The organism is Streptomyces sp. NPDC088254, assembly GCF_044740925.1.
Taxonomy (GTDB): domain Bacteria; phylum Actinomycetota; class Actinomycetes; order Streptomycetales; family Streptomycetaceae; genus Streptomyces.
In genome coordinates, this window is the sequence record NZ_JBIURQ010000005.1 from 110,446 (window position 1) to 166,347 (window position 55,902).

The following is a 55,902-nucleotide window of genomic DNA, read 5'->3' on the forward strand; positions in this document are numbered from 1 at the left end:
GCGGCTTCTTCGCCCGGGCCCACGGGCCGGGCAGGAACAGCGAGCGTCCCGCACGGGCGCGACGGTCCTCCACCGCCAGCCCCCGCGAGGCCAGTTCAGCAGCCGCCGCCCTGTGGCGGGCCGGCGTCCAGCCGTTCCAGCGCCGTATGCTGCGGTCCGACGGCACGGGCAGCAGCAGGAGCTGGAGACAGAGGGCGGCGGCGTCCTCGGACAGGCCGAGGCCGGCGACGACGTCGGCGACCACCTCGGGGGCACAGGCCCGCGGATCGGACTCGTAGCGCCCGGCGGGCAGGTCGTCGGCGATGATGCGCGCCATGACGCGGTCGCAGGCGCCGCCCGTGAGCCAGTCCCAGCGCCGGCTGCCGAGGCTGCCGCGCACCACCCCCGAGTGCAGGATCCTGGCGGGCGAGTCCCCGCCCGCCAGGACCTTGCGCAACTGGCGGACGACCTCCGGCGCCCCGGCGCGCACCGGATCGCCGGCCGGAAGGTCCGCGTACGCCCACGACAGGCCCGCGAAGACGGCCTCCACGAGCGTCTCGGAGTCGTAGGCGCTCATGACGTCCCACGCGGTGCGCAGCCGGTGGTGCTCGGGCGGGCACGGCCGGCCCCGCAGGTAGAAACCCGACGGCAGGGTGGCCCGGGCCGGGTCGAGGAACAGGTGGCACAGATGGGTCGCCGGCATCCGCGTCCGCAGGGCGACCGCGGCCTGCCAGGTGCCGTACGGCGCGCTCGGTCCGGCGCCGTGCTGCTCGATCCACGCTTCGGCGGTGCGCTCAGCGACACGGGCGAGCCCGCCCGGCTCCCACAGGTCCGCCGGGTCCGCCGGCATCACGTCGGCCAGCAGATCGAGCCGGTCACTGTCGCGGAGCATCTGCAACTCCCCGCGTGCCGCATCCAGTTCGCCGACCTTGTAGCCCAGGACCGCGCGCTCGTGCTCGTCGAGGAACGGGGTGCAGTAGCCGCTCGCCCCGGGGTTTCCCGCCAGGACGAGGGCCGCGGCGGGGCGGCTCACGCCGGTCGCCTCGCTCAGGGTGACAACGGCGTCCGCGTCCCAGGGGGCGGGCCCCCGCTCCTGGACCAGCTCCACCAGGCGCAGCAGTTGCCCGGGATCGCCCCAGCCGCGGTGACAGTCCATGACGTCGAGCGGTTCCTCGGGGCGCGGGGCGGCCTCTCCGCCGGGCAGCAGCGCCTCGAAGTAGCGCGTCATGCGCGCGGCCGGCAGATGCAGGCCGAACGAAGCGCCCCCCTCGTCGCGCACGCTGAACGAGGTCGTTCCGGCGAGCCGGCCCAGGCGGAAACGGTAGGCCGGGTCGGCGAACGGCGTCCGCGCCCAGGTCCGCAGGAACTCCAGCAGCACCTCCCGGCGCTCCGGCCTCGTCGCCGGGGCGGCGGCCCGCAGCGCGAGCGCGCCCACGCGCCCCACGACCTCGGTCCAGCTGCCCGCCGCGGTCGGACGGATCTCGGCCTCGCCCGGCCCGGGCGCCCAACTGCCCTCGATGAAGCGGCCGATGCGCGTGATCTCGGCGAGGCAGCCCGCGTGCCAGTGGCCCGCCGCCCCGACGAGACCCTGCAGGGCGGCTGGAACGGCGAACCGGTCCCACGGGCGGGCCGCTCCGGGGGCGATCGTGTCGATCTCGTTCATGCCCCCGATCATGGCGGACGCCACTGACAACGCCGCCCCCACAGCCCCGCGCGAGGGGGAAACAGCGGGCGCACACCCTCGTCCCGCTAGGATCCCGACCATGCCGCTGACCCTGCAGGACGTGGACCGGTTCGAGAGCGCGAGGCCCCGTCTGGAGGCCATCGCCTACCGCCTTCTCGGCTCCGCCGGCGAGGCCGAGGACGCCGTGCAGGAGACATACCTGCGCTGGCAGGCCGCCGACGTCGAGCGGGTCGAGGTCCCCGAGGCCTGGCTGACGAAGGTGCTCACCAACCTGTGCCTCAACCAGCTCGCCTCGGCCCGCGCGCGCCGCGAGACCTATGTGGGCCGCTGGCTCCCCGAACCGCTGCTCGACGGGGACCCTATGCTCGGCCCGGCCGCGACCGCCGAGCAGCGCGAGTCGGTCTCGTACGCGGTCCTCACCCTCATGGAACGGCTCACCCCGAACGAGCGCGCGGTGTACGTGCTGCGGGAGGCCTTCGACTACCCGCACCGCGAGATCGCCGAGATCCTCGACCTCAGCGAGGCCGCCAGCCAGCAGATCTTCCACCGCGCCAAGAAGCACATCGCGGACGGCAAGGCCCGCGCCGAGGTCGACGAGGGGGCCGCCCGCGCGATCGTCGAGGAGTTCCTGGCCGCCGCGACCAGCGGGCGGACCGAGCCGCTCGTACGGCTGCTCACGTCCGACGCGGTCGCGGTCGGCGACGGCGGCGGGAAGGTCCCGGCGCGGACCAAGGGGTTCGAAGGCGCCCTCGCGGTCGCGAAGTTCATGCGCGGCCTGTTCAAGCCCGCACCCGCCAAGCGCGCCCTCATCGGCGGCGCGGCCGACATGTACATCACGACGGCCAACGGCGGCCCCGCCGTCGTGGCGGTCGTCGAGGGCAGGGTCGTCGGCGTCATGTGCCTGGAGATCACCGCCGAGGGCATCGCGGCGTTCCGCAGCCAGGCCAATCCCGACAAGCTCGCGCGCGCGACCGAGGTGTGGGCCGCCGCCGATCACGGGGAGCCGCTGTTCCGCATGTTCTGACCGCGGTGCGACCCACCGGCGACATGTGACGTGCTTCACATCCGCTTCCTGTCAGGAAACCGAGGGCTGCCCGGTTCAAGAGGCGAAACCGCGCAAGACCAAGGGCGGACCGCGCAGACAGGAGCACGCACATGCAGCACCGCATCATCGTCCTCGGCGCCGGCTACACCGGAGCGATCGCGGCCGGCCGTCTCGCAAGGCGGCTGCACCGGGACGACGTCCACATCACCCTCGTCAACGCCGAGCCCGACTTCGTCGAGCGGGTGCGGATGCACCAGCTCGCGGTCGGCCAGGAGCTGAAGCCCCGGCCCTTCACCGAGATGTTCGCGGGCACCGGCGTCGAGTTGAGGCTCGCCCGGGTCACCGGCGTGGACGTCGACCGCAAGACCGTCGCCGTCGTCGACGCGGACGGCGCCGCCGGCGAACTGCACTACGACACCCTCGTGTACGCCCTCGGCAGCGGCTGGGACGACCTCGGCGTCCCCGGCGTCGCCGAGCACGCCCACGGCGTCGCCGGCCGCGCCGACGCGCTCCGGCTGCGCGACCGTCTGGCCGCCCTGGACGCCGGAGCGCCGGTGGTCGTCGTCGGCGGCGGCCTCACCGGCGTGGAGGCTGCGACCGAGATCGCCGAGGCCCGACCGGACCTCGACGTCGCCCTCGCCGCCCGCGGCGGCCTCGGCGACCGGCTCTCGGCCAAGGCCCGCGGGCACCTGCGCGAGGTCTTCGGCAAGCTGGGCATCACCGTGCACGAGCACACCGCCGTGACCCGCGTCGAAGCCGACCGTGTCGTCACCGCCGACGGCGAGGCCGTCCCCGCCGCGGTCACCGTGTGGACCACCGGTTTCGCTGTCCACCCGATCGCGCGGGCCACCGCCCTGGAGGTCACCGAAGGGGGCCAGATCGTGGTCGACGGCACCATGCGCTCCGTGTCGCACCCCGACGTGTACGCCGTCGGCGACGCGGCATGGGCGCCGGGCCCCGGCGGAAAGCCGCTGCGCATGTCGTGCGCCTCGGGCGTCCCCGCCGCCTGGCAGGCCGCCGACGCCATCGCGGCGCGCCTGACCGGCGGGAAGGTCCCCGAGCAGTCGGTCCGCTACTTCAACCAGTGCGTCTCGCTGGGCCGCAGGGAAGGCCTCATCCAGTACGTCACCGCCGACGACCGAGCCGTCGACGCGGCCCTCACCGGCAGGCTCGCCGCCCTCTACAAGGAACTGGTGTGCAAGGGCGCGGCCTGGGGCGTCGCCAACCCGACCCTCGGCATGCCGGTGCGCCGCCGCCGTGTCGTCGCACAGGAGGCGGCGGACCGCAGCGACGCGCCGGCGGGCGCGTCCGTCTGATCTCCTGGTCAGATGGCGGGGGCGTCGGTCCGCACGTAGATCAGGCCGTTGCTGGTGCCGGCCGGGGTGACGACCGTGACGGTGACCGGCCCCGGCGGGCCCGCCGGGGCCACGGCGGTGACCTGGGTCGGCGAGACCACCGTGAAGGAGACGGGCGTGGCGCCGAAGCGCACGCTGCTGGTCATGGTCAGGTTGGCCCCGGTCAGTGTGAGGACGGCTCCGGCGTGCGTCGGCCCCTGCGTCGGCACCAGAGAGCTCAGCGAAGGCGCCGCGAGGTAGGTGTATGCGAGGGGATTGCTGGTGCCGCCGGCGGTCGTCACGGTGACGGCGGCGGCGCCGGCCGCGTGCGCGGGGGCGACCGCGGTGATCTGCGTGCTGCTGTCGACCGTGAACGAGGTGGCGGCGAGGCCGTCGAACCGTACCGCCGTCGCGCCGAGCAGATCGCTGCCCGTGAGTGTGACCGTGGTGCCGCCCGCCGTCGGCCCGACACCGGGGGTGAGCGCGGTCAGCGAGGGCGCGGCGGCGAAGAAGAAGTACGCGCTCGGATTGTCCGGGTTGCTGGTGCCGCCGGGTGTCGTCACGGTGACGGCGGCGGCGCCGGCCGCGTGCGCGGGGGTGACGGCGGTGATCTGAGTGGCGCTGTTGACGGTGAACGAGGTGGCGGCGACGTCGTCGAAGCGCACCTCCGTCGCACCGGTGAAGTTGGTGCCCGTCAACGTCACCGTCGTCCCGCCGGAGGCCGGGCCCTGACCGGGCGACAAGGCCGTCACGGACGGCGCGGCGGCGAGGTAGGTGAAGGTGAGAGCGTTGCTGGTGCCGCTCGGGGTCGTCACGGTGACGGCGGCGGCGCCGGCCGCGTGGGCGGGGGTGACCGCCGTGATCTGCGTGCTGCTGTTGACGGTGTACGAGGTGGCGGCGATGCCGTCGAAGCGGACCGCCGTCGCACCGGTGAGGTTGGTGCCCGTCAGCGTCACCGTCGTGCCGCCGGAGGGGAGTCCTTGGCCGGGCGAGATGCCGGTCAGGGTCGGAGCCTGCGTCGCCGCGTAGGTGAAGGAGACCTGCTGCGCGCTGGTGCCCTGGCTGGTGGTGACCGTCACGACGACGGTGCCGGAGCCCGACGGTGCCACCGCGGTGATCTGCGTGCCGCTGTTGACGGTGAATGAGGTCGCGAGCTTCGTCCCGAAGCGGACGGCGGTGGTGCCGGTGAATCCGGTGCCGGTCACGGTGACGGTGGTGCCGCCGGCGGCCGGCCCCTGATTGGGGCTGACCGAAGAGACCACAGGGGCAGCCATGGTGATGTACTCCTTGAGGCAGGCGAACGGGGAGAGCAGTCACGGACGACGGGCCGGCTCGGGGCGCGGCCGCGTCGGGGCCCGCCCGGGCGGAGGGGGGGACTGCCGCCCGGACGGGGCTCACCGCCTCCCCGGGGCGGGAGGCTGACAGGCGGTCAGATGCCGGGGCCCGCCACGTAGGTGAAGGCGTCGGTGGCGGTGTCGGAGCCGGCGGGGTTGGTGACGACGACGTCGACCGGCCCGGCGGTGCCGGGCGGGGTGACGGCGGAGAGGGTGGTGGTGTTGATGACGGAGAAGGGCGCCGGGACGCCGTCGAAGGTGACGGAGTCGGTGGTGTCGAGGTTGGTGCCGGTGATGGTGACGGCGGTGCCGCCGGAGGTGGGTCCGGAGGTGGGGGTGACGGTGGTGACGGTGGGGGCGTCGACGTAGGTGTAGCTGAGGCCGTTGTTGGTGCCGCCCGCGGTGGTGACGGAGACGGAGACGGGGCCCGCGGCGGCTCCGGCGGGGACCGTGACGCTGAGGGAGCTGTCGGAGTTGACGGTGGGCGTGGCCGTGACTCCGCCGAAGGAGACGCTGGTGGCGGTGGACAGGCCGGTGCCGGTCAGGGTGATGGTGTTGCCGCCGGCGAGGGGCCCGGAGGTGGCGCCGAGGGAGGACTTGAAGGGGGCGCCGACGTAGAAGAAGGGGACGGGGTTGCTGGTGCCGCCGGGGGTGGTGACGGTGACGCCGACGGTGCCGGTTCCCGAGGGGGAGACGGCGGTGACCTGGGTCGGGGAGACCTGGGTGATGCTCGTGGCGGACTTGGTGCCGAACTTGACCGAGCTGGTGTTGGCCAGGTTGGTGCCCGTGATGGTCACCAGCGTGCCGCCGCCGGTGGATCCCTGGTTCGGAGAGATGGGCATGGCAGAACTCCTCGCTGCTCGATGGGGACATACGAGGAACCGGCGAGAGCCCGACAGGCGGCGCCACAGGAACACGATCGTCCCGTGGGCCAACAGAAAACCGGCGACAGCCGCCCGTCAGATTTCCCCGGCTCGGGGATGGGCGGCCCGCCGGTTCACACTCTCAAGTCACCCATAGGGCCGACGCAGTGACAAGGGTCCGTCAAGCGCATCACCCGAACGGAGTACTCGCGGGCTCCGCTGACCGCCCCCGCCCTGCCGGATACTCCGTTCGGGTGATGCGAATTGACGGACCTTGTCTGTGAGTTGGGGCCTATGGGTCACTGGGAGGGCGAACCGGCGGGCTGCCCATCCCCGTGTCGGGGGACGTGAGACAGGCAGCCATGCCGGTTTCTTCTTGTCCACGCCAAGACGCGAGGCGTCGCGGGCCATGGGCCCGGACCGTCTCCAGGCGCCTTCACCTACCTCGCCGGTCCCGGCATCCGACCCGCCCTTCGAGCGACGGCCCACCGTCCGCCACCCCGGTGGGCCGTCCAGGCGCCCGCCCCGTGACCCCCGGGCCGCACGGGCGGGCGCCGGCCACAGAACCCGTTCCTCAGAAGGAGGGGACCGCCCGTGTCCGTCGATCTGCTTCCGTACCCGCGAGCCGTGAGCGTCACCGTCCCCGCCGACCCGGTCGCCGCCATCCCGGTGGGCGACGGCCCCCTCGCCGCCGCTTTCGGCCGCGCCGGCCGCGTGGGTTACGTGACGAACTTCGACTCGGGCACGGTCACCGTCCTGGACCCCGTCACCCGGACCGCCACCGCCACCGTCACCGTGGGTTCCGGCCCCTGGGGAGTCGCCGTCAACCCCAACGGGAGCGAGGCGTACGTGGGCAACTTCGACTCCGGGACGGTCAGCGTGATCGACGTCCTGACGAACACCGTCACCGCGACGATCGAGGGGATCTCCGCACCGGTGGGCGTCGCCTTCTCCCTGGACGGCGCCCACGCCTACGTGGTCAGCCAGGACACCGACAGCCTCGTCGTGCTGGACACCGCCACGCGCGCCGTCCTGACGAGCGTGGCGGTGGGCAGCACCCCCTGCAACGTCGTGATCTCCCCGGACGCCGCCCCCTACGTCTACGTCAGCGACTTCGGCAGCGGCACCGTAACGGTCGTCGACACCTCGACGTACACGGTCGCGGCCACGATCAGCGGCTTCGCCAACCCGCGCGGTCTCGCCGTCAGCATCGACGGGCAGCGACTGTACGTCGCCGACCAGAGCGGCGGCACGGTCAGCGTCGTGGACACCACCACGTACACCGTCGCCACCACCATCGGCGGCTTCGCCGCCCCCGTCGCGATCGCCATGGGCCCCCGCGGAGCGCTGGCCTACGTCACCGAGAGCGGCTCCGGTTCGGTCGCGGCGATCAACCTGGCCACCCACGTGCGCGTCGCCACCGTCACCGGACTGAGTGCACCGAGGGGGATCCTCGTCACCCGCGACAGCCGGCACCTCTACGTGGTCGACAACGGCGCCGACACGGTCGTCGTCCTGAACATTCCGGTGCCGGTCTCACCCGACCAGGGCCACACCGGGGGAGGCACCCTGGTCGTCCTCAGCGGAAGCGGCTTCCTGCGCGCCACTCAGGTCTTGTTCGGAAGCCGCCCGGCCGGTTCGTTCGCGGTCGTGGACGACTTCACCATCACCGCCGTCAGCCCCGCCGGCACCGGCGTCGTCCCGGTCAGGGTCGTCATCGCCGGCGCCACCCACTCCCTCGGCGCCTTCTTCTATCTCGACACTCCGCGCGTCCGCGCCGTCTCGCCCTCCACCGGGCCCAACACCGGCGGCAACACGGTCACCGTCACCGGCATCGGCCTGTACACCACCCGGGAAGTACGCCTCGGGGCCACCAGCGTGTACCCGACCGTCGTGTCCGACGCCCGAATCGTGTTCACCGCGCCTCCCGCGCCTCCCGCCTCGCCCGGACCCAGCATCCGGGTGCCGGTCGTGGTCACCACCCTGGGCGGCGTCGGCGGCGGCCCGACCTACACCTATCTCGACCCGCCCACGACCACGACCCTCAGCTCCACCACCGAACTGCCGGTGGTCGGCGAGCGGTTGACCTTCACCGCCGCCGTCGCGCCCGTGGCCCCCGCGACGGGCACGCCCTCGGGCACGGTCTGGTTCGACTTCGGCGACGGCAGCGTCCCCGTCACCGCCGTGGTGGTGGACGGGCTGGCGACGGCGACGCACGCCTACTCCACCACCGGCGGCAGCCCCTACACGGTCACCGCCGCGTACAGCGGGGACGACGACTTCGCTCCGTCGTCGGACACCGCCGAGCAGACGGTCGTGCGTGCGCCGACCTCGACGTCCGTCCTGTCCTCGCCGGAGCCCTCCGCCCCCGACGGGGAGGCGACCGTCACCGCGCGGGTCATCGTGGCCGCCCCCGGCGTCGGACAGCCCACGGGCACGGTGACCGTCGACTTCGGCGACGGCTCACCGACCGTCGTGGAGCCCCTCGTCAACGGGCTGGTCACGGTCGTCCACACCTACCCGGCCGACGACGCCGACTACACGATCTCCGCCGCCTACAGCGGGGACACCGACTTCGAGCCGTCGGGCGATGTCAGCACCCACCGGGTGCGATCGACGATCCAGGTCACCACCACGACGGTGACCTCCGCACCGGATCCGTCGACGACCTGGCAGCAGGTGACGTTCACCGCCACCGTCACCGCCGGGTCGGGCACGCCGACCGGCACCGTCCTCTTCGACTTCGGCGACGGCACACCGCCGACGCCGGTGCCCCTGTCGCAGGGAGCCGCCGTCGCCACCCACGTCTACACCTCCGGATCCGGCAGCCCCTACCCCGTCCTCGCCGCCTACGCGGGCGACGGCGCGACGTTCAGCTCCTCGGTGGGACACGACCTCCAGACGGTGAACCCCTCCTCCACGTCCACCACGCTCAGTTCGTCACCCGATCCGTCCGTGACGGGCGAGGCGGTCACCTTCACCGCGACCGTCGCGGCGGACGCTCCGGGGGCCGACGTGCCGACCGGCACGGTGGTCTTCGACTTCGGCGACGGCACGCCGACGGTCGCCGCACGCGTCATCGACGGCACCGCCCAGATCGCCCACACCTACGCGGCCGCCGGATCCTACTCGGTCACCGCCGTCTATGACGACGACGACGACTTCACCGGCTCCTCCACGACGGCCACCCACACCGTGGGCCAGGCCCCGACGACCGTCGAGCTGACAGCCGTGCCGGCTCCGTCCCTGGTGGGGGAGGCGGTCACCTACACCGTCGTCGTCGCGCCCGTCGCGCCCGTCGCGCCCTTCGCCCCAGGGGCGGGCGCCCCGACCGGCACGGTGACCCTCGACTTCGGCGACGGCACCACACCCGTCACCCTGCCGCTCATCGATGGTGCCGCCGCCACCTCACACGTCTACACGAGCGCCGCCGGCAGCCCGTACCCGGTCACCCTCACCTACAGCGGCGACGCGGACTTCGCCGGCTCCACCGCGACCGAGGACCACAGGGTGCGCCGGGCACAGACCCTCACCACCGTGACCGGGGCGCCGGCCCCGTCGGTGGTCGGCGAGACCGTCACCTACACCGTGAGGGTCGACCCCGCCGGGCCCGTCGCCCCCGAGACCGGCCCTCCCACCGGCACGGTCGTCCTCGACTTCGGCGACGGCACCCTCCCGGTCACCGCCGCCCTGACCGGCGGCAGCGCCACGATCACCCACGCCTACACCGCCAGGACCGGCAGTCCGTACACCACGACCGCGACGTACAGCGGGGATGTGGACTTCGTCTTCTCCACCGGCACGGCCCTCCACACCGTGGACCGGGCGCTCACCACCACGACGGTGAGCGCGTCACCGGAGCCCTCGGTGGTGGGTCAGCCGGTGACGTTCACCGCGACCGTGGCGCCGGTCGCGCCGGGCGCGGGTACGCCCACCGGCACAGTCACCTTCGTCCTGGGCGACGGCTCCGCCCCGGCCACCGTCACCCTGGCGAACGGCACCGCCACGATCACCCGGGCCTACACCGACCGGAGGGACGGCCCGGACACGATCACTGCCACGTACAGCGGCGACATCGACTTCGCAGGCTCGAGCGGCACCACGGTCCACACCCTCAACCGGACGTCGACCACGACCACGGTCAGTTCGTCGCCGGATCCGTCGGTGGTGGGCCAGCCGGTGACGTTCACCGCGACCGTCGCGTCGGCAGCACCGGGGGCGGGCACGCCCACCGGCACGGTCAGCTTCGACTTCGGCGACGGCACGAACCCGGTGACCGTCACCCTCGTCAACGGCGGCGCCGCCATCACCCGCCCCTACACCGCCAGGACCGCGAGTCCGTACACCGTCACCGCCACCTACGGCGGGAACATCTCGTTCGCGGGCTCCAGCGGTACGGACACCCACACCGTGGACCGGGCGTCGACGACGACGTCGGTGAGTTCGTCGCCGGATCCGTCGGTGGTGGGCCAGTCGGTGACGTTCACCGCGGCCGTCACGCCGGTCGCACCGGGGGCGGGTACACCCACCGGCACGGTCAGCTTCGACTTCGGTGACGGCACCTCGCCCGTCACCGCGACTCTGGCGAACGGCGTCGCGACGGTCACCCGTGCCTACTCGGTCAGGACGGGCAGTCCTTACACGGTGACCGCCACCTACGGTGCGACCGTGAACTTCGCCGGTTCCAGCGGTACGGACACGCAGACGGTGGACCGGGTGGCGACGACGACGTCGGTGAGTTCGTCGCCGGATCCGTCGGTGGTGGGCCAGTCGGTGACGTTCACCGCGACCGTCACGCCGGTCGCACCGGGGGCGGGTACGCCGACGGGCACGGTCAGCTTCAACTTCGGCGACGGCACCTCGCCCGTCACCGCGACTCTGGCCAACGGCGTCGCGACCGTCACCCGCGCTTACACCGTCAGGGCAAGCGGCGTGTTCACCGTGACCGCCGCCTACATCGGCAGCAACGGCTTCGCCGCCTCCAGCGGCAACGACACGCAGACCGTGAACCGGGCCCTGTCGATCACCAGCGTCGTCTCTTCCCCCGACCCGTCGAACACGGGTCAGAAAGTGACCCTGACGGCGACCGTCACGGCGGTCCCGCCGGGAGCCGGCGTCCCGACCGGTACGGTCACCTTCACCATCGGCAGCCGCTCTCCCGTCAGAGCCACCCTCGTCAACGGCACGGCCACCACCGTCCACAACCCGTTGAGCCCCGGCACCTACGCCGTCACCGCCGTGTACGCCGGCAGCACGGAGTTCGCGGGCTCCACAGGCACCGACACGCACACCGTCTCGAACTGACCCGGAGCGAGTCCCCGGCTCCTTCCAGGCGACAAATCGCCTCCACAAGCGCACAGTTAAGGAAGGACTACAGCAGCGGAGGCCACCGTGATCGTCCTCGGTATCATCCTGCTCATCGTCGGCTTCGTCACCGGCGTATCCATTCTGTGGACCATCGGCATCATCCTCGCCGTGATCGGCCTGGTGCTGTGGGTCCTGGGCGCGGCCGGCCACGCGGTCGGCGGCCGTCGGCATTACTGGTGAGGACCGCGGGAAGACGACCGCGGTCGGGGCGAGCCGCCTTCGTACGTCATCCGCGGGCCGGGCAGGACAAGCGGCCGCGTGGACGAAGGGCGCGTGGAGGTGGTCGGTGTGGCGTCCGGCGACGGCCCCGACACGCTCTTCGGCCTCGACGCGCACGAGGTCAACCACGGCTGACACCCCCGCGCCGAGGACGTCCTGTGGCGCCCGGACCCAGGAGACCAAGCGCTCCGAGAACGGCGCCCTGAACGTCCGCTACGAGGCGCGCGCCAAGGCCCGCGCGGTCGCCGGGATGCGCGAACTGATCACCGCCCGCGCCCCGTGGCACCGCGGCCGCTACGCCTTCTGACGCGCCCCTCCGCGCAGCAGGCTCACAACCCGGTGACGTTCGCGCTCGCCGACACCTCGTAGACCAGGGTGACCGTGTGGTGGCCCTCGGGCGGGAGGGGGACGTCCCAGCGGACGATGCCGTCCGCGTCGACCTCGGCGGGCGGGGGCGAACACGCCTCCTTGCGCAGGCGGACCTCGACCGCCGACACCTCGGAGACGGGGATGCGCTCGCGCAGGGTCACCGTCCGCTCGTCCCGCTCCCCGGGAGCCGAGAACCGGGACAGGTGCAGCCGGACCGTGTGGGTGGTCACCGTCCGCTGGGTGAGTCCGGCGGTGGCGCGGGACTCCTCGGCGTGCCGGACCACCCGGTGGTCGTCGCGGCTGCCGAAGGCCAGTTCCACGGGTGCGCCGGGCGCGGCGAAGTCCAGCATGCCGCGGCCGCTGAACCCGCTGCCGCGAACCAGGTCCACCGGCCCGGCGAGCAACGCGTGCCCGGACAGGTTGTCGAACCGTGCCGTCTGGGTGACCAGCGGGGACAGCTCGGCCGCGCACACGTACTCGCTCCTCGCGGTCGTGGAGAAGGAGGAGAGCGGCAGTCGGTGTGCGCGGCCGTCCGCGGGCACGGAGACCGGCGAGGGGGCGTGCAGCACCCGTGCCTCCCCGCCGTCGGCCAGCCCGGGCAGACCGAGCACCGGAGTGGGACCGAGGTCCCCGATCTCCTCCTCCCGCAGCTCGACGTCGACCGTGCGGCGTTCGGCGGCGGTGCGGTCCTTGAGGGTCAGCCGGTCCTCGCGCAGGCTCGGCGGCTCGGCGGCCAGCGCCGAGCGGGCCGTCGACAGCGTCAGCCGTACGTCCGACCAGTCCTCGCCGGTGCGCTGCCAGACCATCGCGTCGGTCTCCAGCGTCAGCCGGTCCCCGTCGAGCACGGCCCGGTATGCGGGACGCCACACCGCACACGAGGTGAGATGGCTCAGCCGCAGCTCCGCTGGGCCGGCCACCGCGCTCTCCACGGTCAGCTCGACATGCCCCACCAGCTCGGCGGGCTCCTCCTCGGCGAGGTCCAACGCCGTCCGCACGTCCGAGAGTTCGGCGGCGAGAGCGGCCAGTCGGGCCTCGGTGGCGCGCAGTCGCTCCTCGTGCGTGTCGCGCTCGGCGTCCACCCGGTCGAGTTCGCGAGCCCAGCGGGCCCCGTCGGTCTCCCCGAGGCCGGCGCCTTCGCCGATCTCCCTCAGCAGATCGGCGGCGAGCCGGCCCAGCAGGTCCAGCCGGGACCGGAGCCGGTCGCGGCGCTGCCGGAGGGCGACCTGCTCCTCTTCGAGGGCGTGCGCGCGCTGCCGGAGGGCGGAGTCGTCGTCGGCGGACCCGGGCCCGCGCGGGGTCCAGGCGCGGACGATCCGCGCGTCCAGCACGCTCGCGGGGTGGCCGGCGGTCAGCTCGGCGTGCAGGGTGCGGTCGACGGCCAGCGCGCTGACCGGCCCGAGCCGCAGCCGCCGGACTCCGGCCTCCAGATCGAGCACGACGGTGCGCTCGACGTGGGCGCGGTCCTCCAAGCAGGTGATGGCGGTGACGGGGAGGGCGATCGGCTTCGGTGCCGTGGACATCGTGGTGTCAGCTCCTGCGGTTGCCGCCGACCAGGGCCTTGCCGGTCGGGAAGCGGATCTCGTAGCCGCCGTCGAGGGCGGTGGCGCCGCCTGCGGGCAAGGTCACCCGCCACACGCGGGTGCCCGGGGCATGGCGGTCGGGCCCCGTGCCGTCGTCGGGCGTCGTCCAGTCCGCGCGCTCCTCGATCCGCACGTCGGAGTCCGAGGCGACCGGGACCGGTTCGCGGACCTCGACGGTGACGGGCCGCGCCAGCCGGTTGGCCAGCTCCACGTGGACCCGGTGGTCCAGCACGGTGACGTTGTTGCGCAGTCCGGACGTCGACTCGTTCAGCGTCGTACGGCGCGTGACGCGGACGCCCTCGGCCGGACCGAGCCCCACCCGGCGCACCCCGCCCGGCGCGAGCGTGGGCAGCGCGGCGGTCAGCAGGAAGTCGTCGTCGACGGTGACCTCCACCGGGCCGGCGAGCAGCGCCTGACCGGTGGCGTTCGACATCACCAGCGTCGCGTACACGGTCGGCTCGACGGAGGGCACGCAGAGGTACTCGGTGCGCAGGCCGACGGCGATCTCGCCGACGGTGACGGTGTGCCAGACGCCGTCCGAGGGGATGTCGGCGCGGGCGGCGGCGTCGAAGCGGTGGTCGAAGGAGCCCGCCGACTCGCGGGGCCGCACGGCGTGCCCGGGCAGCGGCAGCGCGGCCACCGCCTCGGCACGGCGGCGGTACTCGGTCGCCACCGGGTCGAAGGCGGCGTCCGGGAACAGCCGGCCCCTGCGGTCGGCCCGGTCGTCGGGGCCGCTGAGGACGAGACCGGCGTAGTCCAGCTCCGCGCTGCTCGGCTGCGGCGGACCGGCCGCCGGCGGCCGCTGCGGCACCATGGGCGCGGGAGCGGAGGCGGGTGCGCCGCCGAACGGAGGCCGTCCGGCCGTACGCGCCCTGCCGGGACGGGCGGGGGCGGACCGCTGCATCTCCCCGAAGGCGGCCGAAGGCGCGCCCACGGGGCCGGCGGAGCCGGGCGGCGCGGGCATCATCGGGGGCGGCCCGCCGTAGACGGCGGGAGCCGGCGGCGGGGCGGAGAGCGACGGTTCCGCAGCGAGCCGCGGTTCTTCGAAGTCGGCGTAGCCGGCGAAGGTGTCCCCGCCGACGGGGACGCCCCCGGGCCCCGTGCCCCCGACCGCGACGGCCGGATGCGCGTCACGCGTGACCGGCCCGGGACCGGCCGCGTCGTACCCGGTGAACAGGTCGGCGAGCCCGGCCGGCGGCTCGCGCCAGCCGGACGGCGTGGGAGCGGGCTGACTGCGTCCGATGCGGATCGAGCGGAGCCTCGGCAGATCGGTGCGCCGCCGCAGGTCGGCCGTGGACAGGGAGAGCAGGACACCCGTCCAGTCCTCCCCGGTGCGCTGGGCGACCGAGGCGCGCAGCATCAGACGGCCGCTGTCCTCGCCCTGGCGGTGGGTGAGCCGGTAGGCCGGCGCCCAGACGGCCCCCGGCACGCCGTACTCCACCTCCACGTCCACCTCGTCGTCGCCCTCACCGGCGCCGTCGAGGGTCAGGACGGCGCAGACCGTGGACGCGACGTGCGCCGACGGGGCGTCGGTGGAGGCGCGGGCGAGCCGGTCCACGGCGACGGCCAGCTCGTGCTCGGCGCGCTGGACCGCCTCCTCGAACTCGACGAGACGGGCGTGCAGGGCCGTGAGCCGCTGCTCGACGAAGTCGCCGAGCTCCAGCCAGGCGTCGACCGGGGTGCGGCGGTGCGGATCGTCACGCTTGCGGGGCGGGACCACCGGGTGGAGCGCCTGGACCTCCTCGATCCGGCGGAGCTGCCGGTCCCGGCGTGCCTGCGCCGCCGCGTACGCGTCGCGCAGCTGGTCCACCTCGCGCCGCAGCCGGTCGCGGGTGTCGGCGTCCGCCGGTTCGGCGTCGATCTCGATCCGGGCCTCGACGACCCGCGCCCCCGTGCCGCCGAGGACGGCGGCGCGCAGCGAACCGGGGTCCAGCGACCGGGGCAGCCCCGTCACCCGGACCCGCCCGTCCGCGGGCACGCGACCGCGGGCCCGCCGCCGGCAGAGCGCGCCCTGCGCGTACACCACGACCGAATCGAGGGTGGACCCCCAACTCCGCGTCTGTTCAGCCCTCATGCCCAGCTCCCCGTACCGTCGGACTGCACCACACCCTACGCCCGCCGGTGCCAGGAATCTCTTTCGCGGGCGGGCGGGGGAGTGTCAGCCGTTGAGCGGGGCGACGGTCACCTTGTCGATGTCGGGTGTGCAGGTGGCGGCGTTGCCGAAGGAGACGGTGCCGGTTCCGGCCTTGAGCGTGACCGGGACCGGGAGGTACCGGAAGATGGACCAGATGCAGGAGTTGCGGAACACGACGGACAGCCGTCGGACCACCGCAGCACCGAACACCCCGAAGCGGAGGACGCGTTGACCGCTGTCGTCGAATCCGTCGATACGTCCCGGATCTGGTCGCACCAGGCACTCGGCCTGCACGCGCTCGTGGACGCCGCCGGGGCGGTGAGGCTGGGCGGGGACGGCGAGGACTGGGCCCGTCTGGTCCCCCTCGTGGAGGTCACCGCCACCGGCCACGGGCGCATGTGGTCGGGGGAACGCTTCATCGAGACGGCCGTCGGCGACCGCCTGACCTACCGCGGGCACGAGACGGTCCACGACGGCGGCCTGGAGCGCACCACGATCCGGCTGTCGGACCCCGTGACCGATCTGGCCGCCGACGTCACCCTGGAGACCGCCGCGGACGCCGCCGCCCTGCGCGCCCGTGTGCGCCTGGTCAACGAGGGCGGCGAACCGCTGCGGCTGGAGAGCGTGTCCACCCTGACCCTGGGCGGTGTCGCCGACGCGGCAGGCGGCCTCGACGGCCTCACCCTGCACTGGGCCGACAACGACTGGCTCGCGGAATGCCGTTGGCGGCAGGCGCCCTTCCGCGAGCGGGTCGTCCCGCTCAGCCGGTCCGCCCACGGGCACGAGGGCCGCGGCTGCTTCGAACGGTACTCGCAGGGAAGCTGGTCCACCGGCCGTCATCTGCCCCTGGCCGCCCTCACCGACGGGCAGGGCCACGCCTGGCTGTGGCAGATCGAGTCCAGCGCCGGCTGGCGCTTCGAGACCGGCGAACGCGAGGGCGCCGCCTACCTCGCCCTGTTCGGCCCCGACGACGCCCACCACCAGTGGCACCACACCCTGGCCCGCGGCGAGGAGTTCCACACCGTCCCCGCCGTCCTGGTCAGGGCCCGGACGGGCGGCCTGGACGCGGCCTTCGGCCACCTCACCGACCACCGCCGGGCCGTCCGCCGCGAGCACCCCGACCACCGCGCGCTGCCGGTCGTCTACAACGACTACATGAACACCCTGATGGGCGACCCCACCACCGAACGGCTCCTGCCGCTCATCGAGGCGGCCGGGCGGGCCGGCGCGGAGGTCTTCGTCATCGACGCCGGCTGGTACGACGACGCCCAGGGCTGGTGGGACGCCGTCGGCGCCTGGGAACCCGCCCCCCGCCGCTTCCCCGGCGGCCTGCCGGAAGTCCTGGACGCCGTCAGACGCCACGGCATGACCCCAGGGCTCTGGCTCGAACCCGAAGTCGTCGGCGTCCGCAGCCCGTTGGCCCGCACCCTGCCCGACGAGGCGTTCTTCCGGCGCGGCGGCCGGCGCGTCACCGAGCACGGCCGGCACCACCTGGACCTGCGCCACCCGGCCGCCCGCGCCCACCTCGACCGGGTCGTGGACCGGCTGGCCGGCGAGTGGGGCGTCGGCTACCTGAAACTCGACTACAACATCAACGTCGGGCCGGGCACGGAGAACGGCGGCGAGAGTCCCGGCGCCGGCCTGCTCGGACACCACCGCGCCCACCTGGACTGGATGGCCTCGCTCCTCGACCGGCACCCGCGTCTCGTCCTGGAGAACTGCGGATCGGGCGGCCTGCGCATGGACTACGCCCAACTGGCCGTGACCCAGCTGCAGTCGACCAGCGACCAGCAGGACCTCCTGCGCTACCCGCCCATTGCCGCGGCGGCCCCCACCGCCGTGACGCCCGAGCAGGCGGCCGTGTGGGCCTACCCCCAGCCGGAGCACACCCTCGACCAGATCGCCTTCACCCTCACCGGCGCGCTGCTCGGCCGTGTCCACCTCTCCGGTTTCCTCGACCGCATGAACGACGAGCAGTTCGCCCTCGTCCGCTCGGCGCTCGCCGTGTACAAGGAACTCCGGCCGCGGATCGCCGAAGCCCGCCCCTTCTGGCCCCTGGGCTTGCCCGCCTGGGAGGACGAATGGATCGCCCAGGGGTTGCGCGGGCGGGACGCCACCCACCTCACGGTCTGGAGACGCGGGGCCGCCGCCGCCCAGGCGCCGGGCCGGGACCGCGAGCGCACGCTCACCGTCCCCCATCTGCGGGGCGCGCGTCTGCGTCCGGCGGTGCTGTACCCCACCACCGCCGACGCCGTCGCGCGATGGGACGCGGCCTCGGAGCAGCTCACCGTCTCCCTGCCCCGCGCCGACACCGCCGTGCTCCTCGAACTCAGGCCCGCCGCGTCGGAGTGACTTGGGGGCGCTGACGCCGGTCCCCGAACAGGCCGATCACCCGGAGGGCCGGGAGTCCCGGCGGCCCGTGGCTCCCGCGTCCGACGGGAATGCGCGCCCCCCACCGGCGAGGTTCGGCCGGTGGGCTGGGGCGCTCGCTGATAGTGGCCCCATGCGCAGGATCCCGGCACAGCAGCCACCGCACGAGCGGCGCCCGTGATCCGGGGCCGACCGTCCATGCTGACGCGCGTGGTGCTGGCGACGACCATCGGCACCGCGCTGGAGTGGTACGGCTTCATCCTGTTCAGCACCATGAGCGCCCTCGTGCTGAACCGGCTGTTCTTCCCGCCGGGCGACCCGGTCGCGGCGACCCTCGCCTCCTTCGCCACCTTCGCGGTCGGGTTCCTCGTCCGGCCGCTCGGCGCGCTGGTCATCGGCCACCACGGGGACCGGCTGGGCCGCAGGAAGATGCTGGTCATCACCCTCGTCACCGTCGGCTCGGCCAGCACCCTGATGGGTGCGCTGCCGACGTACGAGACCGCCGGGGCGTGGGCCCCCGTACTGCTGGTGGTGCTGCGGATCGTCCAGGGGTTCGGCGCGGGCGCCGAGTACGCGGGCGCCTCCCTCACCCTCGCCGAGTTCGCGCCGCCGGAACACCGCGGGCGCTACTCCGCGATCCCCCCGGCCGGCGCGGCGCTCGGCGCGCTGATCTCGGCCGGGGCCGTCGCCGCCGTGTCGACCCTCCCTGCCGACGACTTCCTCGCCTGGGGGTGGCGCATCCCCTTCCTGGCCACCGTGCTGGTCACGGCGACCGGCTTCTACATCCGTGTGAGCGTCGCGGAGAGCCCCGTGTTCGAGGCGGCCAAGCGGGAGCGGGGAGTGGCGCGAGCACCCGCCGTGGAGCTGGCCCGCAGCGCTCCGCGCACCCTGATCGCCGGCGTGGTCAGCAGTGTGGGGCCGAACGTCGCCGCGTACATCCCGGTGGTGTTCGCCCTCGCCTACCTCACCGAGCAGCTCGACGTCTCCCGCACGGACACCGTCGTCGGCGCGCTGGTCTACTTCGCGTGCAGCGCGGCGGCCATGCCGATGGCCGGGGCACTGGCCGACGGAATCGGCCGGCGGACCGTCCTCGCGGGGGCCATGGTCGCTTCGGCCGTGTTCGCCTTCCCCTTCTTCTGGCTGCTCGGCACCCGGGACGTCGCATACGTGTGGTTCGCGTTCGGCGTGAGCGGGCTGCTGCTGGGGGCACAGCTCGGCGCGCAGGCGGGATTCCTCGCCGAGCTGTTCCCGACCAGGACCCGGTTCAGCGGCGTGGCCCTCAGCCGGGAGCTCGCCGCGGCGGCGGCCGGCGGCACCGCACCCCTGGTCGCGGCGGCGCTGCTGGAGGCGGCCGGGGGAGCGCCCTGGCCCGTGGTCCTCTACATGAGCGCGCTGCTGTTGCTCAGCGCGGTGGCGGTGGCGCTGACACACGGGTGACGGCGGACCGGCAGTTCCTCAGCCCTTGACCGCCGAGCTGGCGACGCCCTGCACGAACCATCGCTGGAAGAACGCGAAGACGATCAGCACCGGCAGCACCAGCAGCACGCCGAAGGCGAGCACCTGGCCCCAGTCCACGGGCATCTGGCCCTGGAACACGCTCATCTCCAGCGGCAGCGGACGCACCGAGGGGTCCGACACCATCAGCACCGGCCAGAGGAAGGAGCCCCACTGGGTGAGGAAGGTCAGGATCGCGACGGAGGCGAACACCGGCCTCGACATCGGGACGATGATCGCGAAGAAGGTGCGCCAGGGCCCGGCGCCGTCGATGCGGGCGGCCTCCTCGATGCTGGGCGGGATCGAGCGGAAGAACGTGGCGAACTGGTAGACGGAGAAGGCGTTGGCGACGAACGGGGCGGCCTGGACCCAGACGGTGTTGCGCTGCTCGTTGAGCAGGTAGAACAGCGGGACCGCCACCGCCTCGAACGGGACCAGCATCAGCAGCAGCACGAGCGCGAAGACGGCCTTCTGACCACGCCACCGCAGTCGGCACAGGCCGTAGGCGGCCATGGAGTTGACGATCAGCCCGCCGAGGACGACCACGGTGGACAGCAGCAGCGAGACACCCATGAAGCGCCAGAAGTAGCCGGTGGCGTCGGAGTCGAAGCTGTCCAGGACGGCGGCGTAGTTGTCGAACGACAGGTGGGTGGGCAGGAAGCCGGTCAGACCGCCGAGCACCTCGTCGGACGGCTTGAAGCTGCCGAGGACGAGGTAGAGGACGGGCAGGACGAAGACGAACGCGAGCACGCCCAGGACGGCGTGGTCGAGGAAGCGGCGCAGGGGTGCGCGGGTCTGGGCCATGGGGGATCAGTCCTCGTTGCCGGTGCGGACGGCGCGGCGCTGGATGAGGGTCAGGGCGACGACGATCAGGAAGAACACGACGGTGATCGCCGACGCCTGGCCGATGTTGTTCTGGTCGAAGGCGGTGGTGACGGCCTGGTACATCACGGTGCGGGTGGCGTCCTCGTCGAGGCCGCCGCCCTTGACGAGGACGTACACCTGGTCGAAGACGCGGAAGGACAGCACCGAAGTGAGCAGGGCGACGAAGACGAGGGTGCCGCGGATGCCCGGCAGGGTGACGTGCCGGAACTGCTGCCACCGGGAGGCCCGGTCGAGCCGGGCGGCTTCGTAGAGCTCGCCGGGGATCTGCTGGAGGCCGGCGAGGAGGATCACCATCTGGAAGCCCACGCCCTGCCACACGGACAGCACGATGATCGAGGCCATGGCGGTGAGCCCGTCACCGAGCCAGTCGAAGGCGCCCCAGTGGCCGAAACTCACGGCGTGCAACGCGGAGTTGAGCAGACCGTCGCCGCTGCGGGCCAGGATCAGCCGCCAGATGACGGCGACCAGCGCCATGGGGAAGACCACCGGCAGGAAGAACAGGGACCGGTACACGCCGATGGCCTTGAGCTTGCGGTTCAGCAGGATCGCCAGCGCCAGTGCCAGCCCGGTCTGCAGGGGCACCACGAGCACGGCGAAGGTCAGGTTGTTCAGCAGGGCCCGCAGAAACGGGCCGGAGAGGTCGGGGTCGGTGAAGATCCGCCGGTACTGCTCCAGACCGAAGAAGCGGGGCGGCAGCGGGGAGCCGAGGCGCACGTTGTAGAAGGAGAGCACGACCGCGTAGACGAACGGCACGCCGACGAAGGCGATGAGACCGCCGAGGGCGGGCGCGGACATCAGCAGCCCGTGCAGCCGGTCACGGCCGCGGCGGCCGGTCCGCGCGGGCCCGGTCGGCTTCGGGAGCGGGGCCGCCTTCCGGCCGGCGGGCGCGGCGGGTGCGGGATTCACGGTGGTCACGGTAGAAGTCCTCTTCCGGGCCGGGAGGGCGGGCGTCGGTAGCGGCGCCCGCCTTCCCGGCTGCTGGATGCGGCTAGGGCAGCTTGTAGCCGTCGTTGTCCGAGAAGTCCTGGTCGATGGCGCGGGCGGCCTTGGCCAGGGCGGTCTTCGGGTCGGCCCCGCCGTAGACGTCACTCAGCGCCTGGCTGAACTTGGCGGTGACCGTGGGGTATCCGGCGGTGACCGGGCGGGTCACGGCCACGCACGACGTGTCGATCCGGGAGTCGCCGCACGGCTCGGCGAGCTGGTCGGCGAAGAGCTGGAGCGGGCCGCCCCGCTGGTACAGGGCGCTCTTGGCGAGCGCGGACTTCGTCCCGGGAGGGGCGCCGTTCGCCGTGGTCATCGCCGCGACGTTGGCGTCGTTCAGCAGGGAGTCGAGGAACGCGCCGGCCGCCTTGGCGTTCTTGGTGTTCGCGCCGATGCCCCAGGCCCAGGAACCCTGGCCGGTCTTCGGGCCGTTGCCGAAGTCGGGCATCGGGAGCACCACCAGGTCATCGCCGAGCGCCTTGCTGTAGGCCGGGTACATCCAGTGCCCGACCCAGCTCAGCGCCACACGGCCCTTGGCGAAGGCGTTCTGGTCGGTGTTCGGGTCCGTGTACCGCTTCCAGGACTGGAACGTCTTCAGCGCCGCCGCCACGGCCGGGGTGTCCAGGGCGCCTTCCGCCTTGCCGTCCTTCAGCAGCGAGCCGCCGGCCGACCAGACGAGGGGGGCGAAGCCGTAGGTGCCCCACTCGTTGGCGAAGCCGCCGCTCTCCTGGAGGTCGAGGCTCTTGCCGTCGGGGTCCCCGGCGGCCAGCTTCTTGACGGCCGCGGTGAACTCCGCGGCGGTCCAGGCGTTCTTGACGCCGGTGGGGTACTTGATCCCGGCCGCGTCGAGCAGCTTCTTGTTGCCGTAGACGCCGAGCCCGGAGTCGTACATGCCCAGGCCGTAGTGCTTGCCGTCGATCTCGCCCTCGGCCTTGATGGCGTCGGTGGCGTTGGCCATGGTCGTGCTGGAGACGTACGTGTCGATCGCGGCGAGCTTCCTGTTGTAGACGAAGTTCGCCATGGTCGGGCCGTCGAACTCCAGCACGTCCGGCAGCTTGGAGGCGTCGGTGGCGGTGATGGTCTTGGTGTAGTCGCTGTCGGGGATCAGGGTCAGCTCGACCTTGATCTTGTCCTGGGAGGCGTTGAACGACTTCACCGCGTTCTGCACGGCGGCCGCCTCACTCGCCTGGCCCTGGTGGGCCCAGACGGTGATGGTCCCGGTGCCGCTGCCCTTCTCTGCGGTGGTCCCGGCACCGTTGCCGCCCCCGCAGGCGGCCAGGGCGGCCAGGGGGAGGATCAGGGACAGGGCCGTGCCGGCGGTCCGGCGGGTTCTTGCGCTTCCGGCGTTCACGGTGGGTGCCTCCGGGATGGGGTGCGGGAGAGAGGGAGTGGTGGGGAGGTGTGCGGCGAGGACCGGCCGGCGCTCCGGGCCGTACGGTCCCGTAGGCGGTGTCTGTGTCATGCGGACCGCCTCGGTGTCTGCTCGTCGTCGGGGCTCGGCTCCTTGACCGTGAGGGGGAGCAGTTCCCAGGCCTCGACCGCGAAGTCCAGTCGGGCACCGGGCGCGCTGCGGGCCTGGAGCCGCCACGGGCCGTCGCCCGTCGGGTAGAAGCGCAGGGTGAGCACCTGGCCGGTGGAGGTCAGGAACACCTCGGCGACGGAGTGGTCGACGACGACGCGCAGCTCGACCGGCCGGCCGGTGGGGCAGGGCATCCGGTGGGAGCCGCCGCGGGCGCGGTCGTCCCGCGAGGCGTGGTCGCGGTCGACGACGAGTTCGCCGGCGTCGGGGTCGAGACGGATGTCGAGGTACTCCGAGCCGTCCGGGGAGGTCAGCAGCCGCAGACCGGCCGCCGTCCCGGAGTCCAGACGGGCCGTCAGTTCGAAGGAGCGGCCCACGCCGCCGAGTTCGACCGGCTGTGCTCCTCGGGCGACGCCTTCGGCGTGGACGGTGTGCTGCCCGCGCAGGGCGAGCAGTTCGGCGGCGGGCCGCTGCCGCAACGTGCCGTCGGCGTGGACGGAGATCTCGCGGGGCAGGGTCAGCACCCCGGCCCAGCCGTCCGCGGCCGCCCAGGACTGCTCACGCGCCTCCCACGACCAGCCCCACAGCAGCCATCGCCCGTCGGGGGCGCGCAGCAGCGCCGGCGCGTAGCAGTCGGGGCCGTGGTCGACGAGGACGGGCGAGCCGGACTCCAGGCGAGTGCCGTGTGCGTCGTCGCGTTCCTCACCGATCAGGGCTGCGACGCAGCGCGGGCCGTCGTCCTCGTTCCACGCGCTGAAGAGGAGGGCGCCGGGCCGCCCGGATCCCGCCGGGAGGTACTGGGGGCACTCCCACCCTTCACCGGTGTGCTGCCCGGCGTCGCCGACCGGCTCCGGTTTGCGGGCGTCGAGGGGACCGAGGTACGTCCATGTCTCCAGGTCGGGTGACTCGTACAGCAGGGCCGCGCCGCGGCCGTCGGCGAGGGCCGCGCCGACGAGCATCCGCCAGCGGTCGTCCTCCCGCCACACGTACGGGTCGCGGTACATGGTGCAGTCGTCGGGGAGTTCGGGGATGAGCAGGTCCCGGCGCGGGGTGAAGGTCCGGCCGCCGTCGACGGAGACGGCGGTGGTGACCGGCTGGTGCTGGAGTGAGCGGTCCCACCGGTTCGCGGAGTAGAAGACGACCAGCCGGTCGCCGTCGGAGACGGCGTTGCCGGAGAAGCAGCCGTCGGCGTCCTCACCGCCGGGCGTGGGGGACAGGGCGAGGGGCAACCGTTCCCAGCTCAGCAGGTCGGGGCTGCGGAAGTGGCCCCAGTGGATGTCGGCATGGGTGGCGCCGTTGGGGTTGTACTGGTGGAAGACGTGGTAGTGGCCGTCGTGGAAGACAAGGCCGTTGGGGTCGTTGATCCAGTTCCGGGGTGGACGCAGATGCGCGACGGGCCGGTACGGGTCGCGGGACGCGGTGGACACACATGTGCCTTTCGGTGTGTACGGAGCGAGGAGCTCCGCCGGCATGGCGGCAAGAGGGCGCGACGGCATGAGGACATGACGGCAGGGAGCTGTGACGCGTCATGTCCCGCACGGGCTCACTGAGGCATGAAGTCATGGACGCGTGAAGTCATGGAGCATGAAGTCACGGACACATGACGTCAGGGACGCGCGGAGTCAGGGAGCATGACGGCGGCAGCGAGGTCCGGCACCGCGCCGGGGGAGCGGCGGGACGGCCTTGCCGTCAGTACGCCCGCGGCGCCCGCGCTGTTCGAGACTCTCGCCGTACTCGCTGTTCTCGCGGCTGCCGGGCCCAAGTGCCCGCGGCGCCGGGGTGGTTGCCGGGCGGCGTCAGCGGACCGTGCCGGCCCGGTGGTTCGTCGAAATCCTCGGGGGACATGTGTGTACCCTCACTGTGTTCATAGTGCTGACAGGGATGACGACCGGTCACGACGGTCGCCTGTCATGGTGTGAAGTGCTTCGCCGTCCCGGGGTCAGAGTCGGGGCGGCGAAGCGACCGATGCCCGCGCCACCAGCGGGCAAAGCAGCATCTCCTGGGTGTCCGGGCCCGGTGGCCGGCCCGGTGTCTCGGTGAGCGCGAGCAACTGGGCCACAGCCCGTGCCCCCATCTCGTAGTGCGGCAGCTGGACCGTGCTCAGCGCGGGGTGGACGGCCTCGCAGACCAGCTCCTGGTTGTCGAACCCGATGACCGACAGGTCGTCGGGGACGGACAGTCCCAACTCGGCGGCGGCGCGGTAAGCACCGGCGGCCATACGGTCGTTGAAGCAGAACAGCGCCGTGGGGCGCCGCTCCGCCGTCAGCAGGCGCCGGGCGGCGCGGTAGCCCGCGTCGACGTCACCGGCGGTCGTGCCGAAGGGCACCGCCGTCTCGGCGGCGACCAGCGACGGGTCGTAGGGGACGCCGACCTCGGCCAGCGCCCTGCGGTAGCCCTCCAGACGGCCCTGCTTGGCGGGCAGGTCGACGGTCTGCACGGTCACGCCGATCCTGCGGTGCCCGTGGTCGGTCAGCTCCCGCACCGCCGTGCGGCCGCCCTGGACCTCGTCGGGGATGACGAAGGGGATGGCGGGGTCCTCGGCGCGCGCGTCCAGCAGCACGGTAGGCGTCGAGCCGAGGCTCGCCGGCACCCGTACGTCCCGGTGGTACATCGCCGCGTACAGCACGCCGTCCACCTGACGCTGGAGCAGCATCTCGATGCTGGTGCGCTCCAGTTCGGCGTCACCGCTGGTGTTCACCAGCAGCAGCACCATGCCCGCGGCGGCCGCGGCCTCCTGCGCGCCGAGGATCATCCGGCCCGCGTGGGGGGTGGTGGCGATCTCGTCGCTGACGAAACCGATGGTCTGCGAACGCCGCATCCGCAGTCCCCGGGCGAGGCCGTTCGGCGCGTACCCGAGTTCCCGGGCGACCTGGAGGACGCGCTCCCGCGTCTGCGCGCTGGCCCGCTTGCCCTCGACCCCGTTCAGGATGTGCGACACCGTCGCGGTCGACACACCTGCCGCCGCGGCCACGTCCTTGATCCCGATCCGGCGTGCCATGAAACCTGCCCGAAGTAGTGGATTCCGGGTTGGTAAATCGTTTAGCCAACCGCGTGCACATGAGAGTGCCGACGGCTGGGGCTCCTGTCAATGGCTCGTGAGGTAACTGTTTCGCCCATGTGTCCGGCGAGGCCGTGCCTCGCCGGACCGGCGCCCCGCGGCGGCCGGGGAGCGCGCGTCCCTACAGCGGGCGGCTGCACGTCGAGGCCGCGGGCGGCTGCACGTCGAGGCCGGCGACGAGCCTGGCAGCTCCCGGCTCACCGTCGAACTGCACACCCGGCACGTCGAGGGCGAGCGGGTCGACCACGGCCTGCGGGAGGCGCTGAGCGGGCTCAGGAACGCGGTGGAGAGCGCCGAGCGCTGACGGGGGCGTCGGATTCGGATGCGGGGGCCCGTGCAGGCGAGCGCGGGGCATATGCCGGAAAAGGTGCCGAGAACAGCTTTCCGGGCCTTTTCCGCACGGACCGTGTCGTGCGAAGCTGCCGTTGCCGGTTCCTTGGCCCTCCCGTCCGGCACGTCGGCGGCTTACGGTGGAAGACGCAACCTCTGCCGGGCCTGCGGCGCACCCCGTGCCGCAGCCACGTGCCGGCTCAAGTCGGCACGATGCGGAGGTGTGCCGTGTCCGAAAACAGTTGCTTCTCTCCCCTCGGCGCGAACGTCGAGGAGTCGTGGCCGGCCCGGACGTGGCTGCGGGACGCCGCCTGCGTCGGCGAGGACCCCGAGCTGTTCTTCCCTCTCGCCGAGCGGGAATCAGATCCCCAGGTCGCCCGAGCGCTCGCGGTCTGCCGACGGTGCCGCGTCCTTCTCGCCTGTCGCTCATGGGCGATCGAACAGGGTGAGGACGCGGGCATCTGGGGCGCCACCACCGCCGCACAGCGCCGCGCCATCAGCAAGGAGGTGCGGGACGGCGGCCCGGCCCCCCGGGCGTCGTCGGCGTGGCGGTCGACGCACGTGCGGGACCGAACGCCGTAGCGGATGGCAGGCAGGCCTTACGGTCTGCCTGCGTGCCTGCGTGCCTGCGTGCCTGCGTGCCTGCGTGCCTGCGTGCCTGCGTGCCTGCGTGCCTGCGTGCCTGTGTGCTTGAACCGCATGAGCGACCTGTGCGGCCTCTGCGTCCACCGGCCCGGCGGGCGCACGGGCGCCCACGCGTGCCCGTACACGGGGGGCTACTGGGCCTTCCTCGACCGGCACCGCTCCCTTCTGGAGCGCAACCAGTGGCCGGCACACGGCGAACGCGCGGCCTTCCGCGTCCTGCGGTTCGCCCGCCGCGCCGTGATCGACAACTTCCGCCACCTCTCCTGCCGGCCCCGCCTGTCGGACACGGAGGACTGGCTGTCGGCCGCCGAACGCGCACAGCCGCGCGACCTGCCCGGCTTCGACGACGGCATCGCCCTCGCCGAACTCCTGGACGCACTCCCCGCCGACCGCCGCGAGGCCTTCGTCCTCGGACTGGGAGACGGTCGTGCTCGCCGCCCGGGAGCGCGCCCGCGCGCGGCAGACCCTCATGATCGAGCGCTTCGGCCTGTCCGGGGACGTGCAGTACGACTGGTCGATGGACGACGCGCGGATCACCTGGTCACGCGACGGAGAGGTGTTCCTCACCGGCCGCCTCACGATGATCGGCAGCGTGAGCCTGGCCCGGCAGACGTGGCTGTGGTCCTGGGCGAACGACTCGCTGCCGCACGCTGTCCCGGGCGACATCGAGCGAGTGCGGCAGTACGGCGAGCGGAACGACTACCCCGTCCTTCCTTGGCGCGGCTTCGACCACCACCCCGATCTTGTCACGGAGGCCCGGACGGTCGCGGCCGCCGTCCTCGACGCCGAGGGGCTGTGGTCGGAGTACATGGACGAGGTGCGACTCCACTTCATGATCCACGGCTTGGCGCGCACGAGCCGGCACCCGAAGTGAGTGCCTCTACGACTCGGCGGGAGTGTGCCATGGAGATCACCGTCCAGAGGGATACGGACGTCGTGGACCAAGAAGTCCCGCGGCGGACAGGCCGCCTCGCGCAGGAACGCGGCGCCGGTCGGCTTCGTGCTGCCGCACGCCGGGACCGGCACCTCCGCACCTGTGATCCGGATGCACGAGCGTGACGGCTTCGAGCCCTTCGAGGCCCGGGAGGATCGCCGCAAAGTCGATGTCCGGCTTCGGGAGGAGGACGGACGCCTCAGCGTCTTCCCCCGGGTCCAGCCCGTGTTCGGCCTGCCTCCCCGGCCCCGACGCCCCCCGCCGGTGCGGCTCGCTCCCGGCCAGTGGGTGCGCCGGCAGCTCAACTACCGCTTCAGCAGCGCGACGGGGATGCGGGACCGGGTCGTATTGGCTCGACACGTCCAACATCGCCTACGGCCCGGTGAAGGCCGATGTGTTCCTGTCCACGCCGACCATCTCCGTGGATGAACAAGGCCCGCTGCGCAGACCCCGATCCGAAACCAGCAGATCGGTGGAGAAGTTCCGCCGTCCTGCGACAGCCTCAGGAGACGAACGCGCCCGGCAAGGGCCCGCGCATGCCCCACACTCACACGTCGCGACGCCGTACGACCACCACGGCCAGCACCACAGCGACCAGCGGCCACACCGCGTACACGGCCCAGGAGCCTGGGACGGTGGCGGTGTGGGCCAGAGAGTCAGGATCGGGCTCCCAGTTCTGGATGAGGCGCTTCCAGGCTGACAGCACCATCGCATGGTTGACACCCGCCGACCAGCGCTCGCCCTCCGAGAACATGGGAGGCAGCATCAGCAGTGTGAACACGCTGGTCACCATGGTCGCGGCAGCGTACCGGAGCAGCACCCCGAAGCCGAGACCGACCAGCGCGCAGACCGGAGCCAGCAGCGCGGACGCCACCGCCGCCCGCGCGACTCCGGGCTCGGTGAGCGGCACCGCGGCGTGCCGCGCGTGGAGGACGGCCTGTGAGGTCACGAACGAGCCGGTGGAGCTCGCCGCGCCGACCACCGTCCACAGCGCGGCGACGACGGCCGCCTTCGCCAGCACGACCGACCCTCGGGCGGGCACGGCCACCATGGTGACGCGGATGAGACCCGTGCCGTACTCACTCACGACGCTCAGGGCCCCGCCGGCGACGGAGACGAGCGCCAGCGTCCAGTAACCGGCCGGCGGATAGCACACGTAGGGCAGGAAGGCCGCGCGCCCCGAGGCGTAGGTGTCGTCCGCGAGGGTCGCCACGGCCGAGGAGCCGGTGACGAACACCAACGTCAGGGCGATCGTCCACCAAGTGGACCGCAGGGAACGTGTCTTGATCCATTCGGAGGCCAACAGGTCACGGAAGCGGGTGCGGGAGCTGGGGGAGAGGGGGTGCGGGGAAGGGGAGTTGAGGGAGGTCATCGGAGCCGTCCTGCCCGGTGTTCGACGCTGTCGGCGGTGAGTTCCATGAAGACCTCTTCCAACGAGGCCATGCGCGTGGTCAGTTCGTCCACTCGGATACCGTGCTCAAGCGCGACCGCTCCGATGCGGTCCGCCGTCAACCCGCTCACGGCGAGCCTCCCGCAGCCCGCGGGGCCTTCCGGCTCGACCGAGGCGCCCGAAGCGGTCAGCAGTGCCGCCAGCTCGTCGGACCGCGGCGTGCTCACCACGACACCGCGGCGCGCGCCGCGAGCCGCGAAGTCGCCCGCGGTCTCGGCCGCGATGAGGCGACCCCGGCCGATGACGACCAACCGGTCCGCGGTGTTCTCCATCTCCGACATCAGATGGCTGGAGAGGAACACCGTGCGCCCCTCGGACGCCAGCCGCCGGAACAGGCTCCGGGCCCAGCGCACGCCCTCCGGGTCCATGCCGTTCACCGGCTCGTCGAACACCAACACGGGCGGATCGCCGAGCAGTGCGGCGGCGATCCCCAGCCGCTGCCTCATGCCGAGGGAGTACCCGCCGACGCGCCGCCCGGCCGCCTCGCTCAGCCCCACCTCCGCAAGCACCTCGTCCACCCGCCGCCGCGCGATGCCGTTGCCGCGCGCCAGAGCCCACAGATGGGCGCGGGCGCTGCGGCCGCCGTGGACCTCCCCGGCGTCGAGGAGGGCGCCGACGTGCCGCAGTCCGCGCGGACGTCGACGGAAGGGCGTACCGCTCACGGTGGCGGTACCGCTGCCGGGTTCCTCCAGGCCCAGGATCATGCGCAGGGTGGTCGACTTGCCCGCGCCGTTGGGGCCGAGGAAGCCGGTGACCTGGCCCGGCCGCACGGTGAAGGACAGACGGTCCACGGCCGTCTTGTCGCCGTATCGCTTGGTGAGTTCGCTGACTTCGATCACGGCACCAGCCTGTCGGGGCGGCCTCGCCCGGGCATGGGGCCGAGGGCGGCAATCCCGTCGCCGGGATCAACCCGTGGGCGTACGTCCCCGGCCCGATGCCGTGCGGAGGACGGCCGGTTACTCTCCCGGCGTGAACCCCGCGACGAGAACCAAGACCGCAGCATGGACCGGCGGCGTGTGCTACCTCCTCACGGTCGGCCTGCTGATCGGGGGTGCGCCGCGGGCGTCCGGCACGGTCCACGGTGTGGGCGCGCTGCTGGCCGTGAGCCTGCTCGCCGGCGTCGTGCGGCGTACGCCCCTGCCGGCTCTGGCCATCGCCCTCATCGGATCGACGGCTGTCATCGCGGGCGTCCCGAGCTCCGCCCATGCGGGCGTGGATGCCTCCTACCAGGGCCAGTTCCTGTCGTACCTGGCGGTGGACCTGGTCCTGGGCGTCATCGTCGCCACCTGCGCCCGACGGGCCGTGATCGTGGCCGTGGCGGTGACACTCGTCGTGCAGCTCCTCGTGATCGGCCTCTTCGCACACGGGGACGGTCTGGTCGTCCACGCGGTCATCGCCATTCTGGCGTCGTCCGCGTCCTGCATGGCGGGGCTGCTGAGCCGTGAGCGTCGCGAGCACGCGGTCGCGCTGCGCGCGCAGGAGGTCGCCGAGGCCGTCACCGCCGAACGGCTGCGCATCGCAAGGGAGTTGCACGACATCATCGCGCACAGCATCGGCGTCATCGCCATCCAGGCCGGCGTGGGCAGCCGGGTCATCGACACTCAGCCGGCACAGGCGCGTGAGGCCCTGCGCGCCATCGAGACGACGAGCCGACAGACGCTGACCGGCCTGCGCCGCACACTGGTGTCACTGCGCCGGGCGGACCGGGAGGACCGGGCGGACGGGGATGGCGGGGCTGGTCGAGCGACCGGAGCCGAACGGGTCAGTCGCGGCGTGCGGGCAGGCCGGTGCGCGACCCCTCCGGCCAACCTGCCGTCGACGCCCGCACCCGGCCTCGCGGACGTGGAACAGCTCGCGGCGACGACCACCGACGCCGGCGTACGCGTCGACCTGTGCCGCAGCGGGGAGCAGCGTGTCCTGCCGGCCGAGATCGAACTGTCGGCGTACCGCATCGTGCAGGAGGCGCTGACCAACGTCGTCCGCCACGCGGGCGCCGGACGGTGCAGGGTGACCATCGACTACGGGGACGAGGAGCTGACATTGGAGATCGCCGACGACGGGCGCGGCCTCACCGAGGACGACTCGGGCCATGGCTTCGGTCTCGTCGGCATGCGTGAACGGGTCGCCTTGCTCCACGGCCGTCTCACCGTCGGCTCGCGCCCCGAGGGCGGCTACCTGGTGGCGGCCAGGCTGCCGCTGCCCGCCCCCGCCGGGCTCGCGGAGGAGGCTCGATGAGCGTCCGGGTAGTACTCGCCGACGACCAGCCGCTGGTGCGGTCCGGCCTCCGTGTGATCATGGCCGACCATGCCGACCTGGAGGTCGTCGGCGAGGCCGCCACCGGCGCCGAGGCCGTGGAACTGGTCAGGGACCTCAGCCCCGACGTCGTGGTGATGGACATCCGCATGCCCGGCATGGACGGCATCGAGGCCACCCGCCGGATCACGGCCGGACCGTCGGACACGCGCGTCCTCGTCCTGACCACGTTCGACGAGGACGACCACGTCTACGGGGCACTGCGCGCCGGCGCGAGCGGCTTCGCGGTGAAGGACATGTCGCTGGACGACATCCTCGCGGCGGTCCGTGTGGTGGCCGCCGGTGACGCACTGATCGCGCCGGGCGTGACCCGCCGTCTCATCGCCGACTTCGTCGCACGCCCCGAGACGGTCCCGCACCGTCCGCCGCGTCCGGTCGCCGGCATCACCGAGCGCGAAAGGGAGGTGCTGACCCTGGTCGGACGCGGCCGGTCGAACGCGGAGATCGCCGAGGACCTCTTCATCTCGGTGGCCACCGCCAAGTCGCACGTGTCACGCCTCCTGACCAAGCTGGACGCCCGGGACCGGGTTCAACTGGTCATCACGGCCTACGAGTCGGGACTGGTGACCTGCGGTTGAATGAGGCGCGTGAACGAGACTGCCGCTCTGCGACTTCGTCAGGCCGTACGCCGTATCCAGCACGCCGCCCGTGAACGTGTCGCCACCGGGCGGGCGTTGGAGGAAGCCGACGACGTCGCCGGGACGTTCGCCACGGACGGCGCGGTCGGCTTCGACCCGTTCCCCTTCCTCCGGGCGCTGCACGATGCCGGTTCACGCGCGATGGTCGTCGGTCAGGTCGCCGGCATCCTGCACGGCTCGGCCGAGCCGACCGGCGACCTCGACCTGCTGTGGGACGGAACGCCCGAGCAGGCGCACGCCCTGCGCACCGCCCTGACCGCCGCAGGCTGCACCGAACTGCCGGACCTCGACCGGCCCCAGGCGGCCTACCGGGTGACCGGCGCGGGCGGCGACCTGTGCACGACCGCGCTGCACTGGGGCGACCTGGACACCGCCCCCTGCCTCACCCGCGCGCTGACCACCCACGACCCGGCGGGCTTCGCCGTCTCCTACGCCGCCCTGGACGACCTGGTCCGCATGCGGCGCTCCCTGGGCCGTCCCAAGGACCACCGGCGCGCGGACGAACTGGAACGACTGCGCCGCTGACCGGCGGCGAGGAGGGGCCGTCACGTCACCAAGGGGCTTGGTTCGAAAGGGAGATGAGCAGGCAGAATGCAGTGAAGTTCTGCTGCTACGGTGGCCCGATGGCAGCGATCAAGAAGTTCCAGGTCACCTTCGACTGCGCGGACCCCGAGCGCGTGGCTCGTTTCTGGTGCGAGGTGTTGGGGTACGTCGTGCCGCCGCCGCCCGAGGGATTCGACACCTGGGACGACTACACTCGCTCGCTGCCGCCAGAGGAGCAGGGAGCCTGGTTCGCGTGCCAAGACCCCTCGGGTGTCGGCCCGCGCCTGTACTTCCAGCGCGTCCCCGAGGGGAAGGTCGCCAAGAACCGGGTGCATCTCGACGTACGGGTCGGCACCGGACTCGTGGGTGAGGAGCGCCTCGCCACGCTCAAGGCCGAATGCGCACGACTCGTCGCGCTCGGCGCTGTGTGCGTACGCGTGCTGCTCGCCGACGAGGAGAACGAGTCGTGCATCGTCATGCAGGACGTCGAAGGCAACGAGTTCTGTCTCGACTGAGCGCCCTCGACGCCGGCGAGTAGGAAGCCGTCTCGACTTGATTCGCGTCCAAGGCACAGAGCAGAGACGGCAGTTGGCCCGTCAGGACGGGGCGAGGACACAGAACTCGTGTCCGTCCGGGTCGGTCATGCATGTCCAGGAGACGTCGCCCTGGCCGACATCGAGGTCGGTGGCGCCGAGGGCCCGCAGCCGTTCAGCCTCCGCCGCCGGGTCGTCCCCCGGGTACGGCAGCAGGTCGAGATGGACGCGGTCCGGCACGGTCTTCACATCGGGTGTGCGGAGGAACTCCAGATATGGGCCGACACCCTTCGCGGAGCGCAACACCGCCTGCTCGTCGCTGACTTCAAGCAGGGTCCAGTCCGTAGCCTCACCCCAGAACCGGGCCATGGCCCGCGGATCCGCGCAGTCGACCACGATCGCGGCGATGGGTCCGGTGTCCCGGTAGATCTCCCGAGGCTCCAGCACGCAGAACTCGTTGCCCTCGGGGTCGGCGAGGACCGTCCACGGCACGTCGCCCTGACCCGCGTCGACGGGTGTCGCACCGAGCGCCCCGAGGCGCGCGACCAGTTCCGCCTGATGTGTCGCGGAGGCGGTGGCCAGGTCGAGGTGCACACGGTTCTTGGCCGTCGTCTTGGGCTCCGGGACGGGGACCACATCGATGCCGACGACGACCGGGTCGGGCCAGACGAGGCCACCGGCCGGTCCGACGTAGGTGGTCACGCCGGGGCTGTAGGCGCTCCAGCCGAGCGCCTCCGCCCAGAACCGGCCGACGGCCGAAGGATCGAGGGCCTTCACGATCACGTGAACGGGTCGCAACGCCATGCCGTCGATCATAGGCACTCCGCCCGACCCCGCAGGGCGACGGCCGGGTGCGGCTCTGTGACTCCGTGACCGCGTGGCTCCAGCGGATTGTCATGGACGGAACGCCGATGCCCGGCGTGCGTCGGCTGAGTGATCCTGCCCAGCGTCCGCGTCCGTCGCCCGTGGGGGTCCCCTCGTCATGTCCTCGTTCCACACGGTACCGAAACTGCCAGGGACCTCGTACATGCCGCCGAAAGGCTTCCTCGTCGGCGTCTTGGCGGCGTTGACGGTCGCGGCGTTCTGCGACCTGCTCGGCGGCTGCGCCGCGGTCCGGTACCCCTCGGCGATCGGCGGGGACTCCGGAATGGTCACGGGCTCCCGGGACGATCTGGAGACGGCCGCCTCGCTGTACGGGACGTCCACGCGCTGGCAGGGCATGGTGTTCCTGCCCTGTGCGGTCGCCTTCGTGACGTGGTTCGCGCAGATGCGCCGCGCCACCGGTCTGATGGCGCCCGGCCTGTTCCGTAACGGCCCCGGCCGGGCCGTCGGCGCCTGGATCATCCCCGTCGCGAACCTGTGGATGCCCTACCGCGTCGCCCTCGGCACGTGGGCGGCCTCCGCCCCGGTGCCGCGCGACCGCGAGACCCCGCGGATGCGGACCTGGCCGGTCCACCTGTGGTGGGCCTTGTTCGTCTCCGTGGCTCTGGTCAAGGCGATAGCCGGCGACGGCGTTGCCGCCGCGCCCCTTTCGGCGCTGCGCGACGGGGTGGTGTGGTACGCCGTCGCCGACGGACTCCACGTCCTGGCCGCCGTCGCCGACGGACCCCGCGTCCTGGCCGCCGTCGCCGCGGGGTACTTCGCGATCCGGCTCACCGCCATGCAACCACACAAGGCGGAACAGGGGGCCTTCGCAACGGCTCCCGTCAATCCGTAGGCGGCGTCGCCGACTTGACCGTCGCAGGCGAGGGCCGCATGCCGAGCCACTGTTCCGCGCCCCATGCCTCGAATCGCTCCACCTCGGTGAACCCGAGCTTCGCCGCGAGGCGCATCGAGGCGATGTTGGCCGTCTGGGTGGTGAGCACCACCGGCTCGCCGGGAAGAACGCCGTCGAACCAGCCGAGTGCCGCCGCGCACGCCTCGGCGGCGTACCCGTACCCCCACGCCCGCGGCAGGAACAGGTAGCCGAGGTCGGCCTTGCCCGCGGCGGCGGGGCGACGGTGCCCGGTCGCCCTCCGGAGCAGGATGTGGCCGATCATCGCCCCGTCGAGATCGACGACGAAACTCCCGGGCCACCGCCCGGGCACCTCCGGCATCTCGCGTTCGAGCTCGTCCCGCGGGCGGGGGCCGCCGAGGTAGGTGTGCACCTCAGGTGAGGCGAGCAGGTCGACGAACGCCGCACGGTCCCGCGCCTCAGACTCCCGGAGCACGAGCCGCTCGCTCCCGACCGGCGCGGGCGGCCAGTCCACAACTCCCAGATCTTCCATCGGCGCACGCTAACAGACGCTCAACTGCGCCTCGCCGCTTCTGGATTGATCCGGCGATCACCGATCACCGTGTCGTACTCCGATGAAGCGCCGACGGTCCGGCGAAAGCCGTGCGCGGCCACCGCTCTGCCCGACGTCTAAGGTCGCCCCCATGACGAGGACCACGCCCCCGCGCCCGCTCGATGTCGAGGCGCTCTTCCCGGAACTGGCCACCTTTCGGGGGACGACGACCCGGCTCCATCCGCGGCCGGGTACACCAGGCCTTTCGGTGAGTTCCGTGGGCGGTCCCATGCTGTGGCCGGCGGACGAACCGTGGCCGATGTGCGGCGAGACTCACGGCCGGGGGCGGGGCCTGCGCCCGGCCGACATCCGCCGCTCCCGGCAGATCCTGGCTTCCGCGTGGGAGCGTGAGCAGGCTTCCGGCCCTACGGATGAAGAACGTGACATATTGGGCGAGTCGAGTCGGGAGCACCGGCGGAGGAAGCCGAACAGACGGAGGACTACGGCACGACAGAGCCGTACGCCTACCAGTACGACCTCTCCATCCCGCCGGGTTGGCGAGTGGGCGGCTTCGCCTCCTGGCACGCGACCGACCCGTACCCCATGGACTGCCTGACCTGCACGACCCCCATGCAACTGCTGCTGACCATCGACAGCTCGGAATGGGACGGCGGCAGCGGCAGCTGGAAGCCGCTGGAGGACCGGAGCCGGTCCGGTCGCCGGCACGCCACTCCCACGGAGGTCACCGTGGGCCGCTGGGGCGAACTCAACGTCTTCGCCTGCCCCGGCAACCCCGAGCATCCACACCGCTGGAGCATCCAGTGACTCTTGGCAACCCGGAGCGCCGGCAGTATGAACGACCTTCGGTCGCCACCCTCAACTCGCCCGTGCCGCATCGAAGCGGATCTGCGCGGCCGGCGTGACCGTGATGGAACGCCCGGCGTACTGGATGTCCGAGAACGTCGTGTTGTGGTGGGCGATGACCTGTGCGGCCGACGGCGCGGCACCGAGCGGGCGTTCCGGCGTGGTGTGTCCGTCTGACACCAGCACGAGGTCGTAGCCACGCGAGAGCAGACTGCGGCTGGTGGAGTCGACGCAGTACTCGGTGGCGAAACCGGTGACGATCACCCGACGTACTCCGAGCTCGTCCAGCAGATCGCCGAGCCCGGAGTCGAGGAAGGAGTCCGCGCTGTCCTTGTCCAGCACGACATCGCCCGGCCGAGGCGCCAAGGCGGGATGGATGTCGACGTCGGTCCGATCGGCGGGCAGGTCGTGGAGCCGTTGCCGCAGGTAAACGATCGGCACACCGGTGAAGCGGCACCGCTCGGCGAGGCCGGCGACCCTGCGCAGGCAACTCCCGGCCTGGTAGGCGTCGTCGAGCAAGGCACTCTGCATGTCGATGATGAGCAGCGCTGCGTCGGGCATCCCACGAGCCTATCCGGCGGCATATTTACTGGTATGGCCTTTCACGGATGATCTAGGGTCACGGTGTTTCCGAGGGGGAGGGCGTGACTCGTGGTCCGTGGGGGGCGTCGGGTGCTGGAACTGGCCGAAAGGGTGGAGGGCTTGCGCACCCCGGAGTTCGACGCCGCGGTGAAGTCCCTGAACCACGGCGACTTCGTCACTGCGGCTCAGAAGGCGTACGAAGAGGCCGGGGAGGCGGAAGAACCGGAAGGTCCCGGCACACCGACGGTGGCGATCAACGACCAGCGGATTCCACTGGACTGCAACGCCGTCCTGCTGGAAGGCGACGCGTTCGCCGAACTGCTGCGGCAGATCTACGACCGGCCCGAGATGTGGGACGGCGGAGGGATGTGACGCAGTGGCGTCGGGGCGGTGGCGGCACGGCATCGGGAGCTCGCTCGCTCGGTCGCGGCACGCCGTCGGACCACGTGTGCCACCCGGACTGTGCGCGGCTCCCTGCTCACGCTATCGTCATAGTCAACTAAACACCTAGGTGCTTCGGTGATCACTGGCCGCGGTCACCGGGTTCGCCGGCGATGTTGACGAGGGTGGGGTAGCCGATGTCGGACGGCGTGATTCAGCGGTACGTGGCGCTGGGGGACAGCCAGACCGAGGGGCTCGGGGACGGCGACGACGACCAGGGCCTTCGGGGCTGGGCGGATCGGCTCGCGGAGCAGATCGCTCGTGACAGCCCGGGCCTGCTCTACGCCAACCTCGCGGTACGCGGCCGGAAGGCCGGCGAAGTGCGGGCCGAGCAGCTCGGCCCGGCGCTCGCGATGCGCCCCGACCTGGCCACCGTCGTGGCCGGGGTCAACGACGTGCTGCGGCCGAGCTGCGACGTCGACGAGGTCACCGGCCACCTGGAGGCGATGTTCGCCGCCCTGACCGCCCAGGGCGCCACCGTCGCGACGCTCACGTTCCCCGACGCCGGCCGCATCACGCCGCTGGCCCGCCCGATCGGCCGCCGGCTCCTCGCCCTGAACGAACGCATCCGGGAGGCCGCCGGCCGGCACGGCGTAGTGGTGGCGGAGACGGCCGCGCACCCCGTCGTCACCGATCCCCGGCTGTGGAGCGCCGACCGGCTCCACGCCGGCCCGCTCGGCCACGCCCGCATTGCGGCCGCCGTCGCCCAGGCGCTCTCCTTGCCCGGCAGCGACGACAGCTGGACCCTGCCCCTGCCGGCCGGCGTGGCCAGGGCCTCCGGTCTGCGGGTCGCGGCCGCCGAACTGCGCTGGGCTGGCGCCTTCCTGGGACCCTGGGTGCTGCGCCGCCTGCGCGGACGCTCCTCCGGCGACGGCCGCCACGCCAAGCGGCCCGATCTGCTCCCGGTGACCTGGCCTGCCGGGGACACCTCCCCCGCGGCGTGAGGAATGCCCCGCTAGACCGCGCCCGCCCGCTGGTCGAGCCGCCGCAGCGCCATGTCCCCCCACTGAAGGTTCTCCCGCTCGAACGACATCCCGCGCAGCAGGGTGAGGTACGGGCCGATGCGTTCGGCCTCCGCGAAGTACGCCTCCTCCGAGCGCCCGTCCAGCAGGCGCTGCCGGATCCTCTCGTAGCGGGCGAGCTTGGCGGTGGCCCACTCCATGCGCTCGGTGATGGCCGCGCGCACGGCGTCGGCGTCGCCGGCGTCCAGGCACTGCACCTTGACCATCAGCTCGTCCCGGATCACCGCGGGCCTGCCCGGCGGCTCGGCGGTGTAGGCATGGACGGCCTCGCGCCCCGCCTCGGTCAGTGAGAACAGCCGCTTGTTGGGCCGCCGCTCCTGTTCGACCACCCGGGCCGTCACGAGCCCCTCGGCCTCCATGCGCTCAAGCTCCCGGTAGAGCTGCTGGGGCGTCGACATCCAGAAATTGGCGACCGTCGCGTCGAACCCCTTGGCGAGGTCGTACCCGGACGCCTCACCCTCCAGCAGCGCGGCCATCACCGCGTTCCGCAATGCCATGCGCCCACGCTAACAGCACGGTGACTAATCAACGAAGTGACTGTACGACGCTGGGGCGGACGCCTGCCAGGGCCACGCGGCGCGGCGCAGGCGATCACCGGGGCGTACGACATGGTCGGCCCCGGGACGCCGGACCTTCGGCGACCGGGCCCGCACCGTCACGCCGCCCGCGCGAACGGCGGTCGGAGCGGTTCGCTGTCGCATCGCGCAGCCATCCGGATGTTCCGCAGTTCCTGCGGGAGCCGCGGGCCATCGGCCACACTCGTCACGCAACGTACGCACATCGCAACTGAACGCGCTTCATGGGGGTGCATGTGGTGACGCTCGAACCCGGACGGTGCGGGCTGCTGTCGCGCACGGACGAGCGGCAACGACTGCGGCGACTGCTCGCGGACGCCCGGCGGGGACGAAGCGGTGTCCTCCTCCTCCACGGCGAGCCGGGCATCGGCAAGAGCGCCCTGCTCGAGGAGGCGGTGGCGCAGGCCGCCGGGATGGCGGTGCTGCGGACCACTGCCATCGAGATGGAAGCCGAACTCGCCTTCGCCGGACTGGCTGAACTGATGCGCCCCGTACGCCACTTGATAGACCGACTCCCTTCCGTGCAGGCGCGCGCCCTGCGCACCGCTCTGGCGCTGGAGGCGGGCGGTGCACCCGACGCACTGACCCTGGGAGCGGCCACGCTCACGCTGCTCACGGACGCCGCGGCCACCACACCGGTGCTGGTCGCCGTGGACGACGCGCACTGGATGGACGAGGCCAGCACCCACGCGCTGCTCTTCGCTCTGAGGCGTCTGCAGGCGGAGCCCGTCGCTGTGCTGGTCACGGCGCGAGACGGCGAGGCCTGCCGGTTCACCGAGGCGGGCCTGCCGGCACTGGCTCTCACCGGTCTCGACCCGGCGGCGGCCGCCGCGTTGGTGCAGAGGGTGGCCGGCGTCGACGCCGCCGGCGAGGCGTTCGAACGGCTCTACCGCGAAACCGCGGGCAACCCTCTGGCCCTGCTGGAAGCAGCGCCCGTCTTGCGTGAGCGCGCGTGGCCCGGCCAGGAGGCCGGCGATCCCCTCCCGGTGGGTCCGCGGCTGACCGCCGCCTACCGTGCCCGGTTGGCCGCCCTGCCGGAGGCCGGCCGCCGAGCGGTGACGGTCGTGGCGGCCGCATACACCGACGAGGCCGCGGTCCTGGCTGCGGCGCTCCGGCATCTGGCGCTGGACGGCGAGGCCCTGCGGGCGCTCGAGACGGCGAACGTCGTCGACCTGACCGGCGGCAAGGTGCGCTTCCTGCATCCGCTGCTGCGCGCCGCCGCGTACCACCTGGCGGGAGCCCAGGAACGACGCGCGGCCCACCGGGCCCTGGCCCGGGCGCTCGCCGACCGTACCGGCCCGGTGGACCGCGACCGACGCAGTTGGCACCTCGCCGCCGCGGCCTCAGCGCCGGATCCGGCCGCCGCGTCCGCGCTGGCCGACACCGCGGCGCGCGCCCGGGAACGAGGCGCCCTGCCCGCAGCCGCCCGCGCCTACGAGCGTGCCGCGGATCTCTCGCCCGTACCGGCCGACCGCGGCCGCCACCTCCTTGCGGCCGCCGAGGCGGAACAACTCGCCGGCCGGGAGGAACAGGCGTTGGCCTTGGCCGAGACGGCGACGAACGCCACCGACGATGCGGCTGTCCGCGCGGGCGCGACCGCGCTGCGCAGCCAGGTGGCGCTCGTGCGACGGCCGCCACGCCGGGTGCACGACCAACTGGTCGACATGGCGGCCGGGCTCCAGGCAGCGCAGGCGGTCCCCCTGCTGATCGCCGCCGCCGGCGCGGGATGCATGGGCGGCGCGGTCGCCCAGGCCCGCAGCACCGCCGACCGGGCCTGCGCGCTCGCCCGCGACGGCGGCACTGCGGTCCTCGACCGATCCGCGGCGCTGATGCGGGCCCACACGCTCGTCCTCGCCGGCGAACGCCGCCCGGCCGCCGCCGTGTTCGACTCCTGCGAGGAATTCCTCGCCTCGACCGACCCGCTCTCCATCGGTGTCGAGGTCACGAGCTTCTGCGCGATGGACCTCATGTGGCTGGAGCGGTTCACCTCCGCGCGCACGCTGCTGGAGCGAGCCGTCCGGTCGGCACGCAGGATCGGGGCCTGTGAGCGCCTCGTCCCCTATCTGACCGTCCTGGCGGACACACAACTGCGCACCGGCTGCTGGGACGACGCCTACGCCCTGGCGAGTGAGGGCGCCGCACTCGCCGACGAAATCGGGCAGCCGGTGCTGCAGGCGTACGCGATCGCCACGCTGGCCCGGATCGAGGCCGCCCGGGGCCGCACGGCGGAATGCGACGAGCACGCCCGCCGGTTTCGCGGTCTCCTGGAAGGCCGGGGCGCGGAACTGGTCAGTCCCTACCTGGACGCCGCCCTGGGGCTGCTCGAACTGGGCGTCGGCAAAGAAGCCGAAGCCGCGGCCCGCCTGAGCGACCTTCAACAACAACTGTCGGCTTCGGGGCTGAGGGAACCGACGGTGCTGCAGCATCAGCCCGACCTCGTCGAAGCATGCCTGGCCTCGGACGATCCCGCCGGTGCTCGCGCCGCCCTGGACGAGCTCTCGAGCCAGGTCCGGCAGGCGCCGTCCACCTGGGGGCAGGCGGTGAGCGCCCGGTGCCGAGGCCTGGTCGAAGCGGACGAGGACGCCTTCGTGGAGGCGCTGCGGCACCACGAACGGTTGCCGGATCCCTTCGCCAAGGCACGTACCGAGCTCGCCTACGGGCGGTTTCTGCGCAGGACGCGGAAGCGTGGCGCCGCCCGTCGTCCGCTCATCTCCGCCCGACAAGCCTTCGAGCGCCTTCGCGCAGATCCCTGGACCTCGCTCGCCGAGCGGGAACTGCGAGCGGCCGGATTCGAGACGCCCGCCCGCCGCGGCGGTGAGCCGGTGGCGATGACCGAACGGGAGACGCAGGTCGCGGTCCTCGTCGCCAAGGGCCACACCAATCGCGAGGTGGCAGCGGCCCTGTTCCTGTCGGACAAGACGGTCGAGTACCACCTCAGTCATATCTACGCCAAGCTCGCCGTTCGATCGCGAGTAGAACTCGCCGGCCGCCTGGCCGTCGACGCCCACCTCCCCGTATGAGCGGCGCGCCCGCTCCACACGGAGACGCGTCGGCAACACCCCTGGGGAAACCACTGATGTGAGCCCGTGCCGTTCCTTCGTAGCGTGCTGAAGAAGCCCACCGCGCATACTCACTTGGGGGAAGAATGCGTGCATCCCCGCGAACCGCACTCTCGCGGCACCTCTGTGCTCTCGGACTGAGCGTGGCGCTCCTGCTGTCCGTGAGCGCCTGTTCGGACGACGACCGGATCGGCCCGAACCGAAGTACCGCCGAGGAGACGACCGAACCCGCACCGCCGCCTACGGAGGACCTGACCTCACCCACGCCGGAACCGCCTGACGACACGACCGATCCGGAACCGCCTGACGACACGACCGATCCGGAGCCGCCTGACGACACGACCGATCCGGAGCCGCCTGACGACACGACCGATCCGGAACCGCCGTCGCTCGAACCGACAGGCAGTGTTCCGCAACGTGTCGTGGGCGTCTGGTGCGGTGGCCGGAACGACACCGCCTCGGGTCACTGGACCTACGCGTTCGCCGACGACGGCCGTTTCACGGCTGCCGACCGCGACGGGGGCTTCTCCGGAACCGTCGTCACCGAGGGCGACACCATGACCTTCTACGTCCAGGGCGCTCGCCCGGTCCGCTCGACCTGGTCGGTGAGCTACGAGGAGGCGCTCGGCTTCGACATGCTGTACCTCGACGGCTTCAGCTACGTCCCGGGCAGCTGCGACTCCTAGGGAGTGTCCGCACAGCCCGCCGTCCTCGTCAGTCCCTGCCGACCGATGAGCCGCAGGGGTTCCCCGGGCTGCGAAGCCGGCGCGGACGGCCCCTCACGGCGTGGGCGCGGGCTGCTCCCCGGAGCCCCGGACGATCAGCCGGGTGGGGACGGTGATGGTGCGGGCCCGGGAGCGGTCGCCGTCGAGGCGGGCCAGGGCGGTCGCCACCGCGCTGCGGCCGATCTCCTCGGGGTCCTGCGCGACGACGGTCAGCGCCGGCTCCAGTGCCTCGGCGAGGGACACGTCGTCGAAGGCGACCACCGCGACCTCCTTGCGCTTGCTGCGGGCCAGTTCGGCCACGATCCCGAGCGCCATGATGTTGTTGCCGGCGAACAGCGCCGTCGGCGGATCGGCCAGATCGAGCAGCCGGGCGGTCTCCGCCTCCGCCCCCCGCTGGTCGTGTGCGCTGGCGACGAGCGAGCGGTCGTAGGGGATGTCCGCCTCCTGGAGCGCCGCACGGTACCCGGCCAGGCGCTCGCGGCGGGTGTACAGCCTGACGGGCAGGTCGCCGACGAATCCGACGCGCCGGTGCCCGTGGGCGATCAGATGGGCGACGCCGCCCTGGGCCCCCTCCCGGTTGGAGCTGACGATGCTGTCCGTGGACAGACCGACCCCCGGCCGGTCGAGGAAGACGACGGGCAGCCCCGCCGTGCGCTGCGCCTTGAGGTGGGAGTGGTCGGCGCCCACCGACGGCACCACGATCAGGATGCTGACGCGCCGGGCGAGGAACTTCGCCGTCAGGGCGCGTTCGCGCTCGGCGTCGTCCGCGGACGAACCCATGAGCAGGGTCAGTCCCCGTTCGCGGACGCTGTCCTCGATGCCCCGTGCCACGGCACCGAAGAAGGGGTTGCCGAGGTCGGGGACGACCAGCCCGATGGTGGTGTCCGGGCCGCCGACGCGCATGTTGCGCGCCATGAGGTTCGGCTGGAATCCCAGCGCGGCCACCGCGGCGAGCACCTGTTCCCTGGTCTGCGCCGAGACGGGTCCGTCCTCGTTGAGGACGCGCGAGACAGTCTTCGCGCTGACGCCGACTTCTCGGGCGACGTCGGCCAGGGTGGGGCGGCGGTTCGCTGCCATGAAGGAAACCGTCTCCTGTGAGCCCTCGTGTTCCGGCCTCGGCCTCGGCCGGAAACGGTGAGAGCGGGTGTCGTTCTGTCAGGTGGCCTGGACCCCGGCGGCCTTCGCGGCCTTCGAGTCCGCTACGACAGTAGCCCCAGCCGCGTCGACGGTGAGCGCGCCGGTCATGATCGCGACGACCTCCGCCATGGAGTAGTCCGACGGCTTGATCACGGCGGCGCGCCTGCCCAGCCGGTGGACGTGGATCCGGTCGGCGATCTCGAAGACGTGGGGCATGTTATGGCTGATCAGCACCACGGGCATGCCCTTGTCGCGGACCCTGCGGATGAGGTCGAGGACCTGGCCGGACTCCTTGACGCCGAGCGCGGCGGTGGGTTCGTCCATGACGACGACGCTGCGGGCCCAGGCGACGGCGCGGGCCACCGCGACGGCCTGCCGCTGTCCGCCGGACAGGGTCTCGACCGCCTGGGTGAGCGAGCGCAGACCGATCTTCAGGTCGGCCATGTGCTCGGCGGCCTCCTGCCGCATGCGCTTCTTGTCCAGCACGCGGAAGACGTTGCCGAGGACGCCGGGGCGGCGCAGCTCCCGGCCGAGGAACATGTTCGAGGCGATGTCCATGGAGGCGGCCACGGCGAGGTCCTGGTACACCGTCTCGATGCCGTGGGCGCGGGCGCTCTGCGGACCGGAGAAGGCGATGGGCTCGCCGTTGAGGCGGATCTCGCCCGCGTCGGGGACCAGCGCGCCGGTGAGGGCCTTGATCAGGCTGGTCTTGCCGGCCCCGTTGTCGCCGATGACGGCGAGGACCTCGCCCGGCAGCAGATCGAAGTCGGCGCCGTCGATGGCGGTGACATGGCCGTAGCGCTTGACCAGGCCGCGGGCCTGGAGGACGGGGGTGGGGGAGCCGGTGGCGGTCATCGGGCCTTCTTCCGGGAGATCTGGTCGACGGTCACCGCGAGGATCACCAGGACACCGGTGATCAGGGTCTGGTAGATCGAGGCGACGCCCATCAGCTGCAGGCCGTTGCGGAAGACGCCCACGATCAGTACGCCGATGAAGGTGCCGAGGACCGAACCGCGTCCGCCGAAGAGACTCGTGCCGCCGAGGACCACGGCCGTGATGCTGTCCAGGTTGTCGGTCTGTCCCGCCTGCGGGTCGCCCACGCCGGTGCGGGAGATGAGCAGCAGCGCGGCGACGCCGTACAGCAGTCCCGCGGCGGCGTAGACGCCGATGGTCAGCCGGGAGGTGCGGATGCCGTTCAGCCGCGCCGCTTCCGGGCTGTTGCCCAGCGCGTAGACGTGCCGGCCCCAGCCGGTGCTGCTGAGCAGGTACGCCAGGAGGAGGAACAGGCCGATGGTGACCAGCGAGCCGTAGGTGACGTCGGTGTAGCCGAGCGGGAACGTCTCACCGAGCGCCGTCAGCGGGCCGGGCAGGCTGGTGACCGTCTGCTCCTCGGAGTAGATGTGGGTCAGCGCGAACGCCACATTGAGCATGCCGAGGGTGACGATGAACGGCGGCAGTGGGATCTTCTGCACCAACACCCCGTTGAGCAGGCCGAATCCGCCGCAGACGACCAGGCCCAGCGCGATGGCCGCGAGGGGCGGCAGGGTGCCCTCGGCCGCCATCCTGGCGATCACGATGCTGCCGAAGGCCATCACCGCGCCGCAGGACAGGTCGATGCCCGCGGTGAGGATGATCAGGGTCTGCCCGATGGCGAGGGTGCCGACGACCATCACCTGCTGGATGATCAGGGAGAAGTTCCCGCCGGTGAGGAACTGGTCGGTCGACAGGGAGAAGAAGGCGCAGGCCAGGAGGAGCGCGGCCAGGGGGCCGGTGGTCGGAGCCGTGAGCAGTCTGCGGGCCGTCGTCGGCGCTTTGAGCTCCGCGTACGGTGAGGAGGTGGTCGGGGGTGTGGACGTGGCTGTCATGCGAAGTCCTAAGTCCTTGTCATCAGACAGAGATCCTTGTCGCCGGGACAAGGGGGGCGGCCGTCACCGCGGGCCGTGGCGGGTTGTCACCGCGGGCCGTCACCGCGGGTCGTTCCCGCGCGTCGGGCAGGTGTCGGGCCGGCCGCCCCGCTGAGGGGAGTGGCTGTCTCGTGAGGTCCTCGGGCGGACCTCAGCCCCAGCAGTTCTCCAGGCCGAAGGCGGTGTCCTTCGAGGCGATCCCGGCCTGCGCCTTGTCGGTGATCAGCGTGACCCCGGTGTCCGTGTAACCGGACGCCTTCTTGCCGTCCTTCGCGTACGTCACGACGGCCTTGACGCCCTCGGCGGCCATCTTCAGCGGGTACTGCTGCGACGTGGCGGCGATCTTGCCGTCCTTGACGGCCTGGGTGCCGGTGCATCCGCCGTCGACGGAGACGATCAGGACGTCCTTCTCCCGGCCCTTGGCCTTCAGGGCGGTGTACGCGCCCAGGGCGGCCGGTTCGTTGATGGTGTAGACGACGTTGATGTCGGGCGACTTCTGCAGGCAGTTCTCCATCGCGGTCTGGCCCTTGGACTGGTCGCCGCCGGTGTCCTGAGCGCAGACGACGTCCTTCTCGGCGGCGCCGAAGCCCTTCAGGAAGCCGTCGTGGCGCTGGACGCCGACGGACACGCCCGGCGCGAGGTCGAGGGCGGCGATCTTCGCCGTCTTGCCCTTCATCGCGGCCTTGGCGTACTCGCCGATCAGCTCACCGGCCTTGAGGTTGTCCGTGGCGAAGAGGGCGTCGACCGCGCTCTGCGGCTCGGTCGGCGTGTCCAGGGCGATGACCAGGACACCCTTGGCCTTCGCCTTCTCGATCGCGGGCACGATCGCCTTGGAGTCGCTGGGGGTGATCAGGATGCCCTTCACACCGGCGGCGACCATGTTCTCGATCGCGGTGACCTGCCCGGCGTTGTCGCCGTCGAACTTGCCGGCCGCGGTCATGAGCTGGACGCCCTCGGACTTCGCGGTCTTCTCCGCGCCCTCCTTCATCTTCACGAAGAACGGGTTGGTGTCGGTCTTGGTGATCAGACCGACCTTGACGTCGCCCGAACCGGAGCCGGAGGCGCCCGTCCCGGCACTGGAACCGGGTCCGCAGGCCGTCAGGGCGAGGGCCGCGACGCCCGTGGCAGCGGCGGCTCTGATCAGGGAGGAGGGCAGACGAGTGGTGCGAGACATGATCACTCCTGTGGGATGACGAGCGGCACGGGACCGGGAGATCGGAACGTGCCGCCCCCGGGTGTCAACGCTGACTTATGTCATCGTTGACACTGCATGGCGAGGATGATGGACTCCCTCTCCCGGCAACGTCAATGCCTTGCACTCGTCACAAAACGGCAACGTCCGTGAGCGCCCTCCCCGCGCAGCGGTCGACGGCTGTTTCGCGAAGCGCCCGGTCGTCCCGTCCCTCCGCAGAAGGAGCAGCCCATGAGACCGCCTCAGATCACCGTCCTGGGAGAGTGCGTCGCGGACGCCTTCACCGAGCCCGCGCCGGCCGCGAACGAACTCGCGCTGCGCGTCCTGCCCGGCGGCGGACCGGCGAACACGGCGGTGGCACTGGCCCGGCTGGGGACCCCGGCGCGGTTCGTCGCCCGCCTGTCGTCGGACGTGTTCGGCCGCCTGTTCCGGACCCACCTGGAGGCGTCCGGCGTGGACCTGTCGTACGCCGTGCCGGCGGCCGAGCCCAGCACGCTGGCCGTGGCGGAACTGGACGCCCGGGGGCAGGCGGCGTTCTCCTTCCACGCGGACAACACGGCCGACTGGCAGTGGACCCCGGGCGAATTGGCCCGGGTGGACCTGTCCGGGACGGCCTGCGTGCACACCGGATCGCTCGCGCTGGTCCGCCGGCCCGGCGCGGCCGTGGTCGAGGAGTTCCTGGCGACCGCCGCCGCCCGGGCCACCGTCAGCATCGACCCCAACGTCCGGCCACTGCTCGTGCACCCCGACGTCTACCGGGACCGGCTCGCGCACTGGTGCCGACTCGCCGACATCCTGCGGCTCAGCGAGGACGACCTGGAGCTGCTGCTGCCGGGCACCCCACCGGAGCAGGCGTGCGACACCTGGCACGCCGCGGGGGCACGACTCGTCGTGATCACCCTGGGCGGCGACGGCGCGCTGGTCTCCCTCGACGGCGAACGGCTGCGGGTACCGGCGACGACGACGCGGGTGGTCGACACGGTGGGCGCGGGGGACTCCTTCACCGCCGGGCTCCTGCACCACCTCGGGGCGCGCGGAGCCCTCGGCGGCCGGCTGACCGGCCTCACCCTCGACGACGTGGCGGAGGCCGGCCGCTTCGCCGCCCGGGTCGCCGCTCTGACCTGCTCCGTCGCCGGCCCCAACCCTCCGTGGCAGGACCAGTTGACGCGCTCGGCGACCACCGCCGACGCCTGACGACCCGTGCACCGCCCACTGCTTCCACTCCTGCGACCGCCCGCCCGTCACCCGAGAAGGACACCGAAGCCATGACGAAATCCCTGCTCGCCGAGTTCACCGCCCGTGAGGGAGCGGAGGACGAGGTCGCCCGGCTGATCCGGGACTACGCCCTGAAGGTGCGCGAAGAGGAAGGCAACCTCACCTTCGACGTCTACACCAAGTCGGCCGCCCCGCGGGCCTTCTGGATCTTCGAGGTCTACCGCGACGAGGACGCCTTCCGGGCACACCTGAACGCCCCCTACGGCGCCCCGTTCAACGCGGCCCTCACGCCGCTCATCGAGGAGGACGCGTCGGTCCTGACGTTCCTCGACCCGCTGGCGGTGCACCGATGACGCAGGGGTGACGCACCGGACGGAGGCCGACGGGGGCACCGCCGGCCCGCCCTCGGCTGCCGCCCGGCGCGGCGGACCGTCCGGCTCGACGCGCGCCGCCACCTGGGTGATGCCTACCCTGGAAGTGACAAGCGCCGACCCGGCTGCAGGTTGTGGGCAACGGGCGGCTCTCCCCAGCACCGGAAGGTGATCCGGCCATGGCCACTGCATCCGAGACCCCCGTACTCGACACCATCGCCGCCATGACGATCGACTCCGTCGAGCGCTGCAACATGGACGACAGGACGCTCATCCTCGCCCGCGTCGCCGCGCTCGTGGCGATGGACGCACCGGCGATCTCGTATCTCGCACACGTCACCCCGGCCGTCAAGGCGGAGTTCACCGTCGAGCAGCTGCAGGACCTCCTCGTCGCCATCGCCCCCGTCGTCGGGACGGCCCGCGTCATGTCGGCCGCCGGACACATCGCCGAGGCGTTCGGCGTCGCGCTCGCACTGGCCGAAGACGAAGCGGAAGCCATAGCCCAGGCCGGGGCCGAGAGCCGCGGCACCTTCTGAGCGGGGCGGCTGACCGGTCTCACCGAAGCCCCTCGACAGGGAGGCGAGTTGGGCCAGTAGAGTGCGCGTCGTGGACATACCCGACTGGTCCCTCTGGCTCTTCCTCGGCCTGGCCCTCCTGCAGGTACTCACTCTCGTCCCCATCACCCGCCGGTTGCGCGAACCCGACCCCGCGGTGCGCTCCGAGGCGCGCCTCGATCTGCTGGACACCTTTGCCGGCCTGCTGCTGTTCGGCGGCGCGCTGATGAGCGTCGCCGTGGCCGACTCCTGGATCTGGTTGCTCTTCGTCGGCTTCGCTCTGATGACCGTCGTCTACGCGGTGAAGGGCGTGCGCTACCTGCGCGCCCTCCGCAGTCCTTCCACCGGTTCATGACCACCCGACAGCCGCTCACCTACGAGGTGTTCCTCGACCTCGCCGCCGCTGATCCGGCTGTCGTCGGTCTCGTCCTCAAAGGCTCCCGAGCTCACGAGGGCATGGTCACCCCGCACTCCGACCACGATCTGTACGTCGTCCTGGCCGATGACGCGTCGACGGGTCTCACCCGGTTCGCGGGCCACCGCGCCTCCGAGCTCGACCTCGTCGTCGTCACACTCACCGAGTTCCGCGCGGCCGGGATGCCCGGTTTCGAGCGGTACGCCCTGGCCCGTGCCCGCGTCGTGCTCGACCGTCTCGACGGAGGCATCGCCCGGATCCTCGCCGACAAGGCCCGGCTGGGCGCCGAGGAGGCGTTCAGTGATGCCGGCGGCTGGCTCGACGCCTACGCCAACTCCCATTACCGCTCCGTCAAGAACCACCGGTCGGGTCAGGCTCTCGCCGCTCGCCTCGACGCGGCCGACAGCATGCGGTTCCTGCTCGAGCTGCTCTTCGCTCTGGACCGTCGCCCCCGGCCGTACAACAAGTACCTGGAATGGGAACTGGCCCGGTACCCGCTGCCCGGCTGGGACACCGACGCGCTGCTGCGTGCGGTGGACCGTGTCTCCGCGCCCGGCGACCTCTCCCTGCAGCGACGGTTGTTCGCCCTCGTCGAGGCGGCGGCCCGACAAGCGGGACACGGTGAGGTGCTCGACGCGTGGGGAGAGGATCTCGAACTCATGCGGCCACAGTCCTGGTGACCACCCTGCCCGGGGAGAGGCCCGGCCGCCCTCCCCGTGCCCGGTCTCAGGGCCGGTGCCGTACGAAACCGATGGTGGCGTAGGCGAAACTCTCACCCGCTTGCGGGGCCCGGGTCCAGGACCGGGTGATGAAGGTGCTCAGCCTTCCTCGGGTCAGCGCGAAGCGGGGGAGTGACAGGCCCAGTTCTGAGTGCAGAGCCGTCAACAGCATCCTTTCGCAGTCCAGTTCGGCGTCCTCCGAGCTGCACCAGTTCGCCGGGTCCAGGGCGTCCGGTATCGCGCCGGAACGCTGGATCTCCGTACCGCGCACGGTGAACGCGTAGAGCTCCTCGCCCCGTTCGGCCACCGACAAGTGAAACGAGGCCGGAGCGCCGCCGGGAGAAGAGGCTCTCGGGTCGCGCCACACCACCACCGCACGGCCGGAGGCGGAGGCGGCCCGGGCCGGGGACAGGAACCGCCGGTTCAGATGGCGGTCGGAGTGGCCGTCGAAGGCGAAGGACCACGCTTCGGCGGTGCGTCCGACCGCGACCACGGCCCGGTCCTCCCACGGCTGCACGCCTTCCCGCTCGTGGGGCCGGGGCGCGTGCCAGGACACCATGTGCGGCTCCGTGGGCGCGCTCAGTTCGGCGCCTTCCTCGCCGATCAGGGCGGGCAGTCGATCGGGGGCGACGCCCTCGACCCAGACGCAGCGGTAGCCCTGGAACGGCTGCCGGTTCGCGGTGGGCTCGGTCAGCCAGGCGAGGCCCGGAGGGTCGAGGTCGGGCACCGGCTCTGGAGTGGGCCCCGTCTCACCGGACCGCGGAGTCGCGAGGATCTCCCGGCCGCGTTCCGGGGTGACCAGCGGGCCGAGGACGGGATCGGCGAGCAGGCCGATCGGGGCGATCAACGAGGGCCCGGGCGCTTCCCAGAGCGGAAGCGCGTCCCGCAGCGCCCGCCACGCGATGTCGGTGGCACCCCAGCGGGCCGACTCACGGGCCTCGGCGACGGCACGGCCCCAGGCGCCGCCGGGCGCGTAGCGGTACGTGCCGTCGACTGTCGTGCGCAGCGCGGTCCCGGCGGTGTGCCGGTCGACCCCGCGGGCGGCCATCATCCCGAGCCAGTGGTCCTCCTCGCTCAGCCGTCCACCGTGCGCCGACACCTCCATGGCCTGCACGGGTAGGATCTCGGCCAGGTAGCGGGGGTCGGCCACCAGGGTGCCGTAGTCCTGGGGGACGCGCGGATTCGACAGGTGCCGGAGCTGGTTCAGCAGGACGCGGCTGTGCGGCCGTCCGAAGGACATCGCCTCCTCCAGCAGGGGAAGGGCCTCCTCGTGCCGTCCGCGCAGGGCCAGCAGACGGGCCTCCCCCACGCGCGCGTCCTGGGCGCGGGTGGTCGCGTTCACGAAATCGGCGCTCTGCGCCCGGTCGGAGTGGAAACCGCGGTACATGTCCTCCATGTACGCCCGGAACGACGGGTAGCGTTCCGGCAGTTCACCGCTCCAGCCCTTGTAGACGTAGAGTGCCCATTCGCCGTCCTCGTCGCTGTCGCCCGGGTCGAGCAGGGCGTTCGACATGTCGGAGTCCGTCTCCAGTCGCAGCGCCCGCCGCCACATCCCGGCGAGGAGGACGTCCTCCTCGCGCGGGTCGTCGCCGAGTTCCTGCTCGTACAGCGGGGTCATGCCGTGCGGGTCCTGGAACCAGTCGATGTCCGCGACGCCGCCGAGCCGGTAGACGCCGGCCGTCTGGTTCACGCGCCACCCGTCGCTCACGGCCAGGAACTCCCGGTACGAGGGCGGCAGTCGCCGTCCCAGCCGCTCTTCGGCCGCGGTGATCGCCGCCTCGTCCGCACCGGGGCGGCCGAGGGGATCGCCGGTCGGGCCGTGACCCTCGTCTTCGTCGTCCTCGAGTTCCTCGTCCAGGTCCGGGACCCACTCCGCCCGCCAACGCCCAAGGAACTCTTGCCAGTCGAAAGGCTCGTCGCTCATGAGCGGATGGTGTCATCCGGCACTGACAAGGGGGGGTCGGCTCCGGCTTGGGCCTCATGGACCGTGTCCTCGACGCCGATACGCGGGGTCAGCGTACAGTGAGCAGCCATGCGCAGAAAGTGACGTCGAGCCTCGACCGCCGTGCCCCTCGGGCCCACCGAGCCGGTGCAGGGCATCGACTAGTCTCGTGGGGGGAGGCGCCTGCCGCTTCCCTGGGTGTCGAGACGGAGGAGGGGCGATGGCGCGGGGAAGAGGGGTGTGGCTGTTCGCCGGGGCCGGGATCGGGGTCTGCGCGGTTCTCGTCGGCCCCAGTGTCCCGGACGGCGGTCCCTTCGCCGCGTCGTCGCCGACCGTCGCCGCCAGGAAAGCCGTGGCCAACCGGGTCATGACGTGGAACCTGTGCAACCCCTGCGGGGAGAGCGAGGTCGACCAGGCGGCGGAGATCGCCGCCTACGCCCCCCAGGTCGTCGGCCTCCAGGAGGCGTGCGAACGGGACGTCGAGACGATCCGGGGCTATCTGAAAAGCCGTCACGGACTGGTCTACCACGTGGAGTACGGGGCGGTGCTCCACAACTGGCGCCGCTGCGGGGGAGCGCCGTGGAACCCGGGCGGCTACGGCCAGGCGATCCTCTCCGCGGCGCCGATGACGGACACGGTCAAAGAGGAGTACGCCGACGGGGGATCCGAGGACCGCGGCTACATGGCGGTCACCACCCGGGTGGGCGACCGCCCGGTCCGGGTGTTCAACACCCACCTCGCCCAGCGGCGTCAGGAGGCGGTCCGCGCGGAGCAGGCCGCCACGCTCGCCGAGGAGATCGCCCGGCACGACCGAGCCGTCGTCCTCGGCGACTTCAACGCCGTACCGGACACCGCCGAACTCACCCCGCTGTGGAAGCTGGCCTCGGACGCGGACCCCGGGTGCGGCCCCTCGAGGGCGGGTGACTGCGAGCCCACCACGGACTGGCAGAGCAAGTTCGACTACGTCTTCCTGCGCGCCATCGCTCCGCTCAGGCGTCACATCGTCCCCACCCCCTACTCGGACCACCACATCCTGTACGCGGACCTGAACATGGCCTCGCGGGGGCGGTGAGACCGACTCCACGACGGCAGGGGGCACTGAGGGGACGCGTCCGTCACTGCCGTCAACTGCCCTGCCCGTCGCCCACAGCGACCACACGGCACTGCTGCACACCCTCGAGGACAGCCCGCAGGAGGCGGCTCAACTCGCCTACTGGTCCAGGTGACTCGCCGACGCCCCGGCGGTGACACGGCTGCCCCTCTCACCCGGCGCCGACCCGCTGCGCCCCGGCGGCTCGGCCCGCACGTTCACCGTCGACCCGGACACCGCCCGCAGGCTGCGCGCCCTGGCGGCCACCGAGCGGGCCACCCCGTACATGGTGCTCCAGGGCGCCTTCAAGGCCCTGGTCCATCGCACCGCCGGGGTCCGGGACATCGTCGTCGGCTCTCTGACGTCCGGCCGTGAACGCCCCGAACTCGCCCATGGCATCGGTCTGTTCGTCAACACGTTGGCCCTGCAGACCGAGGTGCCCGAGGGGACCACCCTCCGGGAGCCGGTGCGCCGGGCGCGCCGTCAGTCCTCCAGCCGGACCGGCATCAGGATCGAGAAGGCGTCCGCGTCGTCGAGCCGGCGGAGGACGATCGGCGCGTTGGGGGCGCCGAGCTCCAGAACCAGTCGGTCCCGGCCCCCCGCGGCCAGGGCGTCCAGCAGGAACCGGCGGTTGACGGCGACGCGGTCCGGGTCTTCGTCACCGTCGGCGCAGAGGGTCACCGTGCCGCCGCTCTCCACCTTGAGCACGCTGAGCTCGGGCGCGCCGGCCTCTCCCGTGCGGACGGGGCCGTTCTCCAGGGCCTCGCGGAAGTCCGCCACCTCGACGACGGCACGATGCCCGTCGGCCTGGGGGAGGAGACGACGGTAGTCGGGGAAGTCATGGTCGAGCCACTGACCGGACGCCTGCCGGTCCCCGGCCTCCAGGGTCACGCGGCCGTCGTCGACGGAGAGCCGCACGGGCTCCTCGCCGTCCAGCAGCGCCCGCATCGCGTCGGCGAGCGGACTGGGCACGATGGCCTGCACCCGGCCGCCGTCGTGCCCGGTGACACCAGCCCGCGCGACGGCCATCCGGTACCGGTCGGTGGCCACGACGTGCAGGTTCCCGCCCTCGACGTCGAACAGGACCCCGCCGAGCATCGGCAGCTCAGGATCGGTGCCGGCAGCGAAACGGACCGTGTCCAGCGCGGCCGCCAGCTCGGACGCGGCGACGGACAGGCCGACGGCGGCGGTACGGAGCTCAGTCATCACGTTCTCCCGGTGATCGAGTAGTGCCCGGAGCGCGGAGAACTCGCGGCTGGCCTCGGACAGCCCCTGTTCGAGGCGGCGCAGATGCGCCTTGAGCAGTTCCCGGACCAGAGCGGAGTCCGCGCCGGACCAACTGGCCAGCACCAGCCGGATGTCCGGCAGCGGCATCCCGGCCCGGCGCAGGCGGGCCAGCAGCCGTGCCTCTTCGAGCTGCCCCGGTTCGTACCAGCGATAGGCGCTCACCGGATCCACCCAGGCCGGCACCAGCACCCCGGCCCGGTCGTAGAATCGCAGAGCGCTCACCCTCAGGCCACTGTCACGGGCCATCTCACCGATGCTGCGCATGTCGTTCTCCACACCCGGCACTCTGACCCCTGCACAAGGTCGAGGGTCAACCCGCCCCGCAGCGCCCCCCACCGCCGACCGGGAAGCGCTGGTGCCCCGGCGCGGTGTGCGAGAGGCTGATGGCCCGGTGCGCAAAAGGAGAGGACCTCGATGGAACCGGTGACCGACACGTCTACCACCCCCGACCTCCGCGGGAAGATCGCCTTGGTCGCCGGGGCCACCCGGGGCGCCGGGCGAGGGATCGCCGTGCAGCTCGGCGCGGCGGGGGCGACGGTGTACGTCACCGGGCGCACCACTCCCGGGCACCGGTCGGAGTACGACCGCCCCGAGACGATCGAGGAGGCCGCCGAACTCGTCACCGCCGCGGGCGGTACCGGCATCGCGGTGCCGACCGACCACCTGGTGCCCGAGCAGGTCCGCGCCCTGGCCGAGCGCGTCGACGCCGAACAAGGGCGGCTCGACGTGCTCGTCAACAACGTCTGGGGCGGTGAGCGGCTGTTCGCGTTCGACAAGCCGGTGTGGGAGCACGACCTCGACGACGGGCTGCGGCTGCTCCGGCTGGGCGTGGAGACCCACGCGATCACCAGCCACTTCCTGCTGCCGCTGCTCGTGCGGCGGCCGGGCGGCCTCGTCGTCGAGATGACCGACGGCACGGCCGCATACAACGCGGCGAACT

The 55,902-nt window shown here is 72.3% G+C and carries 49 protein-coding genes and 5 pseudogenes (2 of these 54 cut by a window edge); 29 read left to right on the forward strand and 25 right to left on the reverse strand.

Annotated elements, in window-relative coordinates:
- On the reverse strand, positions 1-1,642 hold the 5' portion of the coding sequence (locus ACIOC0_RS16080; RefSeq protein ID WP_402155620.1) for a hypothetical protein. The gene continues 158 nt to the left of window position 1, outside the view; only the first 1,642 of its 1,800 coding nucleotides appear in the window; the start codon lies at positions 1,640-1,642; its stop codon lies off the left edge, out of view.
- 100 nt (positions 1,643-1,742) lie between these two features.
- Here ACIOC0_RS16080 and ACIOC0_RS16085 point away from each other — a divergent pair, with 100 nt between their 5' ends.
- Together ACIOC0_RS16085 and ACIOC0_RS16090 are read left to right on the forward strand one after the other, a co-directional pair.
- Complete coding sequence (locus tag ACIOC0_RS16085; protein ID WP_402155621.1) at positions 1,743-2,687, forward strand: RNA polymerase sigma-70 factor; 945 nt, start codon at positions 1,743-1,745, stop codon at positions 2,685-2,687.
- Positions 2,688-2,818: 131 nt separating this feature from the next.
- Positions 2,819-4,024 carry an NAD(P)/FAD-dependent oxidoreductase gene (locus ACIOC0_RS16090; protein ID WP_402155622.1) on the forward strand — a complete coding sequence of 402 codons (1,206 nt, stop codon included), beginning with the start codon at positions 2,819-2,821 and terminating at the stop codon, positions 4,022-4,024.
- An 8-nt stretch (positions 4,025-4,032) separates the two neighbouring features.
- Here the strand turns inward: ACIOC0_RS16090 and ACIOC0_RS16095 are convergent, their stop codons facing one another.
- Both ACIOC0_RS16095 and ACIOC0_RS16100 read right to left on the reverse strand, forming a co-directional pair.
- Positions 4,033-5,316, reverse strand: coding sequence for an IPT/TIG domain-containing protein (locus ACIOC0_RS16095; protein ID WP_402155623.1), 1,284 nt, complete (start codon positions 5,314-5,316; stop codon positions 4,033-4,035).
- 155 nt (positions 5,317-5,471) lie between these two features.
- Positions 5,472-6,218, reverse strand: coding sequence for an IPT/TIG domain-containing protein (locus tag ACIOC0_RS16100; protein WP_402155624.1), 747 nt, complete (start codon positions 6,216-6,218; stop codon positions 5,472-5,474).
- Positions 6,219-6,833: 615 nt separating this feature from the next.
- Here ACIOC0_RS16100 and ACIOC0_RS16105 point away from each other — a divergent pair.
- The 3 genes and pseudogenes from ACIOC0_RS16105 to ACIOC0_RS16115 form a co-directional block, all read left to right on the forward strand.
- Entirely contained in the window at positions 6,834-11,543 is a 4,710-nt protein-coding gene (locus ACIOC0_RS16105; protein WP_402155625.1) for an Ig-like domain repeat protein, read from the forward strand.
- An 87-nt stretch (positions 11,544-11,630) separates the two neighbouring features.
- Positions 11,631-11,786 (forward strand): DUF6131 family protein, encoded by a 156-nt coding sequence (locus tag ACIOC0_RS16110; RefSeq protein ID WP_358797212.1) that lies wholly within the window; start codon positions 11,631-11,633, stop codon positions 11,784-11,786.
- 153 nt (positions 11,787-11,939) lie between these two features.
- Positions 11,940-12,132, forward strand: a pseudogene (locus ACIOC0_RS16115) (spore photoproduct lyase family protein); the annotation flags it as partial.
- Positions 12,133-12,154: 22 nt separating this feature from the next.
- Here the strand turns inward: ACIOC0_RS16115 and ACIOC0_RS16120 are convergent.
- The 3 genes from ACIOC0_RS16120 to ACIOC0_RS16130 form a co-directional block, all read right to left on the reverse strand.
- Positions 12,155-13,714 (reverse strand): DUF4139 domain-containing protein, encoded by a 1,560-nt coding sequence (locus ACIOC0_RS16120; protein ID WP_402155626.1) that lies wholly within the window; start codon positions 13,712-13,714, stop codon positions 12,155-12,157.
- A gap of 7 nt (positions 13,715-13,721) precedes the next feature.
- Positions 13,722-15,848, reverse strand: a complete 2,127-nt coding sequence (locus tag ACIOC0_RS16125) for a DUF4139 domain-containing protein (protein ID WP_402155627.1) — start codon at positions 15,846-15,848, stop codon at positions 13,722-13,724.
- An 84-nt stretch (positions 15,849-15,932) separates the two neighbouring features.
- Positions 15,933-16,103: a hypothetical protein gene (locus ACIOC0_RS16130; RefSeq protein ID WP_402155628.1), complete on the reverse strand. Its 171-nt coding sequence runs from the start codon at positions 16,101-16,103 to the stop codon at positions 15,933-15,935.
- Positions 16,104-16,136: 33 nt separating this feature from the next.
- Between ACIOC0_RS16130 and ACIOC0_RS16135 the strand changes: the two genes are divergently transcribed.
- The gene (locus ACIOC0_RS16135) at positions 16,137-18,260 is read left to right on the forward strand and encodes a glycoside hydrolase family 36 protein (RefSeq protein ID WP_402155629.1); all 2,124 of its coding nucleotides are present in this window, start codon (positions 16,137-16,139) and stop codon (positions 18,258-18,260) included.
- 228 nt (positions 18,261-18,488) lie between these two features.
- Entirely contained in the window at positions 18,489-19,715 is a 1,227-nt protein-coding gene (locus tag ACIOC0_RS16140; RefSeq protein ID WP_402155630.1) for an MFS transporter, read from the forward strand.
- 18 nt (positions 19,716-19,733) lie between these two features.
- Here ACIOC0_RS16140 and ACIOC0_RS16145 read toward each other — a convergent pair whose 3' ends face one another.
- The 6 genes from ACIOC0_RS16145 to ACIOC0_RS16170 form a co-directional block, all read right to left on the reverse strand.
- The gene (locus tag ACIOC0_RS16145) at positions 19,734-20,576 is read right to left on the reverse strand and encodes a carbohydrate ABC transporter permease (RefSeq protein ID WP_351094057.1); all 843 of its coding nucleotides are present in this window, start codon (positions 20,574-20,576) and stop codon (positions 19,734-19,736) included.
- Between the two features lie 6 nt (positions 20,577-20,582).
- Entirely contained in the window at positions 20,583-21,572 is a 990-nt protein-coding gene (locus ACIOC0_RS16150; RefSeq protein WP_402155631.1) for a carbohydrate ABC transporter permease, read from the reverse strand.
- Positions 21,573-21,645: 73 nt separating this feature from the next.
- Complete coding sequence (locus tag ACIOC0_RS16155) at positions 21,646-23,100, reverse strand: ABC transporter substrate-binding protein (RefSeq protein WP_402155632.1); 1,455 nt, start codon at positions 23,098-23,100, stop codon at positions 21,646-21,648.
- Positions 23,097-24,584, reverse strand: coding sequence for a glycoside hydrolase family 32 protein (locus tag ACIOC0_RS16160; protein ID WP_402155633.1), 1,488 nt, complete (start codon positions 24,582-24,584; stop codon positions 23,097-23,099). The genes ACIOC0_RS16155 and ACIOC0_RS16160 overlap by 4 nt, the downstream gene beginning before the upstream one ends.
- Positions 24,585-25,096: 512 nt before the next feature.
- Positions 25,097-26,155 (reverse strand): LacI family DNA-binding transcriptional regulator, encoded by a 1,059-nt coding sequence (locus ACIOC0_RS16165; protein ID WP_389037950.1) that lies wholly within the window; start codon positions 26,153-26,155, stop codon positions 25,097-25,099.
- A gap of 181 nt (positions 26,156-26,336) precedes the next feature.
- Positions 26,337-26,570, reverse strand: a complete 234-nt coding sequence (locus ACIOC0_RS16170) for a hypothetical protein (RefSeq protein WP_402155634.1) — start codon at positions 26,568-26,570, stop codon at positions 26,337-26,339.
- A 203-nt stretch (positions 26,571-26,773) separates the two neighbouring features.
- Between ACIOC0_RS16170 and ACIOC0_RS16175 the strand changes: the two genes are divergently transcribed.
- The 4 genes and pseudogenes from ACIOC0_RS16175 to ACIOC0_RS16190 form a co-directional block, all read left to right on the forward strand.
- Positions 26,774-27,127, forward strand: coding sequence for a WhiB family transcriptional regulator (locus ACIOC0_RS16175; protein WP_402155635.1), 354 nt, complete (start codon positions 26,774-26,776; stop codon positions 27,125-27,127).
- A gap of 276 nt (positions 27,128-27,403) precedes the next feature.
- Positions 27,404-27,601: pseudogene (locus tag ACIOC0_RS16180) on the forward strand (RNA polymerase subunit sigma); the annotation flags it as partial.
- Between the two features lie 16 nt (positions 27,602-27,617).
- Positions 27,618-28,064, forward strand: a complete 447-nt coding sequence (locus ACIOC0_RS16185) for a DUF6882 domain-containing protein (RefSeq protein WP_402155636.1) — start codon at positions 27,618-27,620, stop codon at positions 28,062-28,064.
- A gap of 29 nt (positions 28,065-28,093) precedes the next feature.
- Positions 28,094-28,569 (forward strand): annotated as a pseudogene (locus ACIOC0_RS16190) (hypothetical protein); the annotation flags it as partial.
- A 102-nt stretch (positions 28,570-28,671) separates the two neighbouring features.
- Here ACIOC0_RS16190 and ACIOC0_RS16195 read toward each other — a convergent pair.
- Complete coding sequence (locus ACIOC0_RS16195; RefSeq protein WP_402155637.1) at positions 28,672-29,496, reverse strand: ABC transporter permease; 825 nt, start codon at positions 29,494-29,496, stop codon at positions 28,672-28,674.
- Positions 29,493-30,413: an ABC transporter ATP-binding protein gene (locus ACIOC0_RS16200; protein ID WP_402155638.1), complete on the reverse strand. Its 921-nt coding sequence runs from the start codon at positions 30,411-30,413 to the stop codon at positions 29,493-29,495. The genes ACIOC0_RS16195 and ACIOC0_RS16200 overlap by 4 nt, the downstream gene beginning before the upstream one ends.
- 130 nt (positions 30,414-30,543) lie before the next feature.
- Between ACIOC0_RS16200 and ACIOC0_RS16205 the strand changes: the two genes are divergently transcribed.
- The 4 genes from ACIOC0_RS16205 to ACIOC0_RS16220 all read left to right on the forward strand — a co-directional run bounded on the left by ACIOC0_RS16205 (position 30,544) and on the right by ACIOC0_RS16220 (position 33,583).
- The gene (locus ACIOC0_RS16205) at positions 30,544-31,809 is read left to right on the forward strand and encodes a sensor histidine kinase (protein ID WP_402155639.1); all 1,266 of its coding nucleotides are present in this window, start codon (positions 30,544-30,546) and stop codon (positions 31,807-31,809) included.
- Positions 31,806-32,465, forward strand: a complete 660-nt coding sequence (locus ACIOC0_RS16210; RefSeq protein ID WP_402155640.1) for a response regulator — start codon at positions 31,806-31,808, stop codon at positions 32,463-32,465. Before ACIOC0_RS16205 ends, ACIOC0_RS16210 begins: the two co-directional genes overlap by 4 nt.
- A 9-nt stretch (positions 32,466-32,474) precedes the next feature.
- On the forward strand, positions 32,475-33,050 hold the full coding sequence (locus tag ACIOC0_RS16215) for a hypothetical protein (RefSeq protein WP_402155641.1): 576 nt from the start codon (positions 32,475-32,477) through the stop codon (positions 33,048-33,050).
- 98 nt (positions 33,051-33,148) lie between these two features.
- Entirely contained in the window at positions 33,149-33,583 is a 435-nt protein-coding gene (locus tag ACIOC0_RS16220) for a VOC family protein (RefSeq protein ID WP_402155642.1), read from the forward strand.
- A gap of 81 nt (positions 33,584-33,664) precedes the next feature.
- Here ACIOC0_RS16220 and ACIOC0_RS16225 read toward each other — a convergent pair whose 3' ends face one another.
- Positions 33,665-34,405 (reverse strand): VOC family protein, encoded by a 741-nt coding sequence (locus ACIOC0_RS16225; protein ID WP_402155643.1) that lies wholly within the window; start codon positions 34,403-34,405, stop codon positions 33,665-33,667.
- 223 nt (positions 34,406-34,628) lie between these two features.
- On the opposite strand from ACIOC0_RS16225, the gene ACIOC0_RS16230 reads away from it, so the two are divergent.
- Positions 34,629-35,318 (forward strand): DUF4328 domain-containing protein, encoded by a 690-nt coding sequence (locus ACIOC0_RS16230; protein ID WP_402155644.1) that lies wholly within the window; start codon positions 34,629-34,631, stop codon positions 35,316-35,318.
- Here ACIOC0_RS16230 and ACIOC0_RS16235 read toward each other — a convergent pair.
- Complete coding sequence (locus ACIOC0_RS16235) at positions 35,308-35,868, reverse strand: GNAT family N-acetyltransferase (protein ID WP_402155645.1); 561 nt, start codon at positions 35,866-35,868, stop codon at positions 35,308-35,310. The two genes, ACIOC0_RS16230 and ACIOC0_RS16235, sit on opposite strands and share 11 nt — an antisense overlap.
- Before the next feature lie 151 nt (positions 35,869-36,019).
- Between ACIOC0_RS16235 and ACIOC0_RS16240 the strand changes: the two are divergent.
- Positions 36,020-36,693, forward strand: a pseudogene (locus tag ACIOC0_RS16240) (hypothetical protein).
- 51 nt (positions 36,694-36,744) lie between these two features.
- Here ACIOC0_RS16240 and ACIOC0_RS16245 read toward each other — a convergent pair.
- On the reverse strand, positions 36,745-37,293 hold the full coding sequence (locus ACIOC0_RS16245; RefSeq protein ID WP_402155646.1) for an isochorismatase family protein: 549 nt from the start codon (positions 37,291-37,293) through the stop codon (positions 36,745-36,747).
- 90 nt (positions 37,294-37,383) lie between these two features.
- Here ACIOC0_RS16245 and ACIOC0_RS16250 point away from each other — a divergent pair, with 90 nt between their 5' ends.
- Positions 37,384-37,686: a hypothetical protein gene (locus ACIOC0_RS16250; protein ID WP_402155647.1), complete on the forward strand. Its 303-nt coding sequence runs from the start codon at positions 37,384-37,386 to the stop codon at positions 37,684-37,686.
- A 206-nt stretch (positions 37,687-37,892) separates the two neighbouring features.
- Positions 37,893-38,699, forward strand: a complete 807-nt coding sequence (locus ACIOC0_RS16255; RefSeq protein ID WP_402155648.1) for an SGNH/GDSL hydrolase family protein — start codon at positions 37,893-37,895, stop codon at positions 38,697-38,699.
- A gap of 11 nt (positions 38,700-38,710) precedes the next feature.
- On the opposite strand, the gene ACIOC0_RS16260 is transcribed toward ACIOC0_RS16255, so the two are convergent.
- Complete coding sequence (locus tag ACIOC0_RS16260; protein WP_351094023.1) at positions 38,711-39,274, reverse strand: PadR family transcriptional regulator; 564 nt, start codon at positions 39,272-39,274, stop codon at positions 38,711-38,713.
- A 317-nt stretch (positions 39,275-39,591) separates the two neighbouring features.
- Between ACIOC0_RS16260 and ACIOC0_RS16265 the strand changes: the two genes are divergently transcribed.
- Complete coding sequence (locus ACIOC0_RS16265; protein WP_402155649.1) at positions 39,592-42,372, forward strand: AAA family ATPase; 2,781 nt, start codon at positions 39,592-39,594, stop codon at positions 42,370-42,372.
- 182 nt (positions 42,373-42,554) lie between these two features.
- The gene (locus tag ACIOC0_RS16270; protein ID WP_402155650.1) at positions 42,555-43,097 is read left to right on the forward strand and encodes a hypothetical protein; all 543 of its coding nucleotides are present in this window, start codon (positions 42,555-42,557) and stop codon (positions 43,095-43,097) included.
- Positions 43,098-43,190: 93 nt separating this feature from the next.
- Here the strand turns inward: ACIOC0_RS16270 and ACIOC0_RS16275 are convergent, their stop codons facing one another.
- The 4 genes from ACIOC0_RS16275 to ACIOC0_RS16290 all read right to left on the reverse strand — a co-directional run bounded on the left by ACIOC0_RS16275 (position 43,191) and on the right by ACIOC0_RS16290 (position 47,351).
- Complete coding sequence (locus tag ACIOC0_RS16275) at positions 43,191-44,213, reverse strand: LacI family DNA-binding transcriptional regulator (RefSeq protein ID WP_402155651.1); 1,023 nt, start codon at positions 44,211-44,213, stop codon at positions 43,191-43,193.
- A 78-nt stretch (positions 44,214-44,291) separates the two neighbouring features.
- Positions 44,292-45,128 (reverse strand): ATP-binding cassette domain-containing protein, encoded by an 837-nt coding sequence (locus ACIOC0_RS16280; protein WP_351094019.1) that lies wholly within the window; start codon positions 45,126-45,128, stop codon positions 44,292-44,294.
- Positions 45,125-46,138 carry an ABC transporter permease gene (locus tag ACIOC0_RS16285; protein WP_402155652.1) on the reverse strand — a complete coding sequence of 338 codons (1,014 nt, stop codon included), beginning with the start codon at positions 46,136-46,138 and terminating at the stop codon, positions 45,125-45,127. The genes ACIOC0_RS16280 and ACIOC0_RS16285 overlap by 4 nt, the downstream gene beginning before the upstream one ends.
- A 190-nt stretch (positions 46,139-46,328) precedes the next feature.
- On the reverse strand, positions 46,329-47,351 hold the full coding sequence (locus tag ACIOC0_RS16290) for a sugar ABC transporter substrate-binding protein (protein WP_402155653.1): 1,023 nt from the start codon (positions 47,349-47,351) through the stop codon (positions 46,329-46,331).
- Between the two features lie 249 nt (positions 47,352-47,600).
- On the opposite strand from ACIOC0_RS16290, the gene ACIOC0_RS16295 reads away from it, so the two are divergent.
- The 5 genes from ACIOC0_RS16295 (at position 47,601) to ACIOC0_RS16315 (ending at position 50,604) form a co-directional block, all read left to right on the forward strand.
- A complete protein-coding gene (locus ACIOC0_RS16295; protein ID WP_402155654.1) occupies positions 47,601-48,563 on the forward strand; it encodes a carbohydrate kinase in 963 nt (320 codons plus the stop codon).
- A gap of 71 nt (positions 48,564-48,634) precedes the next feature.
- Positions 48,635-48,937: a putative quinol monooxygenase gene (locus ACIOC0_RS16300; RefSeq protein ID WP_402155655.1), complete on the forward strand. Its 303-nt coding sequence runs from the start codon at positions 48,635-48,637 to the stop codon at positions 48,935-48,937.
- Between the two features lie 197 nt (positions 48,938-49,134).
- The gene (locus ACIOC0_RS16305) at positions 49,135-49,491 is read left to right on the forward strand and encodes a carboxymuconolactone decarboxylase (protein ID WP_402155656.1); all 357 of its coding nucleotides are present in this window, start codon (positions 49,135-49,137) and stop codon (positions 49,489-49,491) included.
- 70 nt (positions 49,492-49,561) lie between these two features.
- A complete protein-coding gene (locus tag ACIOC0_RS16310; protein ID WP_402155657.1) occupies positions 49,562-49,864 on the forward strand; it encodes a hypothetical protein in 303 nt (100 codons plus the stop codon).
- Complete coding sequence (locus ACIOC0_RS16315; protein WP_402155658.1) at positions 49,861-50,604, forward strand: hypothetical protein; 744 nt, start codon at positions 49,861-49,863, stop codon at positions 50,602-50,604. The genes ACIOC0_RS16310 and ACIOC0_RS16315 overlap by 4 nt, the downstream gene beginning before the upstream one ends.
- Before the next feature lie 46 nt (positions 50,605-50,650).
- On the opposite strand, the gene ACIOC0_RS16320 is transcribed toward ACIOC0_RS16315, so the two are convergent.
- Complete coding sequence (locus ACIOC0_RS16320; protein WP_402155659.1) at positions 50,651-52,567, reverse strand: SMI1/KNR4 family protein; 1,917 nt, start codon at positions 52,565-52,567, stop codon at positions 50,651-50,653.
- A gap of 238 nt (positions 52,568-52,805) precedes the next feature.
- Here ACIOC0_RS16320 and ACIOC0_RS16325 point away from each other — a divergent pair, with 238 nt between their 5' ends.
- A complete protein-coding gene (locus ACIOC0_RS16325; protein WP_402155660.1) occupies positions 52,806-53,657 on the forward strand; it encodes an endonuclease/exonuclease/phosphatase family protein in 852 nt (283 codons plus the stop codon).
- 138 nt (positions 53,658-53,795) lie between these two features.
- Here ACIOC0_RS16325 and ACIOC0_RS16330 read toward each other — a convergent pair whose 3' ends face one another.
- Positions 53,796-53,984 carry a hypothetical protein gene (locus tag ACIOC0_RS16330; RefSeq protein ID WP_402155976.1) on the reverse strand — a complete coding sequence of 63 codons (189 nt, stop codon included), beginning with the start codon at positions 53,982-53,984 and terminating at the stop codon, positions 53,796-53,798.
- On the opposite strand from ACIOC0_RS16330, the pseudogene ACIOC0_RS16335 reads away from it, so the two are divergent.
- Positions 53,932-54,105, forward strand: a pseudogene (locus tag ACIOC0_RS16335) (condensation domain-containing protein); the annotation flags it as partial. The gene ACIOC0_RS16330 and the pseudogene ACIOC0_RS16335 sit on opposite strands and share 53 nt — an antisense overlap.
- A gap of 53 nt (positions 54,106-54,158) precedes the next feature.
- Here the strand turns inward: ACIOC0_RS16335 and ACIOC0_RS16340 are convergent.
- Entirely contained in the window at positions 54,159-55,226 is a 1,068-nt protein-coding gene (locus ACIOC0_RS16340) for a MerR family transcriptional regulator (RefSeq protein ID WP_402155661.1), read from the reverse strand.
- A gap of 150 nt (positions 55,227-55,376) precedes the next feature.
- Between ACIOC0_RS16340 and ACIOC0_RS16345 the strand changes: the two genes are divergently transcribed.
- Positions 55,377-55,902 carry the 5' portion of an SDR family oxidoreductase gene (locus ACIOC0_RS16345; protein WP_402155662.1) on the forward strand. The gene runs 413 nt beyond the window's last position, so only the first 526 of its 939 coding nucleotides appear in the window; the start codon lies at positions 55,377-55,379; its stop codon lies off the right edge, out of view.

What these genes read in the sequence shown, in the direction of transcription:
- ACIOC0_RS16255 (WP_402155648.1), top strand. Translation starts at nt 37,893, where the DNA reads ATGTCGGACGGCGTGATTCAGCGGTACGTGGCGCTGGGGGACAGCCAG.
- ACIOC0_RS16170 (WP_402155634.1), bottom strand. Translation starts at nt 26,570, where the DNA reads ATGCCCCGCGCTCGCCTGCACGGGCCCCCGCATCCGAATCCGACGCCC.
- ACIOC0_RS16285 (WP_402155652.1), bottom strand. Translation starts at nt 46,138, where the DNA reads ATGACAGCCACGTCCACACCCCCGACCACCTCCTCACCGTACGCGGAG.
- ACIOC0_RS16220 (WP_402155642.1), top strand. Translation starts at nt 33,149, where the DNA reads ATGGCAGCGATCAAGAAGTTCCAGGTCACCTTCGACTGCGCGGACCCC.
- ACIOC0_RS16245 (WP_402155646.1), bottom strand. Translation starts at nt 37,293, where the DNA reads ATGCCCGACGCAGCGCTGCTCATCATCGACATGCAGAGTGCCTTGCTC.
- ACIOC0_RS16195 (WP_402155637.1), bottom strand. Translation starts at nt 29,496, where the DNA reads ATGACCTCCCTCAACTCCCCTTCCCCGCACCCCCTCTCCCCCAGCTCC.
- ACIOC0_RS16125 (WP_402155627.1), bottom strand. Translation starts at nt 15,848, where the DNA reads ATGAGGGCTGAACAGACGCGGAGTTGGGGGTCCACCCTCGATTCGGTC.
- ACIOC0_RS16235 (WP_402155645.1), bottom strand. Translation starts at nt 35,868, where the DNA reads ATGGAAGATCTGGGAGTTGTGGACTGGCCGCCCGCGCCGGTCGGGAGC.
- ACIOC0_RS16275 (WP_402155651.1), bottom strand. Translation starts at nt 44,213, where the DNA reads ATGGCAGCGAACCGCCGCCCCACCCTGGCCGACGTCGCCCGAGAAGTC.
- ACIOC0_RS16340 (WP_402155661.1), bottom strand. Translation starts at nt 55,226, where the DNA reads ATGCGCAGCATCGGTGAGATGGCCCGTGACAGTGGCCTGAGGGTGAGC.
- ACIOC0_RS16100 (WP_402155624.1), bottom strand. Translation starts at nt 6,218, where the DNA reads ATGCCCATCTCTCCGAACCAGGGATCCACCGGCGGCGGCACGCTGGTG.
- ACIOC0_RS16295 (WP_402155654.1), top strand. Translation starts at nt 47,601, where the DNA reads ATGAGACCGCCTCAGATCACCGTCCTGGGAGAGTGCGTCGCGGACGCC.
- ACIOC0_RS16320 (WP_402155659.1), bottom strand. Translation starts at nt 52,567, where the DNA reads ATGAGCGACGAGCCTTTCGACTGGCAAGAGTTCCTTGGGCGTTGGCGG.
- ACIOC0_RS16315 (WP_402155658.1), top strand. Translation starts at nt 49,861, where the DNA reads ATGACCACCCGACAGCCGCTCACCTACGAGGTGTTCCTCGACCTCGCC.
- ACIOC0_RS16145 (WP_351094057.1), bottom strand. Translation starts at nt 20,576, where the DNA reads ATGGCCCAGACCCGCGCACCCCTGCGCCGCTTCCTCGACCACGCCGTC.
- ACIOC0_RS16230 (WP_402155644.1), top strand. Translation starts at nt 34,629, where the DNA reads ATGCCGCCGAAAGGCTTCCTCGTCGGCGTCTTGGCGGCGTTGACGGTC.
- ACIOC0_RS16300 (WP_402155655.1), top strand. Translation starts at nt 48,635, where the DNA reads ATGACGAAATCCCTGCTCGCCGAGTTCACCGCCCGTGAGGGAGCGGAG.
- ACIOC0_RS16260 (WP_351094023.1), bottom strand. Translation starts at nt 39,274, where the DNA reads ATGGCATTGCGGAACGCGGTGATGGCCGCGCTGCTGGAGGGTGAGGCG.
- ACIOC0_RS16085 (WP_402155621.1), top strand. Translation starts at nt 1,743, where the DNA reads ATGCCGCTGACCCTGCAGGACGTGGACCGGTTCGAGAGCGCGAGGCCC.
- ACIOC0_RS16120 (WP_402155626.1), bottom strand. Translation starts at nt 13,714, where the DNA reads ATGTCCACGGCACCGAAGCCGATCGCCCTCCCCGTCACCGCCATCACC.
- ACIOC0_RS16165 (WP_389037950.1), bottom strand. Translation starts at nt 26,155, where the DNA reads ATGGCACGCCGGATCGGGATCAAGGACGTGGCCGCGGCGGCAGGTGTG.
- ACIOC0_RS16225 (WP_402155643.1), bottom strand. Translation starts at nt 34,405, where the DNA reads ATGGCGTTGCGACCCGTTCACGTGATCGTGAAGGCCCTCGATCCTTCG.
- ACIOC0_RS16305 (WP_402155656.1), top strand. Translation starts at nt 49,135, where the DNA reads ATGGCCACTGCATCCGAGACCCCCGTACTCGACACCATCGCCGCCATG.
- ACIOC0_RS16325 (WP_402155660.1), top strand. Translation starts at nt 52,806, where the DNA reads ATGGCGCGGGGAAGAGGGGTGTGGCTGTTCGCCGGGGCCGGGATCGGG.
- ACIOC0_RS16280 (WP_351094019.1), bottom strand. Translation starts at nt 45,128, where the DNA reads ATGACCGCCACCGGCTCCCCCACCCCCGTCCTCCAGGCCCGCGGCCTG.
- ACIOC0_RS16095 (WP_402155623.1), bottom strand. Translation starts at nt 5,316, where the DNA reads ATGGCTGCCCCTGTGGTCTCTTCGGTCAGCCCCAATCAGGGGCCGGCC.
- ACIOC0_RS16290 (WP_402155653.1), bottom strand. Translation starts at nt 47,351, where the DNA reads ATGTCTCGCACCACTCGTCTGCCCTCCTCCCTGATCAGAGCCGCCGCT.
- ACIOC0_RS16155 (WP_402155632.1), bottom strand. Translation starts at nt 23,100, where the DNA reads ATGACACAGACACCGCCTACGGGACCGTACGGCCCGGAGCGCCGGCCG.
- ACIOC0_RS16090 (WP_402155622.1), top strand. Translation starts at nt 2,819, where the DNA reads ATGCAGCACCGCATCATCGTCCTCGGCGCCGGCTACACCGGAGCGATC.
- ACIOC0_RS16210 (WP_402155640.1), top strand. Translation starts at nt 31,806, where the DNA reads ATGAGCGTCCGGGTAGTACTCGCCGACGACCAGCCGCTGGTGCGGTCC.